This is a genomic window from Streptomyces sp. NPDC058576, from assembly GCF_042718715.1.
Taxonomy (GTDB): domain Bacteria; phylum Actinomycetota; class Actinomycetes; order Streptomycetales; family Streptomycetaceae; genus Streptomyces.
In genome coordinates this window covers 1-45425 of the sequence record NZ_JBHXPF010000057.1, presented here as the reverse complement: position 1 = coordinate 45425, position 45425 = coordinate 1, and the positions used below count along the sequence as shown (strand labels likewise).

General features: G+C 72.8%; 28 protein-coding genes. 16 read left to right on the top strand and 12 right to left on the bottom strand.

Annotated elements, in window-relative coordinates; translation table 11 throughout:
* Positions 1–45: 45 nt before the first annotated feature.
* The gene (locus ACFWRV_RS29590) at positions 46–513 is read right to left on the bottom strand and encodes an Rv3235 family protein (protein WP_384338834.1); all 468 of its coding nucleotides are present in this window, start codon (positions 511–513) and stop codon (positions 46–48) included.
* A 273-nt stretch (positions 514–786) separates the two neighbouring features.
* On the opposite strand from ACFWRV_RS29590, the gene ACFWRV_RS29585 reads away from it, so the two are divergent.
* Positions 787–1293: a DUF6912 family protein gene (locus tag ACFWRV_RS29585; protein ID WP_384338833.1), complete on the top strand. Its 507-nt coding sequence runs from the start codon at positions 787–789 to the stop codon at positions 1291–1293.
* A gap of 38 nt (positions 1294–1331) precedes the next feature.
* Positions 1332–2009, top strand: coding sequence for an HAD family hydrolase (locus ACFWRV_RS29580; protein ID WP_384338832.1), 678 nt, complete (start codon positions 1332–1334; stop codon positions 2007–2009).
* 293 nt (positions 2010–2302) lie between these two features.
* On the opposite strand, the gene ACFWRV_RS29575 is transcribed toward ACFWRV_RS29580, so the two are convergent.
* Positions 2303–2947, bottom strand: a complete 645-nt coding sequence (locus ACFWRV_RS29575) for a DJ-1/PfpI family protein (RefSeq protein ID WP_384338830.1) — start codon at positions 2945–2947, stop codon at positions 2303–2305.
* Between the two features lie 441 nt (positions 2948–3388).
* On the opposite strand from ACFWRV_RS29575, the gene ACFWRV_RS29570 reads away from it, so the two are divergent.
* Positions 3389–8395: an NAD-glutamate dehydrogenase gene (locus ACFWRV_RS29570; RefSeq protein ID WP_384338828.1), complete on the top strand. Its 5007-nt coding sequence runs from the start codon at positions 3389–3391 to the stop codon at positions 8393–8395.
* 271 nt (positions 8396–8666) lie between these two features.
* Here ACFWRV_RS29570 and ACFWRV_RS29565 read toward each other — a convergent pair whose 3' ends face one another.
* Both ACFWRV_RS29565 and ACFWRV_RS29560 read right to left on the bottom strand, forming a co-directional pair.
* Complete coding sequence (locus ACFWRV_RS29565; RefSeq protein ID WP_384338827.1) at positions 8667–9470, bottom strand: ABC transporter ATP-binding protein; 804 nt, start codon at positions 9468–9470, stop codon at positions 8667–8669.
* Positions 9463–10383, bottom strand: a complete 921-nt coding sequence (locus tag ACFWRV_RS29560; protein ID WP_384338836.1) for an ABC transporter permease — start codon at positions 10381–10383, stop codon at positions 9463–9465. Before ACFWRV_RS29560 ends, ACFWRV_RS29565 begins: the two co-directional genes overlap by 8 nt.
* A 186-nt stretch (positions 10384–10569) precedes the next feature.
* Between ACFWRV_RS29560 and ACFWRV_RS29555 the strand changes: the two genes are divergently transcribed.
* Positions 10570–11181 carry a TetR/AcrR family transcriptional regulator gene (locus ACFWRV_RS29555; RefSeq protein WP_384338826.1) on the top strand — a complete coding sequence of 204 codons (612 nt, stop codon included), beginning with the start codon at positions 10570–10572 and terminating at the stop codon, positions 11179–11181.
* Positions 11182–11433: 252 nt separating this feature from the next.
* On the opposite strand, the gene ACFWRV_RS29550 is transcribed toward ACFWRV_RS29555, so the two are convergent.
* Together ACFWRV_RS29550 and ACFWRV_RS29545 are read right to left on the bottom strand one after the other, a co-directional pair.
* Complete coding sequence (locus ACFWRV_RS29550; protein ID WP_384338825.1) at positions 11434–12654, bottom strand: hypothetical protein; 1221 nt, start codon at positions 12652–12654, stop codon at positions 11434–11436.
* Between the two features lie 80 nt (positions 12655–12734).
* Positions 12735–16229 (bottom strand): CDP-glycerol glycerophosphotransferase family protein, encoded by a 3495-nt coding sequence (locus ACFWRV_RS29545; protein WP_384338824.1) that lies wholly within the window; start codon positions 16227–16229, stop codon positions 12735–12737.
* Positions 16230–16330: 101 nt separating this feature from the next.
* Here ACFWRV_RS29545 and ACFWRV_RS29540 point away from each other — a divergent pair, with 101 nt between their 5' ends.
* The 6 genes from ACFWRV_RS29540 to ACFWRV_RS29515 all read left to right on the top strand — a co-directional run bounded on the left by ACFWRV_RS29540 (position 16331) and on the right by ACFWRV_RS29515 (position 27057).
* Positions 16331–17515, top strand: coding sequence for a CDP-glycerol glycerophosphotransferase family protein (locus ACFWRV_RS29540; protein ID WP_384338823.1), 1185 nt, complete (start codon positions 16331–16333; stop codon positions 17513–17515).
* Between the two features lie 113 nt (positions 17516–17628).
* Entirely contained in the window at positions 17629–18414 is a 786-nt protein-coding gene (locus ACFWRV_RS29535; RefSeq protein ID WP_384338822.1) for a methyltransferase domain-containing protein, read from the top strand.
* A gap of 11 nt (positions 18415–18425) precedes the next feature.
* On the top strand, positions 18426–19298 hold the full coding sequence (locus ACFWRV_RS29530; protein ID WP_384338820.1) for a TylF/MycF/NovP-related O-methyltransferase: 873 nt from the start codon (positions 18426–18428) through the stop codon (positions 19296–19298).
* A 252-nt stretch (positions 19299–19550) separates the two neighbouring features.
* Positions 19551–23057 carry a CDP-glycerol glycerophosphotransferase family protein gene (locus tag ACFWRV_RS29525; protein ID WP_384338818.1) on the top strand — a complete coding sequence of 1169 codons (3507 nt, stop codon included), beginning with the start codon at positions 19551–19553 and terminating at the stop codon, positions 23055–23057.
* A complete protein-coding gene (locus ACFWRV_RS29520) occupies positions 23054–25918 on the top strand; it encodes a CDP-glycerol glycerophosphotransferase family protein (RefSeq protein WP_384338817.1) in 2865 nt (954 codons plus the stop codon). The genes ACFWRV_RS29525 and ACFWRV_RS29520 overlap by 4 nt, the downstream gene beginning before the upstream one ends.
* A complete protein-coding gene (locus tag ACFWRV_RS29515) occupies positions 25915–27057 on the top strand; it encodes a glycosyltransferase (RefSeq protein ID WP_384338816.1) in 1143 nt (380 codons plus the stop codon). The genes ACFWRV_RS29520 and ACFWRV_RS29515 overlap by 4 nt, the downstream gene beginning before the upstream one ends.
* Positions 27058–27079: 22 nt before the next feature.
* Here the strand turns inward: ACFWRV_RS29515 and ACFWRV_RS29510 are convergent, their stop codons facing one another.
* The 5 genes from ACFWRV_RS29510 to ACFWRV_RS29490 all read right to left on the bottom strand — a co-directional run bounded on the left by ACFWRV_RS29510 (position 27080) and on the right by ACFWRV_RS29490 (position 37120).
* The gene (locus ACFWRV_RS29510; protein ID WP_384338814.1) at positions 27080–29311 is read right to left on the bottom strand and encodes a CDP-glycerol glycerophosphotransferase family protein; all 2232 of its coding nucleotides are present in this window, start codon (positions 29309–29311) and stop codon (positions 27080–27082) included.
* Positions 29312–29515: 204 nt separating this feature from the next.
* Entirely contained in the window at positions 29516–30457 is a 942-nt protein-coding gene (locus ACFWRV_RS29505; protein ID WP_384338813.1) for a carbohydrate ABC transporter permease, read from the bottom strand.
* Entirely contained in the window at positions 30454–31740 is a 1287-nt protein-coding gene (locus tag ACFWRV_RS29500) for a carbohydrate ABC transporter permease (protein ID WP_384338835.1), read from the bottom strand. The genes ACFWRV_RS29505 and ACFWRV_RS29500 overlap by 4 nt, the downstream gene beginning before the upstream one ends.
* 100 nt (positions 31741–31840) lie before the next feature.
* A complete protein-coding gene (locus ACFWRV_RS29495; RefSeq protein WP_384338811.1) occupies positions 31841–33199 on the bottom strand; it encodes an ABC transporter substrate-binding protein in 1359 nt (452 codons plus the stop codon).
* Between the two features lie 219 nt (positions 33200–33418).
* Complete coding sequence (locus tag ACFWRV_RS29490) at positions 33419–37120, bottom strand: FHA domain-containing protein (RefSeq protein WP_384338810.1); 3702 nt, start codon at positions 37118–37120, stop codon at positions 33419–33421.
* A 474-nt stretch (positions 37121–37594) separates the two neighbouring features.
* Between ACFWRV_RS29490 and ACFWRV_RS29485 the strand changes: the two genes are divergently transcribed.
* From ACFWRV_RS29485 to ACFWRV_RS29470, 4 genes are all read left to right on the top strand, one after another.
* Positions 37595–39283 carry a serine/threonine-protein kinase gene (locus ACFWRV_RS29485; protein ID WP_384338809.1) on the top strand — a complete coding sequence of 563 codons (1689 nt, stop codon included), beginning with the start codon at positions 37595–37597 and terminating at the stop codon, positions 39281–39283.
* Between the two features lie 186 nt (positions 39284–39469).
* A complete protein-coding gene (locus ACFWRV_RS29480; RefSeq protein ID WP_384338808.1) occupies positions 39470–40714 on the top strand; it encodes a serine/threonine-protein kinase in 1245 nt (414 codons plus the stop codon).
* Between the two features lie 93 nt (positions 40715–40807).
* On the top strand, positions 40808–41914 hold the full coding sequence (prfB, locus tag ACFWRV_RS29475; RefSeq protein WP_384338806.1) for a peptide chain release factor 2: 1107 nt from the start codon (positions 40808–40810) through the stop codon (positions 41912–41914).
* A gap of 331 nt (positions 41915–42245) precedes the next feature.
* Entirely contained in the window at positions 42246–43034 is a 789-nt protein-coding gene (locus ACFWRV_RS29470; protein ID WP_384338805.1) for an LPXTG cell wall anchor domain-containing protein, read from the top strand.
* A 233-nt stretch (positions 43035–43267) separates the two neighbouring features.
* On the opposite strand, the gene ACFWRV_RS29465 is transcribed toward ACFWRV_RS29470, so the two are convergent.
* Positions 43268–43468, bottom strand: a complete 201-nt coding sequence (locus ACFWRV_RS29465) for a hypothetical protein (RefSeq protein ID WP_384338803.1) — start codon at positions 43466–43468, stop codon at positions 43268–43270.
* 260 nt (positions 43469–43728) lie between these two features.
* Here ACFWRV_RS29465 and ftsE point away from each other — a divergent pair, with 260 nt between their 5' ends.
* On the top strand, positions 43729–44418 hold the full coding sequence (ftsE, locus tag ACFWRV_RS29460; RefSeq protein ID WP_003968787.1) for a cell division ATP-binding protein FtsE: 690 nt from the start codon (positions 43729–43731) through the stop codon (positions 44416–44418).
* Positions 44419–44472: 54 nt separating this feature from the next.
* Positions 44473–45390 carry a permease-like cell division protein FtsX gene (ftsX, locus tag ACFWRV_RS29455; RefSeq protein ID WP_384338801.1) on the top strand — a complete coding sequence of 306 codons (918 nt, stop codon included), beginning with the start codon at positions 44473–44475 and terminating at the stop codon, positions 45388–45390.
* The last annotated feature ends 35 nt before the right edge of the window (positions 45391–45425 follow it).

Here is a 45425-nt window from a genome sequence, read left to right as displayed (position 1 = left end):
GGGCCGGACACCGCGAGGTGTCCGGCCCCTGCCGCGTCTCCCGGGTCACCGCGGGCCGGAGTGGCCGGCCGTGAGGCGTTCGCCGCCCAGCTCCACGGCGGCGCAGCGCCAGCGCTGGTCGGCGCCCTGTTCCAGGCGGAAGGCCATCGCCCGCACCCGGTCGCCCGCGGTGATGCTGGCGAAGGCCTCGACCACGCCGGTGGCGGGCTGGGCCCCGCGGCAGTGGCGAAGGACGGGGCGGGCGCCCCGGGCGGCCCCCAGCGGGGTGCTGGGGGCCAGCTCGGCGAGCTGGTCGTAGGCCTCGCCGATGGTGTGGCCGAGCATCCAGTGCACCGGGCGCTGGCCGCTGAGGACCGCGAGCAGACGCTCGGCGAACCACTGGTGCGGTCGCTGCGGCCGGTGGGGCTGCTGCCTGCGGGACCGCTGCGGAGGTACCGACCGGGGACCGCTCGGTACCGACCGGGGACCGTTCTGGTCGCGTCGGCCGGCGGGCCTCGTCCTGTCCGTGCTCATGATCATCGCCCCCGTTGACCGGGCCCGGTTCTACCGGGCGGTAACTTGTGTTGGGGATCTTCTACGGGTGCGGTCGTCAGCGACGCAAGGGGCATCCGGGCGCCGAGCGGGCGTGGACGGTTTCACCTATCCGTGGCGCGGCCCTTGTGGGGCAAGGGCGACGGCGGGGGTGACGGGGCGTCCACCGTGGACGGACGACCCCGGTTGCCGGAACCCGAAAGGGGACGCTCCCACGTATCCTGAGGACGTTTCCCTCTACGAAAGCGACCTGCCATGCGCGTGTACGTCCCCCTGACCCTCTCCGGTCTCGCAGCGGCGCACGGTGCGGGCGAGGTCGGCCCCGGACCGCTGACTGCCTACGCGGTGACCCCCGGGCTGCGCGAGTGGTACGTCTCCGACGACATCGAGGAGCTGGAGTACGCGGCGCTCAACCGGGCCGCCGCCGCCTCGCTCCGGACGATCGCCGGGAATCCGGACGAGGTGCGCCGCCGGGTCGTCGTCGCCGTCGACGTACCGGACGGGTCCGCCGTCGCCGACCCCGACCACGGGCTGAGCGCGTCGTCGCTCGGCGAGGTGCGGATCGCCGCCGCGCTGCCGCTGGCCAAGGCGGCGGCGGTGCACGTGGACGCCGACGACGCGGAGAAGGACGTGGCCGCCGCGGCGGCCGCGCTGGGTGCGGCGGACCTCGGCGACGACGACGCGCAGTTCACCGTGGACGGCGCCGAGGACCACGAGCTGCTCTGGTTCGGCGTCCAGGAGATTCCGCAGCTCATCGGCTGAGGGGCGGCGTTGTCGGACCCGGCGGGTACTTTTTCTGTATGACTTCCGGGACGACACGCACACATCTGGTCTGGGACTGGAACGGAACGCTGCTCGACGACACGCATGCCGTCATCCAGGCGACGAACGCCGCGTTCGCGGAGGTCGAGCTGGCGCCGATCACGCTGGAGCAGTACCGGGAGATGTACACCATCCCCATACCCCGCTTCTACGAGCGGTTCCTGGGCCGGCTGCCCACGGAGGCCGAGTGGGAGCGGATGGACGGCATCTTCCACCGGTACTACACGGAGCAGCGGGCGGCCTGTGGGCTCACCGCCGGGGCGGAGGAGCTGCTGCACCAGTGGCAGCGGGCCGGGCGCAGTCAGTCGCTCCTGAGTATGTACGGGCACGAGCAGCTGGTGCCGGTGGTCCGGGGGTACGGGATCGAGCCGCGGTTCGTCCGCGTCGAGGGGCGTACGGGGCCGTCCGGCGGGAGCAAGGCGCTGCACATGGAGCGGCACTTCGAGGCGCTGGCAGGGGTGGGCGGGATCTCGCCGGAGCGGTCGGTGGTCATCGGGGACGCGCTGGACGACGCGGTGGCGGCGGCGCATGTGGGGGCGCGGGCGGTGCTGTACACCGGGGGGTCGCACAGCCGGAGCAGTCTGGAGGGGGCGGGGGTGCCGGTGGTGGACAGTCTGGGGGAGGCGGTGGCGTTGGCGGAGACGTTTGCCGCGTAAGGGGGGCTTGTGGGGGTGCGGGTGCTTCGCGGGGTGCGGGGTGCCTTGGTGCGGGTTTCGGGGCGCTGCCCCGGGCCCCGGTCCTCAATCGCCGGACGGGCTGAAAAGCGTCCTCAAGCGCCGGACGGGCTGGAGGGTGTGCCCGGGCGGAAAAGTGTCCTCAAGCGCCGGACGGGCTTGGAGGTGTGCCTGGGCGGGCTGGCGATGCGCGTGCTGGCCGGGGTGTGCCCGGGCTGAGAGATGTCCTCAAGCGCCGGACGGGCTTGAGGGACTGCTCGGGCAGAAAAGTGTCCTCAAGCGCCAGACGGGCTAGAGGTGGCGCCGGATGGGCTTGAGTTGGCGCCCGATGGGCTGGAGGGGGCGCCTGACGGGCTTGAAGGTGTGTTGCTGGACCTGAGCACCTTCAGGAACTCCCTCATCCAGGCCGCGTGGTCCGGCCAGGCTCGGGAGGAGACCAGGGGGCCGTCCACCACCGCCTCCGTGTCCTGGAAGGTCGCGCCAGCGCTCTGCATGTCCGGTTCCAGGGCCGGGTACGCCGTGACGCTGCGGCCGCTGAGGCTGCCGGTGGCGGCGGTGATCAGGGGGCCGTGGCAGATCTGGGCGACGGGGCGGTCCGCGGAGAAGAAGGCGCCGACGATCTTCCGCAGCTCGGCGTTGTTGCGGAGGTACTCGGGGGCCCTGCCGCCGGGGATCACCAGGGCGATGTAGGCGCCGGGGTCCACCTCGGAGAAGGACAGGTCGGCGGGCCACGTGTAGCCGGGCTTCTCCGTGTACGTGTCGAAGCCGGGCTCGAAGTCGTGGACGACGAAGCGCAGCGTCTTGCGCTCGGGGGCCGCGATGTCGACCTCGTACCCCTCCTCCAGCAGCCGCTGGTACGGGTAGAGCACTTCCAGCGACTCGGCGGCGTCGCCGGTGACGATGAGGATCTTCTGCGGCATGGCGGACTCCTCGGGCGAGATCGGCCCGCGGCGGGTCGGCTCGCGGTCAGCCGGTGGCGTAGGGCTGTACGGACAGATTGCCCCGGTTCCAGGAGTTCGCCAAGACGGCGCGGCGCACTGTCCAGAGTGTCAAAGTTCGGGGTGTTCTTTTGTACACAAGCAGCCCATGACGCGGTGGGGTGCGGGGGCGATAGCCTGGTGCCGTGATCAGCGCGATACGCCTCGGGGGCAGCGAAGCCCCCGGCCGCCGCCCGGAGTGCCACAGCACCCGGGCGATCCGCGATCTCCCGACTCCGGACCGGCCGTCAAAAATGGCCCATGTGGTCCCGGGGAACGCTCGAAGCGGCATAGCGTCGACCCAGACCGGAACCCCCGCGTCGTGGCGGAACGCCGCTTTTCTCACCTACGTCACGCAACGGCGCGCGACAGGAGCCAGAGGACATGCAGACCAAGCTGGACGAAGCCAAGGCCGAGCTGCTCGCAGGGGCCGCCAAGGTAGCTGACAACGGTCCGGGCGGTGGTGTCGGTGGCCCGGGAGGTGCCCCCCGGGCGCGGGTCTCCGCCGCCGGGGCCGACGGGGGCGCCCCAGCCGGTCAGGACACGGTGCTCGCCTACCTCCAGCGCTACTACCTGCACACGGCTCCGGAGGACCTCAGCGGCCGTGACCCGGTCGACGTCTTCGGCGCCGCCGCCTCGCACTACCGGCTGGCCGAGAACCGTCCGCAGGGCACCGCGAACGTCCGGGTGCACACCCCGACGGTCGAGGAGAACGGCTGGGCCTGCAGCCACTCCGTCGTCGAGGTCGTCACCGACGACATGCCGTTCCTGGTGGACTCCGTCACCAACGAGCTGTCCCGGCAGGACCGCGGCATCCACGTCGTGATCCACCCGCAGGTCACGGTCCGCCGCGATGTCACCGGCAAGCTCATCGAGGTCCTCTCCGGCGGTCCCGGCACCCCGCAGAGCACCAAGGGCGGCAAGAACGCCAAGGGTCAGAAGAGCGAACTGCCGCACGACGCTCTCGTCGAATCCTGGATCCACGTCGAGATCGACCGCGAGACCGACCGCGCCGACCTCCAGCAGATCACCGCCGACCTCCTGCGCGTCCTGTCCGACGTGCGGGAGACCGTCGAGGACTGGGGGAAGATGCGCGACGCCGCCCTCCGGATCGCCGACAACCTGCCGGGCGAACCGCTGGACGACCTCGCCGACGAGGAGGTCGAGGAGGCCCGCGAGCTGCTGCGCTGGCTGGCCGCCGACCACTTCACCTTCCTCGGCTACCGCGAGTACGAGCTGAAGGACAGCGACGCGCTGGCCGCCGTGCCCGGCACCGGGCTCGGCATCCTGCGCTCCGACCCGCAGCACAGCGAGGACGAGGCCCACCCGGTCAGCCCGTCCTTCGACCGGCTGCCCGCCGACGCCCGGGCCAAGGCCCGCGAGCACAAGCTCCTCGTCCTGACGAAGGCCAACAGCCGGGCCACCGTGCACCGCCCCAGCTACCTCGACTACGTCGGCGTGAAGAAGTTCGACGCCAAGGGCAACGTCGTCGGCGAGCGGCGCTTCCTCGGTCTCTTCTCCTCCGCCGCCTACACCGAGTCCGTGCGCCGGGTGCCCGTCATCCGCCGCAAGGTCGCCGAGGTCGTCGAGGGCGCCGGCTTCTCGTACAACAGCCACGACGGGCGCGACCTGCTCCAGATCCTGGAGACCTACCCGCGCGACGAGCTGTTCCAGACGCCGGTCGACCAGCTCCGCTCCATCGTGACCTCCGTCCTCTACCTCCAGGAGCGCCGCCGGCTGCGGCTCTACCTGCGCCAGGACGAGTACGGGCGCTACTACTCCGCGATCGTCTACCTCCCGCGCGACCGCTACACCACCGGCGTGCGCCTCCGGCTGATCGACATCCTCAAGGAGGAACTCGGCGGCAACAGCGTCGACTTCACCGCCTGGAACACCGAGTCGATCCTCTCCCGGCTGCACTTCGTCATCCGGGTCCCGGCCGGCACCGAGCTGCCGCACCTCACCGACGCCGACGCCGACCGCATCGAGGCCCGCCTCGTCGAGGCCGCCCGCTCCTGGGCCGACGGCTTCCAGGAGGCGCTCACCGCCGAGCTGGGCGAGGAGCGCGGCGCCGAACTCCAGCGCCAGTACGGCCACTCGTTCCCCGAGGGCTACAAGGCCGACCACTCGCCGCGCGCCGCCGTGTCCGACCTGGTCCACCTCGAAACCCTCCGGGAGGGTGAGAAGGACTTCGCCCTCAGCCTGTACGAGCCGGTCGGCGCGGGCCCCGGCGAGCGCCGCTTCAAGATCTACCGCACCGGCGAGCAGGTCTCCCTCTCCGCCGTCCTCCCGGCCCTCCAGCAGCTCGGCGTCGAGGTCGTCGACGAACGACCGTACGAGCTGCGCTGCGCGGACCGCACCCACGCCTGGGTCTACGACTTCGGGCTGCGGATGCCCCTGGTCAACGGCAGCGGCGGCTACCTCGCCGACGACGCCCGCGCCCGCTTCCAGGAGGCCTTCGCCGCCGTCTGGAAGGGCGAGGCGGAGAACGACGGCTTCAACGCGCTGGTCCTCGGCGCCGGGCTGAACTGGCGCCAGGCCATGGTGCTGCGCGCCTACGCGAAGTACCTGCGGCAGGCCGGTTCGACGTTCAGCCAGGACTACATGGAGTCCACGCTCCGCAACAACGTCCACACCACCCGGCTGCTCGTCTCGCTCTTCGAGGCCCGCATGTCGCCCGGCCGCCAGAGCGCCGGCACCGAGCTGACCGACGGCCTCCTGGAGGAGCTGGACGGGGCCCTGGACCAGGTCGCCTCGCTCGACGAGGACCGGATCCTGCGGTCCTTCCTCACCGTCATCAAGGCCACCCTGCGCACCAACTTCTTCCAGCACACGGAGGACGGCACGCCGCACTCCTACGTCTCGATGAAGTTCGACCCGCAGGCCATCCCGGACCTGCCCGCGCCCCGGCCCGCGTACGAGATCTGGGTCTACTCGCCGCGCGTGGAGGGCGTCCACCTCCGCTTCGGCAAGGTCGCCCGCGGCGGGCTGCGCTGGTCGGACCGGCGCGAGGACTTCCGTACGGAGATCCTCGGCCTGGTCAAGGCGCAGATGGTGAAGAACACCGTCATCGTGCCCGTCGGCGCCAAGGGCGGCTTCGTCGCCAAGCAGCTCCCGGACCCGTCCGTGGACCGGGACGCCTGGTTCGCCGAGGGCATCGCCGCCTACCGCACGTTCATCTCGGCGCTGCTCGACATCACCGACAACATGGTGGCCGGCGAGGTCGTGCCGCCCACCGACGTCGTCCGCCACGACGAGGACGACACCTACCTCGTCGTCGCCGCCGACAAGGGCACCGCGAGCTTCTCCGACATCGCCAACGAGGTCGCGGTCGCGTACAACTTCTGGCTCGGTGACGCGTTCGCCTCCGGCGGCTCGGCCGGCTACGACCACAAGGGCATGGGCATCACCGCCCGGGGCGCCTGGGAGTCCGTCAAGCGGCACTTCCGGGAGCTGGGCCACGACACCCAGACCGAGGACTTCACCGTCGTCGGCGTCGGCGACATGTCCGGTGACGTCTTCGGCAACGGCATGCTGCTCTCCGAGCACATCCGCCTCGTCGCCGCCTTCGACCACCGGCACATCTTCATCGACCCGAACCCGGACGCCGCCACCTCGTACGCGGAGCGGCGCCGCCTGTTCGACCTGCCGCGCAGCTCCTGGGCCGACTACAACACCGACCTGCTCTCCGCGGGCGGCGGCATCCACCCGCGCAGCGCCAAGTCGATCCCGCTCAACTCGCACGTCCGCGAGGCGCTCGGCATCGACCCCTCGGTGAGCAAGATGACGCCCGCCGACCTGATGCAGACCATCCTCAAGGCCCCCGTCGACCTGATGTGGAACGGCGGCATCGGCACGTACATCAAGGCCGTCTCCGAGTCGAACGCCGACGTCGGCGACAAGGCCAACGACGCGATCCGCGTCAACGGCGAGGACCTGCGGGCCAAGGTCGTCGGCGAGGGCGGCAACCTCGGCGCCACCCAGCTCGGCCGGATCGAGTTCGCCCGCAACGGCGGCCGGATCAACACCGACGCGATCGACAACAGCGCCGGTGTGGACACCTCCGACCACGAGGTGAACATCAAGATCCTGCTCAACGGTCTGGTCCGGGAAGGCGACATGACCGTCAAGCAGCGCAACAAGCTGCTCGCCGACATGACCGACGAGGTCGGCTCGCTCGTCCTGCGCAACAACTACGCGCAGAACGTCGCCCTCTCCAACGCCTCCGCCCAGGCCCCCTCGCTGCTCCACGCCCAGCAGCGCTTCATGCGCCGGCTGGAGCGCGACGGGGCGCTGGACCGGGCGCTGGAGTTCCTGCCCGCGGACCGGCACATCCGGGAGCTGCTCAGCAACGAGAAGGGGCTGAGCCAGCCGGAGCTGGCCGTCCTGCTCGCCTACACGAAGATCACGACGGCGGACGAGCTGATCTCCACCGTCCTGCCGGACGACCCGCACCTGCAGAAGCTGGTGCACGCCTACTTCCCGAGCGAGCTGCGCGAGCGGTTCCCCGAGGCGGTCGACGGGCACGCGCTGCGGCGCGAGATCATCACGACGGTGCTGGTCAACGACACGGTGAACACCGCCGGTTCGACCTTCCTGCACCGGCTGCGGGAAGAGACCGGGGCCTCGATCGAGGAGATCGTGCGGGCCCAGTTCACGGCCCGTGAGATCTTCGGCCTGTCGCAGGTGTGGGACGCCGTCGAGGCGCTCGACAACAAGGTCGCCGCCGACGTCCAGACCCGGATCCGGCTGCACTCGCGGCGGCTGGTCGAGCGCGGTTCGCGCTGGCTGCTGGGCAACCGGCCGCAGCCCGTCGCCATCGCGGAGACCATCGACCTGTTCCGGGACGGGGTCGAGCAGGTCTGGAACGAGCTGCCCAAGCTGGTCAAGGGCGCCGACCTGGACTGGTACCACTCGATCCTGGACGAGCTGACGGCCGCGGGCGTGCCGGACGAGCTGGCGGGCCGGGTGGCCGGGTTCTCCTCCGCCTTCCCGGCGCTGGACATCGTGGCCATCGCCGACCGTACGGGGCAGGATCCGCTGGAGGTCGCCGAGGTCTACTACGACCTCGCGGACCGGCTGCGGATCACGCAGCTGATGGACCGGATCATCGAGCTGCCGCGGGCCGACCGCTGGCAGTCCATGGCCCGCGCCTCCATCCGCGAGGACCTGTACGCGGCGCATGCGGCGCTCACCTCGGACGTGCTGAGTGTGGGGAACGGGTCCGCCACGCCGGAGGAGCGGTTCCGGGCGTGGGAGGAGAAGAACGCAGCGATTCTGGCTCGGTCGCGGTCCACGCTGGAGGAGATCCAGGGGTCGGACGCGTTTGATCTGGCGAATCTGTCGGTGGCGATGCGGACGATGCGGACGTTGTTGCGTACGCACGCGTAGGGGGTCGTACGTCTGAGGGGCCGGCACCTGGTGGGGTGCCGGCCCCTCGGCGTGGGGCTTTGTCCTCAAGCGCCGGACGGGCTGAACAGATGAACAGACGTCCTCAAGCGCCGGACGGGCTTTAAAGATGCCCTCAAGCGCCGGGCGGGCTGGGGGTGGCCGGATGGGCTGGGAAGGATGCCCTCAAGCGCCGGGCGGGCTGGGAAGGATGCCCTCAAGCGCCGGGCGGGCTGGGGGTGGCCGGGTGGGATGAACAGATGAACAGATGTCCTCAAGCGCCGGACGGGCTTGAGGTGGTGTAGGCCTCGTAGGCCTTCACCACTTCCTTTGCCGGGCCGTCCATCCGGAGCGTGCCCGCCTCCAGCCACAGGGCGCGGTCGCAGGTCTCGGTGATCGACTTGTTGCTGTGGCTGACCAGGAACACCGTGCCCGCCTCGGCGCGCAGTTCCTTGATGCGGTCCTTGCTGCGGCGCTGGAACTTCGCGTCGCCCGTGGACAGTGCCTCGTCGATCAGGAGTACGTCGTGACTCTTGGCCGCCGCGATGGAGAAGCGCAGCCTCGCCCCCATGCCCGAGGAGTACGTGCGCATCGGCAGCGTGATGAAGTCGCCCTTCTCGTTGATGCCGGAGAAGTCGACGATCTCGTCGTAGCGTTCGCGGATCTGCTCGCGCGTCATGCCCATCGCGAGTCCGCCCAGCACCACGTTGCGCTCGCCCGTCAGGTCGCCCATCAGCGCCGCGTTCACGCCGAGCAGCGATGGCTGGCCCTGGGTGTGGACCTTGCCCCGGGTCGGCGGGAGCAGGCCCGCGACCGCCTTGAGCAGCGTCGACTTGCCCGAGCCGTTGGAGCCGATCAGGCCGATCGCCTCGCCCTTGTACGCGGCGAAGCTGACCCCCTTCACGGCGTGCACCTGGCGTGCGCCGGGCGTGCGGCGGCGCGTGGTGAGCCGGCTGAGCGCTGAGGTCGCGCTGCCCCTGCCCGTACGCGCGCCGTTGACCGTATACGTGATGTGGACGTCGTCGACGACGACGGTCGGGACGCGCTGGTCCCCGGGAGCGTTCTCGATGTCAGCCACGTCCGTACGTCTCCTCGGCCTTCCAGAAGTACACGAACCCCGCCACGCCGCACAGCACCGCCCAGCCTGCCGCTACCGCCCAGGCCAGGTGCGGAAGCTGCTCCCACGTGTAGCTGTCGATGAGCGCGTACCGCATGAGGTTGATGTAGAGCGCCGCCGGGTTGTACTCCAGCACCATCATCACCGCGTGCGGCACCCGGTTGCCGGCCAGCAGGTGGTCCAGGCTCCACATCACGCCGGACGAGTACATCCAGGTGCGCAGCACGAACGGCGTCAGCTGGGCGATGTCCGGGGTCCGCGCGGTCAGCCGGGCCATGGCCATCGACAGGCCGGTGTTGAACAGCGCCTGGAGCGCCAGCGCCGGGACGGCCAGCAGCCAGGTCGGGCGCGGGTACTGGCCGAACGCCAGCAGGATCAGAGTCAGCGCGCCGAGTGAGAACAGCAGCTGCTGGAGCTGCTGGAGCGCCAGCGCCACCGGCAGCGACGCGCGCGGGAAGTGCAGGGCCCGCACCAGGCCGATGTTGCCGCTGATCGCCCGGGTGCCGGCGGTGATCGAGCTGCTGGTGAAGGTCCAGATGAACACCCCGGTGACCAGGAACGGGACGAAGTCCTCCACCCCGTGCTTGGTGTTCATCAGGACGCCGAAGATGAAGTAGTAGACCGTCGCGTTCAGCAGCGGCGTCATGATCTGCCAGATCTGGCCGAGCTTCGCCTGGCTGTACTGGGCCGTCAGCTTGGCCGTCGCGAAGGCCGTGATGAAGTGCCGGCGCCCCCAGAGCTGCCGGATGTACGCGGGCAGCGACGGCCGGGCGCCGCTGACCTTCAGGCCGTGCCGGGCGGCCAGGGCCGCCAGCTCGCCGGGCGCGTAGGTGGTGACGGTGGTGGTCGGAGCGCCCTCGGAGGGGGCGGTCACCGGGGGCGGGGCTGTTGTCTGGCTCAACGATCGACCGCTTTCGACGCCGGCGGGAGGAAGGGGGGAACGGCACGGTCCCGTAGGGACGCCCTCGTTGGGACGGGACCGTACCGTCGTAACGCTGAGAGTAGGACGCTTCCACGTCGCAACGCAACCGTTTCGTCGCGGCCGACTATCATGCGGGCCATGACCACCGAACGGGGAACCCGCCGCCGCGCCCCCGCAGGCGCCGCCGTCCTGCGGGAGGACGTGACGGACGCCATCCGCGCCGCCGTCTTCGAGGAACTCGCCGCGGTGGGGTTCGCCCGGATGTCCATCGAGGGCATCGCCCGGCGCGCGGGCGTCGGCAAGACCGCCGTCTACCGCCGCTGGAAGTCCAAGCTGGCGCTCGTCCTCGACCTCGTCGCGGCCGTAGCCGCCCAGGGGATGCCCGCCCCGGCCACCGGTTCGCTGTACGGAGACGTGCGCGCCGTCCTGGAGCTGGCCGCCTACGCCCTGCGCCACCCGGTCGCCTCGCAGGTCATCCCGGACCTGCTGGTCGAGGCCGCCCGCAATCCGGAGATCGCCGAGGCGATCAAGGCCGCCCTCCTGGACCAGCAGCAGGGCGTCGCCGCCGTGGTGGTGCGGGAGGCGGTCGCCCGGGGAGAGCTGCCGGAAGGGAGCGATCCGGACCGGGCGCTCGACCTCATCGTCGGACCGCTGTACTGGCGGCTCGCCGTCGTCCGCGGCGAACTGCCGAAGGGCTATCTGGACGATCTGGCCGCATCGGCGGTTGCCGCCCTCACACACGCCGACTGACGACCGGCCCGCAAGCGTCCCGCCGTCGGGCCGACCCGCAAGCACCCCGGCTGACAGCGGGCGGGCACCGAACCCTGTGAGGGCGGGCGCGCATCCCTGCGAGGGGCGGGCCCGCAAGCACCCCGGCTGACAGCGGGCGGGCACGTGAACCCTGCGAGGGCGGGCGGGCGCGCATCCCTGCGAGGGGGGGGCTCCGCGGATCCCTGCGAGGGGCGGGCCTCAGGCACCCCGGCTGAGAGCGGGCCGGGTGGGTCAGCCTCCCGACACCCGCGCCAGCACCTCGCCCGTGCGCGGGCTGAACGCCAGCACCGTCGCGTTCTCGGGCAGCCGCTGGTCGCGGGTCAGCAGGAGCCACCGCACCCGGTACTGGGCGGTGATCCCGTCCCGTCGGGCCTGCGGGGTCGACGTGTCGAGGTAGGCGGCCACCGCCCGGCTCCTCTCCCGCCGCTCCGTCGTCGCGAGCCCCGCGTCCGGCAGCGCGTCGGCCAGCACGTACGCCCCGTGCCCGGCCAGCGCGTACATCGCCGGGCGGCTGTCCGTCAGGACCACCTCGCCCGGCGGCACGTACGCGGTCGCCCAGGCGTACGGCTCCCCGGCCGTCCGTACCCCCTCCGCCGCCGGAGGCGCTGTCGTCCGGCCGTCGGCGGGGGTGTGCGGGGCGGTGAGCCCGTTGTAGTACGGCCACAGCGCCGCCACGGTCACCGCGCACACCACGGCGAACGTCCACCGCCACGCGGTCGGCCGGATCCGGGTCCGCGTCCGGAACGCGATCAGGGCGAGGCACCCGACGGCCGCGCCGATCGCCGTCTGCGGATGGACCAGCAGGACGAGCCCGAGCAGCACCCCGATCCCGGTCGCCTCGAACCACCGGGGCGTCCGGCCCGGTGCCGGATCGCCGCGCTCGGCGACCCGGGCGGCCGCGCGACCGGTCCACGCCCACAGGTGCAGGGTGACCGCGACTGCGAACGTGCTCGGCGCGCTCCAGCGGGCCGGGTCCGCCCAGTGGATCATCGCCAGCGGTACGAGGACGAGCACCGGCACCCAGCGGTTCGGGGTCAGCAGCCGGGTCAGCCGCCCGATCCCGGTGAGCAGGAGCAGCAGGTTCAGCGACGCGGCCAGCGCGACGACGGACGGGCCGGAGAGCCCGGAGGCGCGGGCGGCCAGGCCCTGGAGCAGCGCGTACGGGGAGTAGTGCGCGCTCGCCACGGCGGGCAGGTCGGTCATCGGGAACGCGGGGTGCAGCAGGTTCACCCGCAGCCGTTCGACGACGGCTGCCTGGAGCCCGGCCTCGCAGCACAGCGGGGCCTGCCAGGCGGCGGCCGACAGCACCGCCCACAGCAGGCCGCCGAGCACGAGGTACGGCGACGGCAGCCACAGGGGCGGCCGGGCAGCCCCGTCGGTCCCGTCGCCCTCGGGCGCGGCGGGCGGGAGGTCGGCGGAGGACGGGGCGGAAGCTGCGGAGAAGAGGGGCACACCTCATGGGTTCCGTGCGGCGGGCCCGCTCTCCCCGCCGCCACTCGTCCGGGGGATTCCGGGCGACGGTCCCGACGGGCCTACGGCGTGTCCGCCAGCAGCCGGTCCGCGACCCGGGCCGCCGCGCCGCCGTCGTCCAGGTCGCAGTAGTCGCGGCGGAAGCTCTCGTACGCGTCGGCGTGCCGGGCCGCCAGAGCCCCCGTGCCGCGCAGCGCCTGGGCCACCTCGTCCGTCGTGACCAGCAGCGGCCCCGGTGCCCGGGTCTCGAAGTCGAGGCAGAATCCGCGCACGGTGTCGCGGTAGTGCTCCAGGTCGTACGTGTGGAAGAGCATCGGCCGGCCCGTCAGCGCGAAGTCGAACATCAGCCCCGCGTAGTCCGTCACCAGCACGTCGGCGATCAGGAGCAGTCCGGCCGCCCCGGGGTGGTGCGAGACGTCGAGCACGCCCGGCCCGGCCGGGACGCTGCCGGTGACCCGGGGGTGGCGGCGCACCAGCACCGTGTGGCCGGGGCCGAGCGCCCGGGCCAGGGCGTGCGGGTCGAGCGCCGGGTCCCAGCGGTACGGGCCGGGGGCCGTGCGGTCGGCGGACGCGGCGGACACGGCGGACGGAGGGTGGGCCAGGTGGTCCCGGTAGGTCGGGGCGTACAGCACGACGCGGTGCTCCGCCGGGATCCCGAGCCCGCGCCGTACCTCCTCGGCGGCCTTGTCCCGGACGGGCGGGAACAGCACGTCGTTGGCGGGTGACCCGGCCTCCAGCACCTCGCCCTCGTACCCGAGCGACCGGCGCAGGAGGGGGGTGGCGAAGCGGCTCGGGGAGACCAGCACCGACCACTGGGCCGACCGCTGCGGCAGGGTGGCGAGGTGCTGGTGGTCGGCGTAGAGGGTGTCCGCCAGACCTGAGCCGAACCGGCCGAGCGGAGTGCCGTGCCAGGTCTGGACGACCGTCTGCCCGGGACGCCGCTCGAACCAGGCGGGCAGCTGCTCGTCCGTGACGATCCGCCGGGAGCGGGCCAGCGCCTCGTACCAGGCGGCGCTGTGGACGGGGACGGCCCGCGCACCGGGTGGGACGTGGGTGGTGCGGCCGGGGGTGGTACCCGTGACCCAGAGGTGCTCGGCGTCCGTGCCCCGGCGCACGAGCTCGGCGTGGACGGCGCGCGGGGAGTCGCCGCCCGCGTAGAGGACGGTGTCGCGGAGCGGGAGGGCGCGGGGCGTGCGCCGGTTGGGGTGGTGCACGGCGCGCAGAAGCCGTTGGCCGTACGCGCTCCCCTCGGCGGCCGGGAGGCCGGGCCCCGCGACCACGGACAGCCGGTCGCCGTGCCGCCGCTCCAGGCGCAGCCCGTTCTCGCCGCCGCCGCAGGGCAGCCGCGCGGCGGCGGAGCCGAGGACGTGTACGGGGCGGTCGTCGAGGCGGACCTCCCAGCGGCCCTCCGGGAGCGGCGGGGCGATCAGCGCAGAGAACCGGCCGCCCGCCGTACCGTCCGGGGCCCGGTCCACGGCGACCTCGGCGACCGGGACCGTCTCGCCGAGGGTCTCGTGGCGCAGGAGGAGCCGGGCAGAACCGTCGGGATGGGCACCGGTGTACGTCCCCGAGACCCGTGCGGCTCCCCGCTCGCCGGGCGCGCTCTCCACCCGGTCCGCGATCGGCGTCCCCGTCGGATCGAGCACCAGATTCCCCGTCGCGTCCGGACGGGCGGGTGGCGCCAGGTCCAGGGCGGCGGGCAGGGGAACACGGGTGCCGTCGGGCAGCAGCAGCCGGACCTGCCACCGCGCCCCCTCCGCCGTCCCCCGCGCGGCCCGGACCTCCCGGGGGGTGCGGGGCGGGGCGGCCGGTACGGCGGCGAGTCCGGCGAGCGGAACCCGCACGGTGAACGTCGTACCGGCCGCTTCGCCCGTTTCGCACTCCACCGCGCAGGACCGCTCCTCGGCCCCCTCGCGCGTCAGCAGCAGTGCCGTGGGGGAGGGGCCGCCGCCGAAGAACCGCCCCGTGACGTCCAGCGTGCCCGCCTCCGCCCCCGGGCCCGCCGCACGATGCGTCTCCGCCAGTGCACGCAGCCTGGACACCGTCAGCCGGAGCCGGCCGCCCCGGTAGTCGAGCACCGCCCGCCGCCCGTCGCCCAGGTCGTGCACCAGCGGCTGGTCCGCGCCCGCGTCCGGCGCGCGCACCGCGACCCGCCGGACCGTTCCGCGCCCGCCGAGCACCAGGCCGACCAGCCAGCCGCCGCCCCCCGTCGCGGGCAGCCGGTCCGGGTCGAGGACCATCTCGAAGCCCGCGTCGTCGTAACCGTGCAGCTCCTGACCCGAGTTCACCGTCGCCTCGGGGGAGGGCACCGGCCGGACCGGCATCGGCCGCACCGCCCGCCCTTGCTCCGCCCGGACCATGCCCACCGTCAGCCGCTGACGCGCCGAACCGGCCGGGAGGTTGCGCAGATACGCGTACCCGCGCAGCCGCAGTTTCCCGTCCGCGCCCCAGCGCGCCTCCAGGAGCCGCGCGACCGCCGGGGTGTCCGTGCGTGCGAGCCGGGCGCTCGCGCCGCGCACGCCGGGGTACACCGCCCGCCGCCGCCCGGGAAGGCCCTCGACGGCGAACGTGCCCGTACCGTTGGCGCGTTCGAAGGCGAGGACCGCCAGCAGCTCGTCCAGGCGCCGTTCCCGTACCAGGGACCACTTGATGCGTAGCTCCACCGGCAGCCCCTCCAGCACCATGGGGCCCGCCCGGTCGACGAAGGCCCCGGCGCCCTCCAGGAACGCCGATCGGTAGGCCTCGCCGCCCATCGGTAGACCGTCCAGGAAGTACCCGAAGTCGTCGCGCAGACAGGATGCGTCGTACGCCCGCCGCTGTGCCGCGTCCCGGTCGCCCAGGAACGCGCTGACCTGCTCGCATGCGGCGATCCGGTCCCGTACGCCCGTGACGTCCGTGCGCCGCCGGGTGATCGAGCCCTCCCGCACCCGCCAGTAGTAGACGTGCTCGGCGAGGACGTCCACCGAGCCCGCGAGGTAGTGCGCCGGGATCATCACGGGGGTGTCCTCGTAGAGCCTGCCCTCGGGGAAGGCGAAGGCGTGCGCGTCCCAGAAGGAGCGGCGGAACACCTTGTTCCACGCCACCCGGTCGGCCAGCAGGCGCGGATCCCGGGTGATGTGGGTACGGGGGCGGGCGGCGGTCAGCCAGCGGTACTGCCAGGCCTGCTGCCGCCCCTGCCCGGTCAGCCGCCACACATTGCCGGTCACCAGGTCGGAGCCGGTCGACTCCAGCGAGGCCGTCATCCGCTCGTACGCGTCGTGCACGACGACGTCGTCGCTGTCGGCGAACGCCAGGTAGGGGACGGTAGGAGTGGTGTGCCGGACGCCGGTGTTGCGGGCCGCGCTCAGGCCCGCGTTCTTCTGCCGCACCAGCCGGAACCGGTCGTCCCGGGCGGCGAACCCCGCCGCGATCCGGGCGCTTTCGTCCGTTGAACCGTCGTCGACCATGACCACCTCGACCGCTTCGAGGGTCTGGTCCGCCACCGACCGCAGGCAGTCCTCCAGGTAGGCCTCGACGTTGTGGAAGGGGACGACGACGCTGAGGAGTGGTGGCTTCATGTCCTGGTCAACAGGGGGCGGGGCCGGGGGTCACCGGCGCTGACCCGAACGGGTGAACACGGGGCGCCGGCCGCCCGGGCCCGCGGCTACGCTCGGCTGCCATGCCCACCCGAGCTTCCGTGAAGCGGTTCGTCCGCCGACAGGCCATGCGGGCCGTCTACCGCGCCGACCTGCGCCGCCCGCTCGACCCGGACCTCGCCGTCTACGGGGCGTACTGGAACCGGGGCGTCGCCTGCAATCCCGCCGCGATCCACGCCAAGGCCCGCGAGCTGGCCCCGCACATCCGGGGCGTGTGGGTCGTCTCCTCCCGGCACCGCGACCGGATGCCGGCCGGAGTGCCGTACGTCATCGAGGGGTCGCGCCCCTACTGGCGGGCCATGGCCACCGCCACCTACCTGGTCAACAACTCCAGTTTTCCCGGCGGTTTCACCAAACGGCCCGGGCAGCGCTACCTCCAGACCCACCACGGGACCCCCCTCAAGACCATGGGGCTCGACCAGCGCGCGTATCCCGCCCTCGCCCGGAAGACCGACTTCGGCAAGATCCTCGCCCATGTCGGCCAGTGGGACTTCAGCCTCTCCGCCAACCCGCACAGCACCGAGGTCTGGGACCGCGTCTACCCGGCCCCGCAAGGCGCCTCCTACGAGCGGCTCGACCTCGGGTACCCGCGCAACGACGTGTACTTCACCGCCACCGCCGAGGACATCGCGAAGACCCGCGCCGAGCTGGGTATCGCCGAGGGGCAGACCGCCCTGCTCTACGCCCCGACCCACCGCGACTACCGCGACGGCTTCGTCCCCGACCTCGACGCGGAGCGGCTGGTGCGCCAACTGGGTTCGGACTACGTGCTGTTGGTGCGGGCCCACTACTTCTACGGGCGGTCCGCCGGGGTCGGTGCGACCGGTACGGGGCGGGTCATCGACGTCACCGGGCACCCCCGGATCGAGGAACTGTGCCTGGCCGCCGACGCGTTGATCGCCGACTACTCCTCCCTGGTCTTCGACTACGCCTGCCTGGACCGCCCGATCGTCGTCCACGCCCCCGACTGGGCCGCCTACCGGGCCGTGCGCGGAACCTGCTTCGACCTGCTCTCCGGACGGCCCGGCGACACCCCCGGAGCCGTCACCACCACCCCGGACGAGCTGGCCGCCGTGTTCCGGACGGGGCGGTGGCGCTCCCCGGAGACGGCCGCGCTGCGCACCGCGTTCCGGGAGCGGTTCTGCCCGTACGACGACGGGCACGCGGCGGAACGCGTCGTACGGCGGTTCTTCGACGGCGTGGAATGAACCCGCCGAGCGCCACCCGAATGGGTCACACCGGCCGCACCGGGCCGATTCCTCAGCCCCGCACGGTCGTTGTGCCCGACAGCTCGCTCACTCCGCCATGTTGGGAGACGTCCATGCACCGGTCCGCCTACGAGCAGATGGAACTCTGCATCAGGGAGTATCTGCCCGTCGAAGGGCCGACGTCCGGCAACGGCCCCTACCGCGTCGTCGACCTCGGGTCGCGGATCTCCGGCAAGCAGACCCGTACCCACCGTGCGCTCCTTGCCGGGCACTCCATCGACTACTTCGGGGTCGACGTGCAGGACGGCCCCAACGTCGACGCGGTGATGGCGAAGCCGTACCGCATCCCCGCCCGCTCCAACAGCGCCGATGTCGTGCTCTCCGGGCAGGCGTTCGAGCACATCCCGTTCTTCTGGGCCTCCATGCTGGAGATCGCCCGGATCCTGAAGCCGGGCGGGCACGCGTTCATCACCGCCCCCTCGCGCGGCCACGTCCACGACGCGCAGGACTGCTGGCGCTACTACCCCGACGGGTTCCGCGCGCTCGCCGCCCACTCGCGGCTCGAACTGCGCGAGGCCTACACCGACTTCCCGCCGCAGCAGGGCATCTGGCACGACTACCGGGCCATCGACAAGAAGGCCGCCTACTGGGGCGACTCCGTCGGCGTCTTCCGCAAGCCGCGGCGCTACCCCCGCCTGACGATGTTCGCCGTACGGGAGCTGGCGGTGTGGTGGGCGAACCGGGTCGGCGGCGTGGACGGCATCCCGCTGCCCCGGCCGGTGGACGGCCGCGACCGGTGCGGCAGGACCGAGCCCGCCTCCGTACCCGCGCCCACGTCCGCGCCTGCCCCCGCGTCCGCGCCCGCATCCGCATCCGCACCGGAATCAATGACAGGTTGACGAAAGATGACATGAGCCGCAAACCGCGCGTACTGTCCCGGGGCATGGCTTGGCGCAACGCCGTCAACGGCGTCCTTCAGCAGCTCACCGGATACCAGCTCAGGCGGGTCACGGTGCCCGCCGCCCGCACCGCCCCCGCCGGTCCCGCACCGGCTCCGGCCGCCGCATCGGCCCCCGCCCCGAAGCCTCAGGCGAAGAAGCCCGCCCTCGCGTTCCCGGCGGACTACGACGACGAGGCGAAGGACATCATCCGCGCGGTCAAGCCGTACTCGATGACCTCGCCGGAGCGGCTCAACGCCTTCATCCTCGCCACCCGGTACATCGCCCGGCACGACATCCCCGGCTCCGTCGTCGAGTGCGGTGTCTGGCGCGGCGGTTCCATGCAGGCCTGCGCCCGGACCCTGCTGTCCGCCGGGGAGACCGAGCGCGACCTGTATCTCTTCGACACGTACGAGGGGATGACCCCGCCCACCGCCGAGGACCTGCGGCGCGACGGCCGGCCGGCCCGGGAACTGCTGGACGCCCAGGGCAAGGACCGGCCGATCTGGGCGGTCGCGTCCCTGGAGGACGTCAAGGCGGGCTTCGACAACGTCCCGTACCCGAAGGAGCGCGTGCACTACGTGCGGGGGCGGGTCGAGGACACGGTCCCCTTGCAGGCTCCCGAACAGATCTCGATCCTGCGCCTGGACACCGACTGGTACGCCTCCACCAAGCACGAACTGGAGCACCTGTACGACCGGTTGGTCCCGGGCGGGGTCCTCCTGATCGACGACTACGGCTACTGGCAGGGCTCGCGGCAGGCGGTCGACGAGTTCCTGGAGAAGACCGGTGAGCGGCTGCTCCTGCTCCGGATGGACGAGGGCCGGATCGCCGTCAAGCCCTGATCCGCGTTCCTCACGGCCATGCCGAGCACCGAGCCCCGTGCCCTCCCCGGTACGGGGCTCGAACGCGTCGCCGGCGCGCCCCCGGATGCCTGACTCCGCCCTTCCCGTCACCCGAACGGACCCCCTCGGGTGACCCGTCCTCCGGGCGCGGGTTGTACCCCATGGCCCCCGAAGGCCCTCACGCCCCGAAGCCCAAGCCCCTCGACGTTCATTGACCCCGATGTCGTCCGCCCGGAAGGATCGTGCGCTGCGATGGCACCCCGTCTCACCGTCGTCGTCCCCCTCTACAACGTCGAGGAGTACCTCGGTGCCTGCCTGTCCTCGCTCGCCGAGCAGACCATGCCGGACCTGGAGGTCGTGCTCGTCGACGACGGCTCCACGGACGACGGCCCGGCGCTGGCCCAGGAGTTCGCGGACCGTGATCCGCGCTTCCGGCTGCTCCGGCAGGAGAACGCCGGACTCGGCGCGGCCCGCAACGCCGGAGTCCGCGCGGCCCACCCCGACGCCGAGTTCCTGACGTTCGTCGACAGCGACGACGTCGTCCCGCCCGGCGCGTTCGCCCGGATGCTGACCGAACTCGACCGCTCCGGCTCCGACTTCGCCACCGGGAACGTGCTCCGGCTGCGGGCGAACGGGGATCTCGAACAGTCCCCGATGTTCCGCAAACCGATGGAGAAGGCCCGGCGGGCCACCCACGTCACCCGGGACTGGATCCTGCTCGGCGACCGCATCGCCTGCAACAAGGTCTTCCGCCGCACCTTCTGGGACGAGCACGCCTTCGCCTTCCCGACGGGCGTGCTGTACGAGGACATCGCCGTCGTCCTCCCCGCCCACTTCCTGGCCCGCTCGGTCGACGTCGTCGAGGAACCCGTCTACCACTGGCGCGACCGCGACGGCTCGATCACCACCCGGCGGGCCGTGCCCCGCGGCATCCGCGACCGGGTCACCGCCGTCACCACCGTCAGCCGCTTCCTCGCCGACCGGCCGCGGACGGAAGGGGCGGCCGAGGCCCAGCGCCGCTACGACGCCCATGCGCTCTCCGGCGACCTGTGGCTGTTCATCGAGGCCCTGCCGGACGGCGACACGGAGTTCCACGAAGCCTTCCTGGAGCACGCGGGCGCGTTCGCCGCCACCGTCGAACCCGACGTCCTCGCCTCACTGCCCCTGCACCTGCGGGTCAAGTGGCAGCTCATCCGGGAACGCCGGCTCCCCGAACTCCTCGCCCTCCTCGCCGACGAGAAGAAGGACCGGGACACCTTCCACGTCACGGGACTGCTCCGCCCCCGGGCTCAGCACCCCGCCGTCCGCGACCCGCTGCCGCCCGCCACGACCGCGCTGACCCCCGCCGATCTGCCCGTCCACGCCCACCTCACCGAGGCCGTCTGGCGGGACGGGCAGCTGCGCCTGACCGGGTACGCCTACGTGCGCAACGCCCCGGGCGGGTCCCCGCGGCTCGGCTGGCTGCGGTCCGGGAAGCGGCTGATCCCGCTGCGCCTGCGCCCCGTCGACGGCGACGAGGCCACCGCCCGCTCCGGGCGCTCCCTGCACCGGTACGACCGTGCCGGGTTCGAGGCCGTCGTCGACCCGCGCGCGATCGCCAGGAGGGGCAACGGCGGCCGTACGACGTGGAAGCTGGAGGCCGTCGTCATCGGCGCGGGCCGGCCGCGCCGGGGCCCGATGCGGCTCGTCGGCACCCCGGCCCCGCCCGCCGTGACGTACACCGACGAGCGGACCCGTGTCGTCCCCGTCCTGTCCGGCAACAAGCTGGAGCTGCGCACCGAACGCGTCGCCGCCGTCCTGACCGGGCAGTCGGCGGTCGAGGACACCACCGTCCGCCTGGACGTGAAGATCCTCGGCGACGCCGGGCCGGTGGCCCTCCGGCTCACCGAGTGGCGCACCAAGGAGACCCGGGAGTTCGCCCTGCGCGGCTCGCTCGGCTCCCGGGCGGCGGACATCCCGCTCAGCGCGTTCCGGGGGGAGGACGACATCTGGGGTGTGCAACTCGTCGGCGAGGGACAGCCGTTGACGGTGGCCGCCCGAACCGACGGCCAGGACGGGCGCTATGCGCTGCCCGGCGGCCGTGAGCTGTACGCGGCCCCCAACCCCTCGGGTGACCTCGTGCTCACCGATCGCCCGGTCCAGCCGGTCGTCGCCTCCGTCGCGTGGGAGGAGCCGGGAGAGCTGACCCTCGAAGGGAGCTTCCCCGAGCCCACGGGCACCGCCCGTGAACTCGTCCTGCGGCACAGCGGGCACCAGGAAGAAGTCGTCGTCGAGGTGGAGCGCGGAGAGGGGGATGGCTTCCGGGCGGTGATCGCCCCCGCCGCCGTCGAAGGGCCCGGCGGAGCGCTGCCGCTCGCCGAGGGACGCTGGTATCTCTTCCTCCGCGAACCGGGGGAGCGGGACCCGGAGGCGTACCGGCCGCTGCGGCTGAGCATCTCGCTGCACCACCTTCTCCCGCTACGACAGCAGTCAGTGGGACGAGACTTCACTCTTCAGCGGCGTCACCACGACCGGCTCGTCCTGGAGTCCGGCAGCGCCCTCCCGGCCGCCGAGCGGGGGCCGTACGGGCAGCGTGTCCAGCGCGAACGGTACGCCGACCAGCGCGCGTCCACGGCCGAACTGCGCCCCGCCGTCCTCTACTCCAGCTTCGACGGCCGCCAGCACTCCGACTCGCCCCGGGCCATCCACCGCGAACTCGCCGCGCGGGGACGGGACATCGAGCACCTGTGGGTCGTCCGCGACCAGCAGGCGGCCGTGCCCGAGGGCGTCACCGCCGTCGCCCTGCACAGCGCCGCCTGGTACGAGGCGCTGGCCCGCAGCCGCTGGATCGTCACCAACACCCACCTTCCCCACTGGTTCGAGCGGGCCGAGGGCCAGTGCGTCGTCCAGACCTGGCACGGCACCCCCCTCAAGCGCATCGGCCGCGACCTCGCGGGCAGCCCGCACGCCGATGCCGCGTACATGGCGTCCATGGAACGCCGGTCCGCCCAGTGGAGCGTGCTCGTCTCCCCGAACAGCTTCTCCACCCCCGTCCTGCGCCGCGCCTTCGGCTACTCGGGCGAGGTCCTGGAGTGCGGCTATCCGCGCAACGACCTGCTGTACGAGACCGACCGGGCGAAGGTCGCCGCCGCCGTACGGGAGCGGCTCGCGATCCCCGAGGGGCGGCGGGTGATCCTGTACGCCCCCACCTGGCGCGAGGACCAGCCCCGGAAGGGCGGGCGGTACGCCCCCGACCTCCACCTCGACCTGGAGCACGCCCGCGACGCCCTCGGCGACGACCATGTCCTGCTGGTGCGGCGCCACTACCTCGTCGGCGGGACCGTCCCCGACACCGACTTCGTCCGGGACGTCTCGCGCCACCCGGACGTGACCGAACTGCTGTTGATCAGCGATGTGCTGGTCACCGACTACTCCTCGATCATGTTCGACTTCGCCCAGACCGGCCGCCCGATGCTCTTCCACACCTACGACCTGGCCCACTACCGCGACACCCTGCGCGGCTTCTGCTTCGACTTCGAGCGCCGCGCCCCGGGCCCCCTGATCCCCGAATCCGCCGGGATCGTGGCCGCCCTGCGCGACCCGGTGGCCGCCACCGCCGGACACCGGGAGGCCTACGAGCGGTTCCGGGAGGCGTTCTGCGATCTCGACGACGGGACCGCGGCCGCCGGGGTCGTCGACCGGATGCTCAAGGGCGACCCGACGCCCCCGGGCGACCGGGCGACCGAGGGTGACCGGCCGGTCGAGGGGGAGCGGGCATGAGCGACTTCAGCTGTGTGATCACCGGCGGCGGGGACGGCGAGGGCCCGGGCGGGGCCGACGCCCTGCGCGCCTCCGTGGAGTCCGTCCTCGGCCAGTCGCTGCGCGGCTCCGAGGCCCTCGTGGTTCTCGCCGCCGCCGCCGACCCCGCCGTCCGCACCGCCGCCCGCGCCCTGGCCGCCCGGGCGCCCGAGCGGGTCCGCCTGGTCCACGCCGACCCGGCCGCCCGCACCGTCGGGGCCCTGCGCAACGCGGGCCTGGACGCGGCGAGCGGCCGGTACGTCCTGGTCCTCGGCAGCGGTGAGCGGCTGCAGAAGCACGCCTGCCGCAACCTCTGGCAGGCGGGCGAGACCAGCCGCGCCGACCTGATCGCCGGCCGCTGGAGCCGGACCGCCGACGAGGGCGGCAAGGAACGGGAGCCGTCCTGGCAGGGCGAGCTGTTCACCCGCTCCCGCACCCTCGCCCGCTTCACCGACGCCCCCGAACTCGTCGTCAGGGACGCCCTGGTGACCGGATTCTGTCTGCGCCGCGAGGCCGCCAGGCGGCAGGGGCTGCGGTACGAGGAGGACCTGGCGCACGGGGAGATCCTGTTCGGCCCGCTCGCCGCCGCATCCGTCGGCCGGATCGCCCTGGTGCGCCGGCTCGTCGTGACCGGCCGGGCCGTCCCCGACCGGGCCCGCGACCTCACCGCCCTGGTCGAGGCGCACCGCCGGGTCGCCAACACCCTCCTCGCGCGCGGGCTGCCCGAACTGCGCGAGGAGCGGGAGAAGGCGTTCGCCCGGGACCATCTGGTGCCGCTGGTCCGGTCCTTCCCCCGGCTGCCCGCCGCCCGCCGCGACCGGGTCGCCGCAGCCGCCGCCCGCACGCTGACCCGGCCCGTCCCGCCGGACCTGCCGCCGCTGGAGCGGGTCGCCGTGAGCCTGCTGGCCCGGGGCGACGCCGAAGAGGTCCTCGCGGCGGCCTACGCGCTGAGCCGGCCCGCCACCGTGTGCGCGCCGCTGACGACGGGCGCGGACGGGCGGGTCAGCTGGTGCGGCGCATCGCGGGAGCCCGTCGCCGACATCACCGAACTCGGCCACCAGTACCGTCCGTTCGGCGAGGCGCGGCTGATGAACCGGCTCACCCGCTGCGCGGCCGCCGAGCGGGGCCGCCTGCTGCTCGAAGGCCGTCTCGTGCTGCCCGGGCACAGCGCTCCCGGCCCCGGCACCCCCCTCGCCGCCACCCTGGAGTTCCGGGCCCGGGGCGGGGCGCACGCCGTCGCGTTCCCGGTCGAGGAGGTCCGGCACGACGGGAACGGGATCATCTGGCGCGCACGGGCCGACGTCTCGCGCCGTCTGCGCCCGGTCGGCGTCCGCGACACGGCGTGGGACGCGCGGCTGATCCTGGAGGCGGACGGAGTCCGGTCCGTCAGCGACCTGTTCGCCCCGCAGGACCAGGTGGCCGGGGCGGTCCGGTTCGCGGCCCGGCCCCGGCTCGGGCGGCTCGCCGCGGACACCTGGGAGCCCTACATCACCCTCAAGGACCACTTCGCGCTGCGCCTGACCGCCCGCCGCCGCCCGGCCCGCACCACGCACCGCCTGATCCGCTACGCCACCCACTTCCGGCCCGCCCGCAAGGCGAAGCTCCTCGTCCGGGCCCTGCGCAAGCGGCTGGACCGCTACCGCTCCCGCGGCCGCAAGGCCGCCGTCTACAACACCTGGCTCACCCGGCTCCCCGTCCGCCGGGGCTCCGTCGTCTTCGAGAGCCACATGGGCACCTGCTACGGCGACAGCCCCCGCGCCCTGTACGAGGAGATCCGCCGCCAGGGCCTGAAGCTGCGCGCCACCTGGTCCTACGACCCCTCCCCGGCCGGTTTCCCGACGACCGCCCGCCTGGTACGCCGCTGGTCCTGGCGCTACCTGTGGGCCCTGGCCCGCGCGGAGTTCTGGGTCGACAACCAGGGCTTCCCGCAGCATCTGCGCAAGCCCCGGCACACCACGTACCTCCAGACCTGGCACGGGTCCGCGTACAAACGGATGGGCTTCGACGAGACCCGCGTACGGCTCCAGAACGCCCCGCAGCGCGAGCGGCTCCAGCAGGCCGTGGACCGCTTCGACCACTTCCTCGTCCGCTCCGAGCACGACGTGGACACCCTCGCCCGCGCCTACCGGCTGCCCGAGACGACGCTCCTGCGGACCGGCTACCCGCGCAACGACGCCCTGATCGCGGAGCGCACCCGGGCCGAGACCGAGGGGAGGCTGCCGCGCCCACCGCTCGCCGGGCTGCTCGGTCTCGACGACCACAAGAAGACCGTGCTGTACGCCCCGACGTTCCGCGGTGGCCCCGGGAAGCAGCGTAAAAGCCGACTCCTACTGAACGTACGGGAGTTCGCGGAGCGGTTCGGCGACACGCACACCCTGCTGGTGCGGGCCCACTACCTGGAGTCCGCCCGGCTGCCGGTCTGCCCGCCCGGCACCGTCGTCGACGTCTCGCGCCACCACGACGTCAGCGAACTCCTCGCCCTCGCCGACGTGCTGGTCACCGACTACTCCTCCATCATGTTCGACTTCGCCCTCCTCGACCGGCCCGTCGTGCTGTTCGCCCCCGACCTGGAGGCGTACGCGGCCGAGCGCGGCAGCTACTTCGACCTGCTGGATGACGCCCCGGGGCCGGTGGCCGCGACGCAGGAGGAGCTGTTCGCCGCCCTCGCCGAACTGAAGAAGTCCGACACGCGGTGGGCCGACCGACGGCGCTCCTTCGCCGAGCGGTTCGGGGCCTACGACCGGGGCGACGCGTCCCGCGCCACCGTCGCCGCCGTCTTCGGGCCCACCGCCTCCCGGGGCGCCCGCCACACCACCGACCACGACCGGGGGGCCGGCCGATGAGCCGCGACATCTTCATCGTCTCCAACAGCACCGACGAACTCGGCGGCGTCACCGGCTGGATGCACCAGACCGCGCGCCTCTTCGCCGACCAGGGGCACCGGGTCCACACCATCGGCATCCACGCCTCCGACCTCAAGATGGCGCTGCCCGAACGGCCCGCCCACCCCGTCACCGCCCTCTACCCGGCCCACCCGCCGACCCCCTGGACGCCCCACGGCGTCCGCGACCGCTTCCGGATCCCCAGCCGGCGCAAGGAGGCCGCCCGGGTCGCCGCCAAGAAGCAGGCGGTCGGACGGCTCTCGGAGCTCTTCGCCACCGCCGGCCCCGGCGCGGTCGTCATCGTCACCCAGGTCTGGGCGATGGAGTGGGTCGGGGAGGCCGACACCACCGGGCTGCGGGTGATCGGGATGAGCCACGAGTCCTACGGCTACTCCCGCGCGAGCCACCGCTACCGCTGGATCAAGAACCACTACCGGGACCTCGACCACTGGCTCGTCCTCACCGAGGAGGACGCCGACCGGTGGGCCGGGGACGGCATGAACAACGTCGGCTTCCTGCCCAACGCCCTCTCCCGTCTTCCCGCAGTGCCCTCACCGCGCACCGCGAGGACCGTCGCCAGCATCGGCCGGCTCAGCGACCAGAAGGGCATCGACCTGCTCCTGGACACCTGGGCCCTGGTCGCCCCCGCCCGCCCCGACTGGAAGCTGCGCGTGTACGGGGCGGGCGAGGACGAGACCGCGCTGAAGAAGCAGTGCACGAGCCTCGGCCTGGACGGCTCCGTGGAGTGGATGGGGCGCACCGACGACGTGGAGCGGGCCCTCGCGGACGCCTCCGTCTTCGTCCAGTCCTCCCGCGGCGAGGGCTTCCCGCTGGCTCTCCTGGAGGCGATGGCCAGCGGGGTTCCCTGCGCCGCCTTCGACTGCGCGCCAGGGGTGCGGGAGATCGTCCGGGACGGCGAGGACGGGCTCCTGGCACCCGCCGGGGACGTCGCCGCCCTCGCCGACCGGCTGCTGCGGCTCACCGGGAACCCCCGGCTGCGCGACGCGATGGGCGCGCGGGCCCGCTCCGGCGTCCAGCGGTTCTCCGAGCCGGAGACCCTGCGCCGCTGGGAGGAGCTGTTCGCGTTCCTGGAACGCTGAGCCCGCGCGGCGGCCGTCGGGGTCAGCCCCCGACGGCCGCCCCGGCCCCGTCCTGCGCGGGCAGGGCCGCGGGCGTCCGGCGGGCCGTGGGCGGTACCGGCAGCGGCAGCCCGTCCGTCTCCCCGAGGAAGACCCGCCGCACCACCCGCTCGGCGGCGTACCCGTCGTCGTACGGACAGAACCGGGCTTGGAACGCGGCTCGCAACTGCGCCGAGCGGGAGCCCCGCCAGTGGTCGGTCGCGAAGATGTCGAACAGCTCGTCCTGGCCCCGGGCGACGATGCCGGGCGGGAACGCCGTGACGTCGAAGTACGTGCCCCGGGCCGCCTCGTACGCCTCGATGTCGTCGAGGTGCAGCACCACCGGCCGGTCCAGGTTGACGTAGTCGAACATCAGCGACGCGTAGTCGGTGATCAGGGCGTCCGAGGCGAGCGCCAGCGTCTCCACGGACCGGTGCGCGCTGACGTCGATGATCCGGGGATGCGGCGCACGGTGGCCGCCCCCGGGGCCGGCCGGGCGAGGCGCCCGCGCCAGGACGACGAACTGCGGGCCCAGGACCCGTACCAGCCGCTCCAGGTCCAGGGCGGGCCGCTGGACGCGCCGGTAGTCGCGGGGCACCGGGGCGTACAGCAGGGCGGTGGCGCCCTCGGGGATGCCCAGCGTCTCGCGCAGCCGCGCCACGTCGGCCGGGCCGGTGCGGTGGTACACGTCGTTGCGCGGCGAACCGTATTCCAGCGTCGTGTACGCGGACGGATAGGCCCGCTCCCGTACGAGCGTGGAGTGCGGGTTGGCCGAGAGGGAGAAGTCCCAGGTGTCGACGGAGCGCAGCAGCTCCTCGAAGTCGGTGCCCCGGGCGGCTGCGGGCCGGTCCAGCAGATCGGTGCCCACGGTCCGCAGCGGCGTGCCCTCGTGCGTCTGCAGCAGGATCTGACCCCGGCGCTTGACCAGCCCCCGGTCGAAGGAACCGTCGTTCACCAGATACGCGGAACGGGCCAGCGCCGTCCGGTGGGCGAACGTGCCGGGGGCGAGGTGCCGGGTGCCGGTCGGCACGGTGTGGGCGTCGGCCGGCCGGCAGATCCAGGCCGTCCGCAGCCCCGGCACCAGCTCGCGGACCTTCGCCTCGACCGCCGCCGGGCTCCCCGCGTACCCGCTGCTGCCCCAGGTGGCGAACACCGCGTCCCGGGTGCGCAGCGGCAGCCGCAGCTGGATCCGGTAGTGCGCCCGCAGCGCCGCCGCCCGCACCGCCCGGCGGACCGCCGCCGCGCCCCGGCGCAGCCGGCCGCTCAGGCGATGGGCCACCGACAGGGCCTGGTAGGTGCGCCGCGCGCCGAGCCGCAGCAGGCCGTGCCGCAGGAGTGCGCGGCGGGGGGCCGGGGCGCCGGGGGTGCGATAGCGGCGGCAGGCAGCGGCCGCCCGGCGGAAGAACGCGGCGCGGCTGTGGAGCGGCAGCCGGTCCCGGGAGGCGTACAGCGCCGAGAAGTGGTCCAGCATGCGGCGGAACATCACCGGTCGCCACAGGGCGAGTTCGGGGCGGGCGTCGATGAACGCGAAGACCCGGTCGTACTGGTCGAAGACGTCGAAGTGCTTCTCGCTCGTGGTGGAGAGGATGTTGCCGCGCCGCCGCTGCCGGTAGGAGACGCAGACGGCGTCGAGCACCGCGATCGAATCGGCCGACATCAGCACCGGGTAGGTCCAGGGGGTGTCCTCGTAGTAGCCCGGCGGGAAGGTGAACCCCTCGGCCTCGACGAACGCGCGGCGGTACGCCTTGTTCCAGACGACCATGAGGAGTCGCAGCAGCTCGGGCCGGTCGGTGAGCCGGAAGCGGGCGGGCCCGGCCTCGTCGAGGTGGGCGGCCAGGACGTTGCGGACGCTGCGGCCCGTCCAGTACGTACGGGCGTAGTCGTACATCAGGACGTCGGGGTCGCCGGTCGCGTCGATCCGGTCGGCGATGGTCTGGAGCGCGTCCGGCAGCAGGGTGTCGTCGCCGTCGAGGAAGATCAGGTAGTCGCCGGCCGCCCGGCCCATTCCGGCGTTGCGGGCCGGCCCGAGGCCGATGTTGTCTGGCAGGTGCAGTGCGGTGACGCGAGGGTCCCGGCGGGCGTACTCGTCGGCGATCGGTCCGCAGGCGTCGGGGGAACAGTCGTCGACCACGATGAGCTCGTAGTCCTTGAAGGACTGGGCCAGCACGGAATCCAGACACGCGTGCAGATACGCCTGGACCCGGCATGCGGGCACGATGACGGAGAACCGGGGCACTACACATCCATGGGTCGATCGTTCGCGGAAGCCAGGCAGAGCGCAAACGTCGGATGGAATGACAGGGTTACGCCGGACGCGGCAATCGGGGGACCAGGACGCCGAAGCGGCCCGGTTCCGGGGAACCGGGCCGCTCCGTGTTGACGTACAGCCGTACGCTTCGCGGTCGTACGCCTCCGAGGGTGTACGGCCCTGTGGCGCGGGCTACTTGACCGCGCCCGCCATCACGCCGGAGACGAACTGCCGCTGGAAGGCGAAGAACACCGCCAGCGGGATCACCATCGACACGAACGCGCCGGGCGCGAGCACATCGATGTTGTTGCCGAACTGGCGTACCTGCTGCTGGAGCGCCACGGTGATCGGCGGCGACTCGGAGTCCGCGAAGATCAGGGCGACCAGCATGTCGTTCCACACCCACAGGAACTGGAAGATCCCGAGCGAGGCGATCGCCGGACCGCCCAGCGGCATCACGACCCGGGTGAAGAGCCGGATCTCGCCCGCCCCGTCGAGCCGGGCGGCCTCCAGCAGCTCGCGGGGGATCTCCGCGAAGAAGTTCCGCAGCAGGAAGATCGCGAACGGCAGGCCGAACGCCGTGTGGAACAGCACCACGCCGAGCGTCGTCTCGAAGATCCCGATGGTGCCGAACAGCTCGGACACCGGGATCAGCGCGACCTGCACCGGCACCACCAACAACCCGACGACCAGCAGGAACCACCAGTCCCGGCCGGGGAACTCCATCCAGGCGAAGGCGTATCCGGCCAGCGAACCGATCACCACCACCAGCACGGTGGACGGCACGGTGATCATGATCGTGCTGACGAGGGAGCCGGTGATCGTCGAATTGTCCAGCAGCCGCTGGTAGTTGTCGAGGGTCAGCTCGGACGGGGCGGTGAAGATCTTCCACCAGCCGGTCGCCGCGATGTCCTGGGGACCGCGCAGCGAGGACAGCAGCAGGCCGATCGTGGGCATCAGCCAGAACAGGGCGACCAGGATCAGGAAGACCCTCATCACCCCGCCGCCGGCCCGGGCGGCGATCCTGGCCGCGAGGGACTGCTTCGGCTTGGGCGCCTCGGGGGCGCCCGGCTGCCGGGAGACCGCCTTCTGGCGGCCGATGCGCGCGGTGTTCAGGTCCGGGGTGCTGCTCATCGCCGTCCCTCCTTCCGGATCCGGCGGATGTTGACCAGCATCACCGGGATCACCAGCAGCAGCAGGAGCACCGCGATGGCGCTGCCGATCCCGAGATCCGCGTCCGTGCCGAACGAGGACCGGTACAGCTGGAGCGCCAGCACGTTCGCGTCGTCCTGGGACGAGCCCGGCGCGATGATGAACACCAGGTCGAAGACCTTCAGCACATTGATCATCAGCGTCACCAGGACCACCACCAGCACCGGCGCCAGCATCGGCACCGTGATCCGGCGGAACACCTGCCACTCGTTGGCCCCGTCCACCCGGGCCGCCTCCAGCAGCTCGCGCGGCAGACCGGCCAGCCCGGCCGCGATCAGGACCATCGCGAACCCGGCCCACATCCACACGTAACTGCCGATGATCCCGGGCGTCACGAGGGACGGACCGAGCCAGTCGACGCCGTTGTACGGTTCGCGGAAGTTGTCCGCGGGCAGACGCAGTTGGGCCCCGTCCGCCGAGGCGGGCAGGGTGAACGCCCCGTCCGCTCCGGCGGTGGCGGAGGCGATGACCTCGCCGTCCTTCACCGCCTCGACCTTGAGCCCCTTGAGCCCCAGCTCCTTCGGGTCCACGACGTTCGGCTTCCCGCCGCCGCCCCGGGTGAAGTCCAGCCACGCCGTGCCGGAGATCTTGTCCCCGGAGGCCGCCGGGGCGCCCTGGGCCGGCCGCGCGTCGCCCGGCATCTTCGCCGGGGCCACACCGACCAGCGGCACCCGCAGCGGCTGACCCGCCCGGATCGGCTCCTTGGCGACGAAGGTCCCGCCGGCCGCCTTCTCCAGCGGGTGCACGGGCAGCGGGCGGGCTTTCGGGAAGCCGGAGGACTGGTTGAACGTGTCGTGCACGCCCACCGCCACCGCGTTGGCGACACCCCGCTCGGGAGCCTGGTCGTACACCAGCCGGAAGATGATGCCCGCCGCCAGCATCGAGATCGCCATCGGCATGAAGACGATCAGCTTGAACGCGGTGCCCCAGCGGATCCGCTCGGTGAGCACCGCGAAGATCAGCCCGAGCGCGGTGGCGACCGTCGGGGCGAGGACCACCCAGATCGCGTTGTTCTTCACCGCCGTGAGAATCGTGTCGTCGGTGAAGAGCGCCTTGTAGTTGTCGATCCCGGCGAAGCTCGTACCGGCCTGGTCGAAGAACGACCGGTAGACGGAATACCCGATCGGATAGACCACCAGCGCGCCGAGCAGCACCAGCGCGGGCAGCAGGAACGCCGCCGCGGCCACCTTGCGGGTGCCGGTCACGCTCCGGCCGGGCTTCTTCGGGTCGGGGGACGGGCGCGGACTCGTGTCGTCGGCGGGGGGCGCCGCACCGGCGCCCCCCGCGGTCGCTGTCGTCACGGCGTCAGCTCTTGTACGCCTCGGCCGCCGCGGACTCCAGTTTCTTCTGGGTCCCCGCGATGTCCTTCGGGTTCTTCAGGAAGTCCTGGAGGATCTTCCACTCGCCCGCACCGGGCGTCCCGCCGAACGACTGCGGGGCCTGGTCGGACATGTCGAACCGGACGTCGTCACCCGCGTCGATCAGCGCCTGGGCCATCGTGCGCTGCACCTCGTTCGGGTACGCCTTCATGTCCAGGCCCTTGTTCGGGGAGATGAAGCCGCCCGACTCGGCCCAGATCTTCGCCGCGTCCGGCGACGCCAGCCAGGTCAGCAGCGCCTGGGCGCCCTTGCTGTCCTTGAGCGCCACCGCCGCGTCGCCACCGGTCACCACCGGCGAGTCCGCGCCGACCGCCGGGAACGGGAAGACCTTCGCGTCCGTGCCGATCTTCGCCTCGGTCTGCCCGATGTTGATGGCGACGAAGTCGCCCTCGAAGACCATCGCGCCCTTGGGCTGGTCGCCCCCGGTGAAGGTCTGCGTCACCGAGGCCGGGAACTCCGTCTGGAGCGCCCCGTCCGCACCGCCGGCGATCAGCTCCGGCTTGCCGAACAGCTCGGCGAGTGTCGTCAGCGCGTCCTTGACGGACGGGTCGGTCCACGGGATCTCGTGCTTCGCCAGCTGGTCGTACATCTCCGGCCCCGCCTGCGAGAGGTAGACGTTCTCGAACCAGTCGGTCAGGGTCCAGCCGTCCGCGCCGCCCACCGAGACCGGCGTGACGCCGGAGGCGGAGACGGTCTCCGCGGTCGTCAGGAAGTCCTTCCAGGTCTTCGGCTCGCTCGCCCCCGCGTTGTCGAACGCGGCGGCGTTGTACCAGATCAGCGACTTGTTGGCGGCCTTGAAATACACGCCGTACTGGGTGCCGTCCACCGCGCCGAGGTCCTGCCAGACCTTCGCGTAGTTCTGGCCGAGCTGGGCCCGCGCCTCGGCGCCCACCGGCTTGGCCCACTTCTTCGCGGCCGCCTGCTGGATCGCGCCGACCTGCGGGATCATCGCCACGTCCGGCGGCTGCTTGCCCGCGATCTTCGTGCCCAGGAAGTTGATGATCGGGTCCTGCGCCGGGACGAACGTCACGCTCGCGCCCGTTCGCTTCTCGAACTCGTCCAGCACCTTGGTGAAGTTCTCCTGCTCGGGACCGGTCCAGACCGCGGCGACGGAGACGTCCTCCCCGTCCAGCTTCGGCAGCTTCACCGTGGACGCGCTGTCCGTGCCCTTGCCGGAGTCGTCGCCCGACTTCTTCTCGCCGTCGCCTCCGCAACCGGTCAGCGCCAGAGCGCCGACCGCCGCGAACACGAGTGCGGCCCTGCGTATCGAGAGGGTTGTGCGCATTCCTGCCCCGTTTCTTCCCTACACGCCCGGCCACGTCCGCATGCCCGGACTCCGTCGTCCGTGCGCACAGTCCTACGCCCGGTGCACGGGCCCCGCAATACCGCCGGAGGCTCCGACGCGCTGATCGTGATCGCCTCGTGACGTCAGGTCAGGGCATGTCGGAAGCCTGCCCGGGCAGGGGTAGGAGCGGCCTTCCCGGAGGTCGCGGCCAGGCCGTGGTCAGGCGGTGAACGGCACGAGCGCGGGCAGCCGTTCGGCGTTCACCGAGCGGGCCGCGCGCTCCAGCGCACTGGCGAGCAGCGCCAGGTCGGTCGGCCCGTTGCCCAGCTCCCGTACCGGGCGCCGGGTCGGCGGATCGCCCATCCGCTCCCACTCCAGCGGGACGACGGTCGGCCGCAGCGTCGCCGTACGCGGGATGCGCCCCGTGACCCGGCCCCCCTGGAACGGCGTCACCCGGCCGTCCGGATGGCCCAACCGGCCCCTGCCCGGGGCCGGTTCGTCCGGGGACGGCGGCAGCACCGGGGCGTCCAGCACGATCCGCAGCCGGGCGCCACGGGCCAGCTCGGTGTCCTCGGTGCGGTCGGGGCGCGCGGAGGTCGCGACCAGGTGCACCCCGAGCCGCCCGCCGTCCCGGGCCACGGCCTCCAGCGCCCGCACCACCGAACCGGCCGCGGGCCGGCCGGGGGAGCCGAGCGCGGGGGCGACCAGCGCGTCGAAGTCGTCGGCGAGGACGACGAGGCGGGGCAGCGGGGAGGGGCCGGGGGCCGCGGACCGGGCGGCGGCGGGGCGCAGCCGCAGGGTGCCGCTGGCCGGGGAGTCCAGATCGCCCCGGCGCTCGGAGACGCTCGGCGGCCGCTGGCCCACGATGCGGGGGGCGCTCTCCTGCTGGGCGTCCTGCCGGGCGTGCCGCTCGTGCCAGGCGGCGAAGTCCAGATCGCCGAGCAGCTCGGCGCGCCGCTTCAGCTCGCCGCCCAGGGCCTGCGCGAACTCCCGCATCCGGACCGGGTCGGACGCCACGAGGTGCGTGAAGACGTGCGGCAGCTCCGTACAGGGGAGCAGGCCTTCGCCGCGGTCCCGCTGTTCGCCGCCGGTGCCGTCCACGAGGAGGATGCCGAGCCGGTCGGGCCGGGCGGCGGAGGCGAGCGAGGCGGCGACGGCCCGGAGCAGCTCGGTGCGGCCGCTGCCCGGGGGCCCCTCGATCAGCAGGTGGGGGCCCTCGTCGGCGAGATCGACGCTGAGGGGGCCGCGGGGGCCCGCGCCGAGCACGAGGACCGGCCGGCCGGTGTGGAGACCGGGGCCGCAGGCCGGGACGGCGGCGTCGCCCTGCTCGCCGGGGCGCTGCCCCGAGCCGGAACGCTGGGACCCGAGGTAGGGCGTGCGCTCGGAGTCGCGGGTGTCCAGCGGTGGATACGGGGTGCGGTCCGGGTCGGGGGCGCCCGCGGCCGGGTACGGCGTGCGGCCGGAGTCGTCGTGGGGTGAGGAGGCCGCGGTGCGCTGGGGGCCGACGCGCGGGCCGGCGCTGAGGGTGCGCCCGGAGTTGGCGCTGTCCAGCTCGGAGCGGAGCTGGGGACCGGCGGCGGTCCGGGGCGCCGAGGCGCCCGGCTGAGCCTCCGCCGTGGACGCCCAGCGGGCCATCAGCGAGGCCGGTGTGGCGCGGGCCAGGCCCAGCTCGTCCAGCAGCCGGGCGGACGGCGGCAGTGCCGCGGTCGTCGGGCGGCCCGCCAGTGCGGCCGAACCCTCCTCACGCAGGGGGGCCAGGGCCCGCCCGAACCGCTCGGCCCAGGCCGCCGACACCGCGTCCACCGCGGCCACGGTCCCGTGCCCAGCGGCCTGCCCGCCCGCCGTGCGCAGCAGGCGCAACGCCGTGGCGACGTCGCCGCTCAGCATCGCGACCGCCCCGCACTCCCGGAAGGCGATGGAGCCCCGGCAGGCGGCCTCGTACGTCGCGGCCACCGGCGAGGTGGGGGAGGCGGCGGGGGTCTCGGCCAGGCAGATCAGATGGATCCCGGCGGCCGCGCCCGCCCCGGCCAGCCGCGCCGTGGTCTCGCGCAGGAACGCCGTACCGGGGTCGCCGTCCAGGACGACCACCGTGTGCGGGCCCGTATGGGCGCGGGCGGCCTCGGCCACCGCGGCCCGGTCCAGATGCGGCCAGCCGGGACCGAGAGGGCCCTCGTCGAGGCGGCGCACCAGCTCGGCCGTTCGGGCCTCCGCCTGCTCGCGCTCGTATGCGAGGAGCAGCCGGCAGTCCTGCCCGTGCGTCGGGCGCAGATGCGGCAGCCAGCCCAGCCAGGACCACTCGCGCCGCCGCTCCTCCAGCGTGCGGGAGCGGTCCGTGGAGAGCAGGACGATCTCCAGGTCGAACGGGGAGTGCAGCGCGGCGAGCTGCGCGACCGTCGCCCGGGCCAGACCCGCCAGCCGGGCGCGAGGGCCGGCGAGCCCCAGCGAACCGGCCTCCCGCAGTCCCACGGTCACCGGCACGCCGGGCACCTCGGCCCGGTCCGTCGTGCCGAGCCGCACCACGAGCGCCTCCGGGTGCTCCGGGTGGCGCTCCCAGAGCCGGGGCCCCGGCCCGAGCGCGGTCAGCAGCACGGCCGCCGGGTCCGGCCAGGTGCCCTCGGGCGCGGAGGGCAGCGCGGAGAAGGGGGAGCCGGGGGAGACCGGGGAGGCGAGGTGCCCGGCCCCCGACGGGCCGCCGGAGGCATCGGGGAAGCCGCCCGGTCCGCCGGAGGGGCCCGCGGCGGAGCCGTGCGCGCCGGTCCCGTGAGCGCCGGAGCCGTACGTGCCGGTTCCGTATGCCTCGGTTCCGTACGCCTCTGAGCCGTAAGCCTCTGAGCCGTACGCCTCGGAGCCGTACGTCGACGATCCGTACGCCGCGCGGGCGTCCGGAGCGTGCGGTGTGCGGGCTCCGTACGCGTTACCCCGCGCGCCGGCCCCGGTCTCCGGGCCGGTCGCCTGCTCGTCCTTCGCGCCGCCCTTGAGCCGCCGCGCCCACGCTCCTATGCCGCGCCGGGGCGCCGGGGCCTCGGCGAACTCCTCGCCGCGGGCGTGGGTGCCGTGTCCCGCGTGGGCGACCTGCCCGGCCTCGGCATGCCGCGGCCAGGAGGGCTCGTCGGAGGACGGCCCCTCGTACCCGTACGCCCCGGAAGGGGAGGCGGGAGAGGCGGCGAACGGGGAGGCCGGCGCGCCGTACACGTGGCCCTGGCCTCCGTGGTCGGGGGTGCGCGCGGCGAAGGGCGCACCGGTGCCCTGGCCCGGGGCGGCGGGCGCCGTCTCGGCGCGGGTCACCCGCAGGTGTCCCTCGCCGTCCGGGGCGGTCGGCAGCGTCGGCGTGCGGGAGCCCGACGTGAGGCGGAGGGCGGATTCGCCGAGCCGCAGCAGCGCGCCGGGGGCGAGGCGGACCGGCCGGTCGTGCACCTCGACGCCGTCCAGCGAGGTGCCGTTCGTCGAGCCGAGGTCGGCGACCGAGACCCGGCCGTCGTCGGAGACCGTCACCGCGCAGTGCAGCCGGGAGACGTCCGGGTCGTCGAGCGGGACGTCCGCGTCGGCGGAGCGCCCGATCCGGATCTGCCCGCCGTGCAGCAGATGGACCCCGCCCGCGTCGGGCCCCGCCACCACGTGGAGCTGCGCCGGGACGGCGGCGTCCGTCGCCTCGTCGTCGCCGGGGACCTGGAGCGAGAGGACCGCGCCGTCCACCAGGGGCGGCTCGCCCAGCGCGATGCGGTGCCCGTCCAGCCGCTCCCGTCCGGCGAAGAGCACGACCGCCCCGCCGCCCTGGGAGCTCTCGGGCCCCGACACGGCGGCGGCCAGCTGGGAGGCGACGGCGGCCAGCGCCGTCCCGGCGGGGGCGGTGACGAGCACGTCGCAGGTGCGCGCCGGGGTCTGGCCGCTGCGCGGCGCGAGGACGGTCAACCGGATCTGCATCGCCGTCAGCGGTCCCTTCTGCGCGGGGGTGCCCGGCAGGGGAAACGCCCTGTGATTCCCCCCACCCGGCACGGACACGTCGTCCGTACAGGTCGTCACGCACCGCGAGGCTCCGACCCCGCAGATCCGTGCTGGAGGCATCCTCGCACCTGCCACTGACAACACGCCCGGCGGTCACCTTTAAATGATCTTGAATGGTCGGCTGTGGGCGCAAAAGTGCCTGCTTGCGTCCGGATCCCGTCGCTCGGTGAGGTTTCCGGGGAGTTGTCCGCCGTACATCGGGCGGAAACCCGCACCTTTCGCCGAACGCCCGACCGGCCTGTGATCAGGTGTGCGGCAACCTTCCGCCCGGTCTCCGCGTCTTCCCTCGAAACGTGAGCCCCCGGTGCCCCGTTCGGCGGCATTACAGTGGGCCGGAACATTCGGGCGGGCCGGGGGGACCGCAAGCACCACGATCAGCAGGGAGCGCATGACGTGCGGCCGGTAGGCAGCAAGTACCTGCTCGAGGAGCCGCTCGGGCGCGGCGCCACGGGCACCGTCTGGCGAGCCCGCCAGCGGGAGACCGCGGGCGCCGAGGCAGCCGTCGCGGGTCAGCCCGGCGAGACCGTGGCCATCAAGGTCCTCAAGGAGGAGCTGGCCAACGACGCCGATGTGGTGATGCGGTTCCTGCGGGAGCGCTCCGTCCTGCTGCGGCTCACGCACCCGAACATCGTGCGCACCCGGGACCTCGTCGTCGAGGGCGATCTCCTCGCCCTGGTGATGGACCTGATCGACGGCCCCGACCTGCACCGCTACCTCCGCGCGAACGGCCCGCTCACCCCGGTCGCCGCCGCCCTGCTCACCGCGCAGATCGCGGACGCGCTCGCCGCCAGCCACGCCGACGGCGTCGTCCACCGCGACCTCAAGCCCGCCAACGTGCTGCTCGACGAGCGCGACGGCGGCATGACCCCGATGCTCACCGACTTCGGCATCGCGCGCCTGGCCGACTCCCCGGGCCTGACCCGGACCCACGAGTTCGTCGGCACGCCCGCCTACGTGGCGCCGGAGTCCGCCGAGGGGCGCCCGCAGACCTCCGCCGTCGACATCTACGGCGCGGGCATCCTGCTGTACGAGCTGGTCACCGGCCGACCGCCGTTCGCCGGGGGCACCGCCCTCGAAGTCCTGCACCGGCACCTCAGCGAGGAGCCCCGCCGCCCCTCCACCGTCCCCGCGCCGCTGTGGACGGTGATAGAGCGCTGCCTGAGCAAGGACCCGGACCGGCGGCCCAGCGCGGAGAACCTGGCCCGTGGCCTGCGTACGGTCGCCTCGGGCATCGGCGTCCACGCGAACTCGGCCCAGATCGCCGCGGCCGAAGGGGTGGGCGCCCTGCTCGCCCCCGACCCGGCGCCCACGGCCGTCCCGGAGACCCCGGGCGCGGCCGATCCCACGCAGGTGCTGCCGAGCAACGCGGGTTCCTACGACCCCGGCGCCGCCACCAGCGTGCTCCCGCAGTCCGGCCCCGGGGGCCAGGGCGGCCCCGGCGGCGGCCACGCCGATCCGACCGCCGTCATGCCGCCCGTGCCGCAGCGCCCCGACGGGCCGCCGCAGCCGGACGGCCCGCACCCCTGGCAGTCGCAGCTCCAGGCGGCCCGCGACCGCAACGAGCAGACCCAGGTGCAGTACCTGGACCCGAGCCAGGACCCGCTGCGCCGCCGGCCCCAGCGCCAGCAGCCGCCGCACCAGCACCAGCAACAGCAACAGCAGCAGCCCCAGCGCCGCCAGCCGCCTCCGCAGCACCAGCAGTACCCGCCGCAACACCAGCAGCAACAGCAGCACCAGCCACAGCGCTACCAGCAGCCGCAGCAGCCCCAGCGGCAGCAGTACGCGCCCCCGCAGCCGCAGCAGCCCCAGCAGCCGGCCGCGCGCCCGCCGCGCGAGCCGCGCCCGCCGAGGCAGCGCGGCGCCAACCCGATGCGGATCCCCGGACTCGGCTGCCTCAAGGGCTGCCTGTTCACCCTGGTGCTCCTGGTCGTCGCCGGCTGGCTGATCTGGGAGCTGACCCCGCTCCAGGACTGGGTCGCCCAGGGCAAGGGCTACTGGGAAGCGATCGGCGACGCGATCGGCACGGTCACCGACTGGATCTCCAAGGTCGGCGACAGCGCCGGAGGCTCGGGCGGAGCCTGACCCGTCAGCGGGGCCCTGGCGGCCGGGCATGCTCCCCAGGGCCCGCAACACTGTCCCTTTGTCGACTTCTCCGGGCCCATTCCGCCCGGAGAAGTGAAGGTCGGTGCCATCCTGGGCGTGTGACACCCCGAACGCCGCGTAACTTTGTCGACCGGGGGTCCACCGCCAGCCGCTGAGGGAGCAGTCTTGGCACGGAATATCGGCAGCCGGTACACGGCCCACCAGATCCTGGGGCGCGGCAGCGCCGGCACGGTATGGCTCGGCGAGGGGCCCGAGGGCCCGGTCGCCATCAAGCTGCTCCGTGAGGACCTCGCGTCCGACCAGGAGCTCGTGGGCCGCTTCGTACAGGAGCGCAACGCCCTGCTCGGGCTCGACCACCCGCACGTGGTCGCCGTCCGGGACCTCGTCGTGGACGGCAACGACCTGGCCCTGGTCATGACGCTCGTACGCGGCACCGACCTGCGCACCCGCCTGGACCGCGAGCGCCGCCTCGCCCCCGAGGCCGCCGTCGCGATCATCGCGGACGTCGCCGACGGACTGGCCGCCGCGCACAAGGCCCAGATCGTCCACCGGGACGTCAAGCCGGAGAACATCCTGCTCGACATGGAGGGCCCGCTCGGACCCGGCGGCGCCCACCCCGCCCTGCTCACCGACTTCGGCGTCGCCAAGCTGATCGACACCCCGCGCCGCACCAAGGCCACGAAGATCATCGGTACGCCGGACTATCTGGCCCCCGAGATCGTCGAGGGCCTCCCGCCGCGCGCCGCCGTCGACATCTACGCGCTCGCGACCGTCCTCTACGAGCTGCTCGCCGGGTTCACGCCCTTCGGCGGCGGCCACCCCGGCGCGGTCCTGCGCCGCCATGTCACCGAGACCGTCGTCCCGCTCCCCGGCATCCCCGAGGAGCTCTGGCAGCTCCTGGTGCAGTGCCTGGCCAAGGCCCCCGCCTCCCGGCTGCGCGCCTCGGAGCTGGCCGTACGGCTGCGCGACCTGCTGCCCCTGCTGGCGGGGATACCGCCGCTGGAGGTGGACGAGCCCGACCCGGAGGAGAGCGAGCGGCAGCCCGCCTACGACGAGCAGCAGTACACCCCGGCCACCGAGGAGCCCCGCCGCCGCGGGGCGGTCCCGCTGGTGCCCGGCTCGGCCCCCGACTCCAACCGGGACACCCACACGAGCATGCGCGTCCCGGCCCCGGACGAGCTGGCGGGCGGCCCCCTCGGCACGGCCCGTGCACCCCGCGCCCCGGGCAGGCCCCGGCCCGGCTCCGCCCGCAACAAGGCCGCGGCCGTCCGCAAGCGCCGCATCACCCTCGGGGTCGCCGCCCTCGCCCTCTGCGCCGCCGTCGCGGTCGGCGGCTGGCTGGCCACCGGCGGCGGCGACGGCGGCGGGGCGCCCCAGGACAGCGAGAACTCGGCCCCGGCGACCCCGTGAGCGCACCCTTCCCCGGGCCTGCCGCCGGGCCCGTTCACGGGCCTGTTCCCGGGGGAGGGCAAGCTTCATCCGCCCAGCCGTTACGCTGGACCCGTGGCAGTCGTCGATATTTCCGAAGAGCTGAAGTCCCTCTCCTCGACCATGGGGTCGATCGAGGCCGTCCTGGACCTGGATGCGCTGAGGGCGGACATCGCCGCGCTCGAGGAGCAGGCTGCGGCGCCGTCCCTGTGGGACGACCCGGAGGCGGCCCAGAAGATCACCAGCAAGCTTTCGCACCTCCAGGCCGAGGTCCGCAAGGCCGAGGCCCTGCGCGGCCGCATCGACGACCTCGAAGTCCTCTTCGAGCTCGCCGAGGACGAGGGCGACGCCGACGCCCGGGCGGAGGCCGAGGCCGAGCTGGAATCCGTGAAGAAGGCGCTGGACGAGATGGAGGTCCGCACGCTCCTCTCCGGCGAGTACGACGCGCGCGAGGCCCTGGTGACCATCCGCGCCGAGGCGGGCGGCGTCGACGCCGCCGACTTCGCGGAGAAGCTCCAGCGCATGTACCTCCGCTGGGCCGAGCAGCACAACTACAAGACCGAGATCTACGAGACCGCGTACGCCGAAGAGGCCGGCATCAAGTCGACCACCTTCGCCGTCCAGGTCCCGTACGCCTACGGCACCCTCTCGGTCGAGCAGGGCACCCACCGCCTGGTCCGCATCTCGCCGTTCGACAACCAGGGCCGCCGCCAGACGTCCTTCGCGGGCGTCGAGGTGCTCCCGGTCGTCGAGCAGACCGACCACATCGAGATCGACGAGTCCGAGCTGCGCGTGGACGTGTACCGCTCCTCGGGCCCCGGCGGACAGGGCGTCAACACCACGGACTCCGCGGTCCGCTTGACCCACCTGCCCACCGGCATCGTCGTCTCCTGCCAGAACGAGCGCTCGCAGATCCAGAACAAGGCGTCCGCGATGAACGTCCTCCAGGCGAAGCTTCTCGAGCGCCGCCGCCAGGAGGAGCAGGCCAAGATGAACGCGCTCAAGGGCGACGGCGGCAACTCCTGGGGCAACCAGATGCGTTCGTACGTCCTGCACCCGTACCAGATGGTCAAGGACCTGCGTACGGAGTTCGAAATGGGCAACCCCGAGGCGGTCTTCAACGGCGAGATCGACGGCTTCGTCGAGGCGGGCATCCGCTGGCGCAAGCAGCGGGAGAAGTAGCTTCAGCGGTACGCAGGTTGGGCCCGGACAGATGGCTGTCCGGGCCCGCCCGCGTTGCGGAGGATCTGTGCCCGATACGTCACAGTCGGGCTTCCGAATAGCCGTCAAGAACCCCCATACCGGTGCCTAGTGCACGGAACGGCCTTGACGTAATCCTTAACTCTGGCCAGGGTGCTAGAGCAGCATGCGTATGTCTGGGACGGGTGTGAACCGGGGGGCGGGCGGGGTGACCACGACACGACGTGGCCTTGCCGAGAGAGATTCCCCGCAGGGCCCACGGCCCGCATATGGCTGCTCCAATGACGAGATCGGCTACTGGGGGTAGCAACAGATGACGAAGAAGACGCGTGTTCGCGTCGCGCGGATAGCCGCCGGCGCGGTTATCGCCGCGGGTGCCTCGCTGACTGCGGCCGGTGCGGCGCAGGCGCTGGACCTCGATGGTTCCAGCGAGTCCACCATCACCACGCAGGACCAGAACGAGGGCGAAGGCCTCCTCGGCGAGCTCATCGGTGGCGGCGACCCGGGCGGCGTCGACTCGGGCGGCGCGGCGGGCGAGACCACCGGCGAGACGTCCACCACGGGTGAGACCTCGACGACCGGTGAGACCACCACGGGTGAGACCACCGGCGAGACGTCGACCACGGGTGAGACCACCACGGGTGAGACCACCGGCGAGACGTCCACCACCGGTGAGACCTCGACGACCGGTGAGACCACCACGGGTGAGACCACCGGCGAGACGTCCTCGACCGGCGACACCTCCGAGGGGCAGACCGGCTCCACCGGCACCTCGGGCACCACGGGTACCTCGGGCTCCACCGGCACCTCGGGCGCTTCCGGTGGCGACCAGGGCGCGACCGGCACGTCCGGCTCCACCGGCGGTGGCGACGACGTCGGCTCCTGCACCGTCGACCTCGACGGCGCCGAGTGCACCGACAACACCGACACCGACAGCGTCGGCAACAAGCCGGTCGAGCAGAGCAAGGGCAAGGAAGAGCTCGCCGAGACCGGTGCGGCCGAGACGACCTTCCTGGTCATCGGCGCCGCGACGATGATCGCGGGCGGCATCGGCTTCCGCGTCCTGCCGCGCCTCGTCGGCGGCGGTCGCACGGTCGCCTAGGTCCGCGGCCGGGTCCGAGGGGACCCCGGTGGACCGTACCGACGGGTAGCGGGCGCGAGTCAGGCCCCTGCACGGCACGGCACAGCATGAGGAAGGGCCCGGGAGGGCGTACGACGCCTCCCGGGCCCTTCCGCGCGCCCGGACCGCTCAGGCGGCCGTACGCGTGCGTCTGTCAGCCCCGAAGGGGCGATGGGGATGATGAGGGGTGGCCCCGCAGGGCCGCGCGCGCCCGATCAGGCCGCTTGGTGCGCCAGCAGCGCGAGCGCCGTCAGCAGCACCACCATCAGGGCGATCAGCGTCGCCGGGCTCATCCCGGCCAGCGGGCCCTGGCCCTGCTCCTCCAGCATCTGCTGCCGCACGGCGCGGCAGACACGGCAACGGCCCTCGCTGACGGGGGACGCGCAGTTCGCGCACACCAGTCGGTCATAGGTCATGCGCATTCCTCCTCCCGCGCGGCGGAGCCGCTTGCCTGCGTTCTCTCCGCACAACGCTCACGGAAACGCAACCGTTCCCCCCACCACTGTGCCAGCTCGCGGCGTTTTCGGCGCGGCCCGCCGGACAAGGTCCGGCACGACCCGTTTCGTTCCGTAGGGTGATCCGCCATAAATCGCCCATTGCCGGACGCCGCCTGCACGCGTGAGCCCGGTTCGCGTATGGTCACGCTCACCTACTCCCGGCCGACCGTGGTGCATCCGTGATCCGATTCGACAACGTCTCCAAGACCTACCCGAAGCAGACCCGACCGGCTCTGCGCGATGTCTCGCTGGACATCGAGAAGGGTGAGTTCGTCTTCCTGGTGGGGTCCTCCGGCTCCGGCAAGTCGACCTTCATGCGACTGATCCTGCGCGAGGAGCGCGCCAGCACGGGCATGGTCCATGTGCTCGGCAAGGACCTCGCGCGGCTGTCCAACTGGAAGGTGCCGCAGATGCGCCGCCAGTTGGGGACGGTCTTCCAGGACTTCCGTCTGCTGCCCAACAAGACGGTCGCGGAGAACGTGGCCTTCGCGCAGGAGGTCATCGGCAAGCCCCGCGGCGAGATCCGCAAGGCCGTGCCCCAGGTCCTCGACCTCGTCGGCCTCGGCGGCAAGGAGGAGCGGATGCCCGGTGAGCTCTCCGGTGGTGAGCAGCAGCGTGTGGCCATCGCCCGCGCGTTCGTCAACCGCCCCATGCTGCTGATCGCGGACGAGCCGACCGGCAACCTCGACCCGCAGACCTCGGTGGGCATCATGAAGCTGCTGGACCGGATCAACCGGACCGGCACCACCGTGATCATGGCGACCCACGACCAGAACATCGTCGACCAGATGCGCAAGCGCGTCATCGAGCTCGAGCAGGGCCGTCTCGTACGCGACCAGGCGCGCGGCGTCTACGGCTACCAGCACTGACCGGGGGGCTCCGGCCCCTCGTGCATTTCGAGCATCGAGTACTGAAAGGACGCCATGCGCGCCCAGTTCGTCCTGTCGGAGATCGGCGTCGGTCTCCGCCGCAACCTCACGATGACCTTCGCGGTCGTGGTCTCCGTCGCCCTCTCGCTCGCCCTGTTCGGCGGTGCGCTGCTGATGCGCGAGCAGGTCAGCACGATGAAGGACTACTGGTACGACAAGGTCAACGTCTCCATCTTCCTCTGCAACAAGAACGACGCCAAGGACATGCCCAAGTGCGCCAAGGGGGCTGTCACCAAGGAGCAGAAGGCGGAGATCGAGGCCGATCTGGAGAAGATGGACGCCGTCGACACGGTCCACTTCGAGACGGTCGACGAGGCGTACAAGCACTACCAGGAGCAGTTCGGCGACTCCCCGATGGCGGGCAACATCACGCCCGACCAGATGCAGGAGTCGTTCCGCGTGAAGCTGGACGACCCACAGAAGTACAAGGTCGTCGCGACGGCCTTCGCCGGGCGGGACGGGGTGCAGTCCGTCCAGGACCAACGGTCCATCCTGGACAACCTCTTCGAGCTGATGAACGGCATGAACGTCGTCGCGATCTACGTGATGATCCTGATGCTGGTCATCGCGCTGATCCTGATCGTCAACACCGTGCGCGTCTCCGCGTTCAGCCGGAGACGTGAAACGGGCATCATGCGCCTCGTGGGGGCCTCCGGCTTCTACATCCAGGCCCCCTTCATCATGGAGGCGGCCGTCGCCGGCCTGATCGGCGGCGTGCTGGCCTGCGCCATGCTGCTCGGCGGGCGGTACTTCCTGATCGACGGCGGCCTCGCCCTCCAGGAGAAGCTGAACCTGATCAACTTCATCGGCTGGGACGCGGTTCTCACCAAGCTTCCGCTGGTGCTCGCGATCGGCCTGCTGATGCCGGCGATCGCCGCGCTCTTCGCGCTGCGCAAGTATCTGAAGGTATGACATACGCCTCCTGGGGCGCGGTCTACGACCAGCGG

Coding starts and splice junctions, on each gene's coding strand:
- ACFWRV_RS29590 (WP_384338834.1), bottom strand. CDS start 513: ATGAGCACGGACAGGACGAGGCCCGCCGGCCGACGCGACCAGAACGGT.
- ACFWRV_RS29585 (WP_384338833.1), top strand. CDS start 787: ATGCGCGTGTACGTCCCCCTGACCCTCTCCGGTCTCGCAGCGGCGCAC.
- ACFWRV_RS29580 (WP_384338832.1), top strand. CDS start 1,332: ATGACTTCCGGGACGACACGCACACATCTGGTCTGGGACTGGAACGGA.
- ACFWRV_RS29575 (WP_384338830.1), bottom strand. CDS start 2,947: ATGCCGCAGAAGATCCTCATCGTCACCGGCGACGCCGCCGAGTCGCTG.
- ACFWRV_RS29570 (WP_384338828.1), top strand. CDS start 3,389: ATGCAGACCAAGCTGGACGAAGCCAAGGCCGAGCTGCTCGCAGGGGCC.
- ACFWRV_RS29555 (WP_384338826.1), top strand. CDS start 10,570: ATGACCACCGAACGGGGAACCCGCCGCCGCGCCCCCGCAGGCGCCGCC.
- ACFWRV_RS29545 (WP_384338824.1), bottom strand. CDS start 16,229: ATGAAGCCACCACTCCTCAGCGTCGTCGTCCCCTTCCACAACGTCGAG.
- ACFWRV_RS29540 (WP_384338823.1), top strand. CDS start 16,331: ATGCCCACCCGAGCTTCCGTGAAGCGGTTCGTCCGCCGACAGGCCATG.
- ACFWRV_RS29535 (WP_384338822.1), top strand. CDS start 17,629: ATGCACCGGTCCGCCTACGAGCAGATGGAACTCTGCATCAGGGAGTAT.
- ACFWRV_RS29530 (WP_384338820.1), top strand. CDS start 18,426: ATGAGCCGCAAACCGCGCGTACTGTCCCGGGGCATGGCTTGGCGCAAC.
- ACFWRV_RS29525 (WP_384338818.1), top strand. CDS start 19,551: ATGGCACCCCGTCTCACCGTCGTCGTCCCCCTCTACAACGTCGAGGAG.
- ACFWRV_RS29520 (WP_384338817.1), top strand. CDS start 23,054: ATGAGCGACTTCAGCTGTGTGATCACCGGCGGCGGGGACGGCGAGGGC.
- ACFWRV_RS29515 (WP_384338816.1), top strand. CDS start 25,915: ATGAGCCGCGACATCTTCATCGTCTCCAACAGCACCGACGAACTCGGC.
- ACFWRV_RS29505 (WP_384338813.1), bottom strand. CDS start 30,457: ATGAGCAGCACCCCGGACCTGAACACCGCGCGCATCGGCCGCCAGAAG.
- ACFWRV_RS29495 (WP_384338811.1), bottom strand. CDS start 33,199: ATGCGCACAACCCTCTCGATACGCAGGGCCGCACTCGTGTTCGCGGCG.
- ACFWRV_RS29490 (WP_384338810.1), bottom strand. CDS start 37,120: ATGCAGATCCGGTTGACCGTCCTCGCGCCGCGCAGCGGCCAGACCCCG.
- ACFWRV_RS29470 (WP_384338805.1), top strand. CDS start 42,246: ATGACGAAGAAGACGCGTGTTCGCGTCGCGCGGATAGCCGCCGGCGCG.
- ACFWRV_RS29465 (WP_384338803.1), bottom strand. CDS start 43,468: ATGACCTATGACCGACTGGTGTGCGCGAACTGCGCGTCCCCCGTCAGC.
- ftsX (WP_384338801.1), top strand. CDS start 44,473: ATGCGCGCCCAGTTCGTCCTGTCGGAGATCGGCGTCGGTCTCCGCCGC.